General features: G+C 67.7%; 44 protein-coding genes, 1 tRNA gene and 1 pseudogene (1 of these 46 running past the window's edge). 24 read left to right on the top strand and 22 right to left on the bottom strand.

Annotated features, from left to right (window positions below; translation table 11 throughout):
• From A5691_RS11965 to A5691_RS11950, 4 genes are all read left to right on the top strand, one after another.
• Positions 1-162, top strand: a 162-nt coding sequence (locus tag A5691_RS11965; RefSeq protein ID WP_197508505.1) for a WXG100 family type VII secretion target, incomplete at its 5' end; no start/stop codon positions are given.
• A 44-nt stretch (positions 163-206) separates the two neighbouring features.
• Positions 207-491: a WXG100 family type VII secretion target gene (locus A5691_RS11960; protein WP_046184805.1), complete on the top strand. Its 285-nt coding sequence runs from the start codon at positions 207-209 to the stop codon at positions 489-491.
• 247 nt (positions 492-738) lie between these two features.
• Positions 739-1,512 (top strand): response regulator transcription factor, encoded by a 774-nt coding sequence (locus A5691_RS11955; protein WP_067890209.1) that lies wholly within the window; start codon positions 739-741, stop codon positions 1,510-1,512.
• Positions 1,509-3,029 (top strand): cell wall metabolism sensor histidine kinase WalK, encoded by a 1,521-nt coding sequence (locus tag A5691_RS11950; protein ID WP_067890206.1) that lies wholly within the window; start codon positions 1,509-1,511, stop codon positions 3,027-3,029. Before A5691_RS11955 ends, A5691_RS11950 begins: the two co-directional genes overlap by 4 nt.
• Positions 3,030-3,144: 115 nt before the next feature.
• Here the strand turns inward: A5691_RS11950 and A5691_RS27985 are convergent, their stop codons facing one another.
• Together A5691_RS27985 and A5691_RS27980 are read right to left on the bottom strand one after the other, a co-directional pair.
• A complete protein-coding gene (locus A5691_RS27985) occupies positions 3,145-3,300 on the bottom strand; it encodes a hypothetical protein (protein ID WP_156669919.1) in 156 nt (51 codons plus the stop codon).
• Positions 3,301-3,408: 108 nt separating this feature from the next.
• Positions 3,409-3,981, bottom strand: a complete 573-nt coding sequence (locus A5691_RS27980) for a DUF6611 family protein (protein WP_156669918.1) — start codon at positions 3,979-3,981, stop codon at positions 3,409-3,411.
• A gap of 414 nt (positions 3,982-4,395) precedes the next feature.
• On the opposite strand from A5691_RS27980, the gene A5691_RS28930 reads away from it, so the two are divergent.
• From A5691_RS28930 to A5691_RS11915, 6 genes are all read left to right on the top strand, one after another.
• A complete protein-coding gene (locus A5691_RS28930) occupies positions 4,396-4,524 on the top strand; it encodes a hypothetical protein (RefSeq protein WP_255369311.1) in 129 nt (42 codons plus the stop codon).
• Between the two features lie 85 nt (positions 4,525-4,609).
• On the top strand, positions 4,610-6,280 hold the full coding sequence (kdpA, locus tag A5691_RS11935) for a potassium-transporting ATPase subunit KdpA (protein WP_067890194.1): 1,671 nt from the start codon (positions 4,610-4,612) through the stop codon (positions 6,278-6,280).
• Positions 6,280-8,430 carry a potassium-transporting ATPase subunit KdpB gene (kdpB, locus tag A5691_RS11930; RefSeq protein WP_067890189.1) on the top strand — a complete coding sequence of 717 codons (2,151 nt, stop codon included), beginning with the start codon at positions 6,280-6,282 and terminating at the stop codon, positions 8,428-8,430. The genes kdpA and kdpB overlap by 1 nt, the downstream gene beginning before the upstream one ends.
• 1 nt (position 8,431) lies before the next feature.
• Entirely contained in the window at positions 8,432-9,355 is a 924-nt protein-coding gene (locus A5691_RS11925) for a potassium-transporting ATPase subunit C (protein ID WP_067890185.1), read from the top strand.
• A 12-nt stretch (positions 9,356-9,367) separates the two neighbouring features.
• Positions 9,368-11,935, top strand: a complete 2,568-nt coding sequence (locus A5691_RS11920; RefSeq protein ID WP_067890182.1) for a sensor histidine kinase KdpD — start codon at positions 9,368-9,370, stop codon at positions 11,933-11,935.
• A complete protein-coding gene (locus A5691_RS11915; protein WP_067759558.1) occupies positions 11,932-12,612 on the top strand; it encodes a response regulator in 681 nt (226 codons plus the stop codon). Before A5691_RS11920 ends, A5691_RS11915 begins: the two co-directional genes overlap by 4 nt.
• Positions 12,613-12,655: 43 nt before the next feature.
• Here the strand turns inward: A5691_RS11915 and A5691_RS11910 are convergent, their stop codons facing one another.
• From A5691_RS11910 to mfd, 9 genes are all read right to left on the bottom strand, one after another.
• Positions 12,656-14,263, bottom strand: a complete 1,608-nt coding sequence (locus A5691_RS11910; protein WP_068019554.1) for an MFS transporter — start codon at positions 14,261-14,263, stop codon at positions 12,656-12,658.
• Complete coding sequence (locus tag A5691_RS28925; RefSeq protein ID WP_255369099.1) at positions 14,260-14,394, bottom strand: hypothetical protein; 135 nt, start codon at positions 14,392-14,394, stop codon at positions 14,260-14,262. Before A5691_RS28925 ends, A5691_RS11910 begins: the two co-directional genes overlap by 4 nt.
• A 106-nt stretch (positions 14,395-14,500) precedes the next feature.
• Positions 14,501-15,448 (bottom strand): Ppx/GppA phosphatase family protein, encoded by a 948-nt coding sequence (locus tag A5691_RS11905; RefSeq protein ID WP_068019557.1) that lies wholly within the window; start codon positions 15,446-15,448, stop codon positions 14,501-14,503.
• Positions 15,442-15,930 (bottom strand): DUF501 domain-containing protein, encoded by a 489-nt coding sequence (locus tag A5691_RS11900; RefSeq protein WP_068019561.1) that lies wholly within the window; start codon positions 15,928-15,930, stop codon positions 15,442-15,444. The genes A5691_RS11905 and A5691_RS11900 overlap by 7 nt, the downstream gene beginning before the upstream one ends.
• On the bottom strand, positions 15,923-16,570 hold the full coding sequence (locus A5691_RS11895) for a septum formation initiator family protein (RefSeq protein ID WP_068019566.1): 648 nt from the start codon (positions 16,568-16,570) through the stop codon (positions 15,923-15,925). The genes A5691_RS11900 and A5691_RS11895 overlap by 8 nt, the downstream gene beginning before the upstream one ends.
• Before the next feature lies 1 nt (position 16,571).
• Positions 16,572-17,861 carry a phosphopyruvate hydratase gene (gene eno / locus A5691_RS11890; protein WP_067759528.1) on the bottom strand — a complete coding sequence of 430 codons (1,290 nt, stop codon included), beginning with the start codon at positions 17,859-17,861 and terminating at the stop codon, positions 16,572-16,574.
• 49 nt (positions 17,862-17,910) lie between these two features.
• Positions 17,911-18,639: a lytic transglycosylase domain-containing protein gene (locus A5691_RS11885; RefSeq protein ID WP_156670230.1), complete on the bottom strand. Its 729-nt coding sequence runs from the start codon at positions 18,637-18,639 to the stop codon at positions 17,911-17,913.
• 141 nt (positions 18,640-18,780) lie between these two features.
• Entirely contained in the window at positions 18,781-19,767 is a 987-nt protein-coding gene (locus tag A5691_RS11880) for a nucleoside triphosphate pyrophosphohydrolase (RefSeq protein WP_067759522.1), read from the bottom strand.
• 106 nt (positions 19,768-19,873) lie between these two features.
• Positions 19,874-23,539, bottom strand: a complete 3,666-nt coding sequence (gene mfd / locus A5691_RS11875) for a transcription-repair coupling factor (RefSeq protein WP_068019570.1) — start codon at positions 23,537-23,539, stop codon at positions 19,874-19,876.
• A 107-nt stretch (positions 23,540-23,646) separates the two neighbouring features.
• Here mfd and A5691_RS11870 point away from each other — a divergent pair.
• Positions 23,647-24,558 (top strand): annotated as a pseudogene (locus tag A5691_RS11870) (diaminopimelate decarboxylase); the annotation flags it as partial.
• An 11-nt stretch (positions 24,559-24,569) separates the two neighbouring features.
• Here A5691_RS11870 and A5691_RS11865 read toward each other — a convergent pair.
• Entirely contained in the window at positions 24,570-25,163 is a 594-nt protein-coding gene (locus A5691_RS11865; RefSeq protein WP_156670229.1) for a TetR/AcrR family transcriptional regulator, read from the bottom strand.
• Between the two features lie 168 nt (positions 25,164-25,331).
• Here A5691_RS11865 and A5691_RS11860 point away from each other — a divergent pair.
• From A5691_RS11860 to pth, 8 genes are all read left to right on the top strand, one after another.
• Positions 25,332-25,403 (top strand) — tRNA-Gln (locus tag A5691_RS11860).
• A 175-nt stretch (positions 25,404-25,578) separates the two neighbouring features.
• Positions 25,579-27,033, top strand: coding sequence for a bifunctional UDP-N-acetylglucosamine diphosphorylase/glucosamine-1-phosphate N-acetyltransferase GlmU (glmU, locus tag A5691_RS11855; protein WP_068019574.1), 1,455 nt, complete (start codon positions 25,579-25,581; stop codon positions 27,031-27,033).
• A 100-nt stretch (positions 27,034-27,133) separates the two neighbouring features.
• Entirely contained in the window at positions 27,134-28,114 is a 981-nt protein-coding gene (locus A5691_RS11850) for a ribose-phosphate diphosphokinase (protein ID WP_067759508.1), read from the top strand.
• On the top strand, positions 28,115-28,459 hold the full coding sequence (gene arsC / locus A5691_RS11845) for an arsenate reductase (glutaredoxin) (protein ID WP_067759501.1): 345 nt from the start codon (positions 28,115-28,117) through the stop codon (positions 28,457-28,459).
• Entirely contained in the window at positions 28,456-29,103 is a 648-nt protein-coding gene (locus tag A5691_RS11840; protein WP_067759488.1) for an LpqN/LpqT family lipoprotein, read from the top strand. The genes arsC and A5691_RS11840 overlap by 4 nt, the downstream gene beginning before the upstream one ends.
• A 24-nt stretch (positions 29,104-29,127) precedes the next feature.
• The gene (locus tag A5691_RS11835) at positions 29,128-30,009 is read left to right on the top strand and encodes an oxidoreductase (protein WP_067759483.1); all 882 of its coding nucleotides are present in this window, start codon (positions 29,128-29,130) and stop codon (positions 30,007-30,009) included.
• 327 nt (positions 30,010-30,336) lie between these two features.
• Positions 30,337-30,996: a 50S ribosomal protein L25/general stress protein Ctc gene (locus tag A5691_RS11830; protein WP_067781044.1), complete on the top strand. Its 660-nt coding sequence runs from the start codon at positions 30,337-30,339 to the stop codon at positions 30,994-30,996.
• A gap of 12 nt (positions 30,997-31,008) precedes the next feature.
• Positions 31,009-31,584, top strand: a complete 576-nt coding sequence (pth, locus tag A5691_RS11825) for an aminoacyl-tRNA hydrolase (protein WP_068019577.1) — start codon at positions 31,009-31,011, stop codon at positions 31,582-31,584.
• Between the two features lie 4 nt (positions 31,585-31,588).
• Here the strand turns inward: pth and A5691_RS11820 are convergent, their stop codons facing one another.
• The 5 genes from A5691_RS11820 to A5691_RS11800 all read right to left on the bottom strand — a co-directional run bounded on the left by A5691_RS11820 (position 31,589) and on the right by A5691_RS11800 (position 37,607).
• On the bottom strand, positions 31,589-33,223 hold the full coding sequence (locus A5691_RS11820; protein ID WP_067781041.1) for a fatty acyl-AMP ligase: 1,635 nt from the start codon (positions 33,221-33,223) through the stop codon (positions 31,589-31,591).
• 326 nt (positions 33,224-33,549) lie between these two features.
• Positions 33,550-34,506, bottom strand: a complete 957-nt coding sequence (locus A5691_RS11815) for a 4-(cytidine 5'-diphospho)-2-C-methyl-D-erythritol kinase (RefSeq protein WP_067759458.1) — start codon at positions 34,504-34,506, stop codon at positions 33,550-33,552.
• 59 nt (positions 34,507-34,565) lie between these two features.
• On the bottom strand, positions 34,566-35,498 hold the full coding sequence (rsmA, locus tag A5691_RS11810; RefSeq protein ID WP_067759452.1) for a 16S rRNA (adenine(1518)-N(6)/adenine(1519)-N(6))-dimethyltransferase RsmA: 933 nt from the start codon (positions 35,496-35,498) through the stop codon (positions 34,566-34,568).
• Positions 35,462-36,589 carry a resuscitation-promoting factor gene (locus A5691_RS11805; protein WP_197694478.1) on the bottom strand — a complete coding sequence of 376 codons (1,128 nt, stop codon included), beginning with the start codon at positions 36,587-36,589 and terminating at the stop codon, positions 35,462-35,464. The genes rsmA and A5691_RS11805 overlap by 37 nt, the downstream gene beginning before the upstream one ends.
• Positions 36,590-36,755: 166 nt before the next feature.
• Complete coding sequence (locus A5691_RS11800) at positions 36,756-37,607, bottom strand: TatD family hydrolase (RefSeq protein ID WP_068019583.1); 852 nt, start codon at positions 37,605-37,607, stop codon at positions 36,756-36,758.
• Between the two features lie 19 nt (positions 37,608-37,626).
• On the opposite strand from A5691_RS11800, the gene metG reads away from it, so the two are divergent.
• Complete coding sequence (gene metG / locus A5691_RS11795) at positions 37,627-39,168, top strand: methionine--tRNA ligase (RefSeq protein WP_067759443.1); 1,542 nt, start codon at positions 37,627-37,629, stop codon at positions 39,166-39,168.
• Positions 39,169-39,197: 29 nt separating this feature from the next.
• On the opposite strand, the gene A5691_RS11790 is transcribed toward metG, so the two are convergent.
• Positions 39,198-39,671, bottom strand: coding sequence for a DUF1772 domain-containing protein (locus A5691_RS11790; protein ID WP_156675780.1), 474 nt, complete (start codon positions 39,669-39,671; stop codon positions 39,198-39,200).
• A gap of 321 nt (positions 39,672-39,992) precedes the next feature.
• Here A5691_RS11790 and A5691_RS11785 point away from each other — a divergent pair, with 321 nt between their 5' ends.
• Positions 39,993-40,355 (top strand): PAS domain S-box protein, encoded by a 363-nt coding sequence (locus A5691_RS11785; RefSeq protein ID WP_067759437.1) that lies wholly within the window; start codon positions 39,993-39,995, stop codon positions 40,353-40,355.
• Between the two features lie 141 nt (positions 40,356-40,496).
• On the opposite strand, the gene A5691_RS11780 is transcribed toward A5691_RS11785, so the two are convergent.
• The 4 genes from A5691_RS11780 to A5691_RS27965 form a co-directional block, all read right to left on the bottom strand.
• Entirely contained in the window at positions 40,497-42,497 is a 2,001-nt protein-coding gene (locus A5691_RS11780; protein ID WP_067784156.1) for a hypothetical protein, read from the bottom strand.
• A gap of 96 nt (positions 42,498-42,593) precedes the next feature.
• Entirely contained in the window at positions 42,594-43,304 is a 711-nt protein-coding gene (locus A5691_RS11775) for a TetR/AcrR family transcriptional regulator (RefSeq protein ID WP_067888173.1), read from the bottom strand.
• A 128-nt stretch (positions 43,305-43,432) separates the two neighbouring features.
• Positions 43,433-44,110 carry a TetR/AcrR family transcriptional regulator gene (locus A5691_RS11770; RefSeq protein WP_067888176.1) on the bottom strand — a complete coding sequence of 226 codons (678 nt, stop codon included), beginning with the start codon at positions 44,108-44,110 and terminating at the stop codon, positions 43,433-43,435.
• Positions 44,111-44,124: 14 nt separating this feature from the next.
• Positions 44,125-44,286 carry a hypothetical protein gene (locus A5691_RS27965; RefSeq protein WP_156670172.1) on the bottom strand — a complete coding sequence of 54 codons (162 nt, stop codon included), beginning with the start codon at positions 44,284-44,286 and terminating at the stop codon, positions 44,125-44,127.
• 491 nt (positions 44,287-44,777) lie between these two features.
• Between A5691_RS27965 and A5691_RS11765 the strand changes: the two genes are divergently transcribed.
• The 3 genes in view from A5691_RS11765 to A5691_RS11755 are tightly spaced (at most 44 nt apart) and all read left to right on the top strand, a layout consistent with a single transcriptional unit that may run on beyond the window.
• Entirely contained in the window at positions 44,778-45,983 is a 1,206-nt protein-coding gene (locus A5691_RS11765) for a PPE family protein (RefSeq protein ID WP_067757468.1), read from the top strand.
• Positions 45,984-46,027: 44 nt separating this feature from the next.
• Positions 46,028-46,600, top strand: coding sequence for a dTDP-4-dehydrorhamnose 3,5-epimerase family protein (locus A5691_RS11760; RefSeq protein ID WP_067757471.1), 573 nt, complete (start codon positions 46,028-46,030; stop codon positions 46,598-46,600).
• Positions 46,600-46,732: the 5' end (the start) of a sugar transferase gene (locus tag A5691_RS11755; RefSeq protein ID WP_156675782.1), read on the top strand. It continues 1,439 nt past the right edge of the window; only the first 133 of its 1,572 coding nucleotides appear in the window; its start codon is at positions 46,600-46,602; the stop codon falls past the right edge of the window. The genes A5691_RS11760 and A5691_RS11755 overlap by 1 nt, the downstream gene beginning before the upstream one ends.

Raw genomic sequence — 46,732 nt, 5'->3', positions numbered from 1 at the left:
AGCGGCCAGGCGCAGGCGACCTCGTACGACACCATGGGCCAGGTCAACCAGGCCTTCCGCAACATCGTCAACATGCTCCACGGAGTGCGCGACGGACTTATCCGCGACGCCAACAACTACGAGCAGCAAGAGCAGGCCTCGCAGCAGATCCTGAGCAGCTAGCAGCCGAAAACCACTGCTATCCAACACTTCTAAGGAGCTAAGCAATGACCATTAACTACCAGTTCGGCGATGTCGACGCCCACGGCGCCTTGATCCGCGCCCAGGCCGCGTCTCTGGAGGCTGAGCACCAGGCCATCGTTCGCGATGTGCTCGCTGCGGGTGACTTCTGGGGTGGCGCCGGTTCGGTGGCCTGCCAGGAGTTCATCACCCAGTTGGGTCGCAACTTCCAGGTGATCTACGAGCAGGCCAACGCCCACGGGCAGAAGGTGCAAAGCGCCGGCAACAACATGGCCAGCACCGACAGCGCCGTCGGGTCCAGCTGGGCCTGACACCGCCTCTTCACTCGAAGGGCCCGCACACCACGGTGTGCGGGCCCTTTTGGCTGCCCCGGGCAACTCTGATGCGCCGGGGTGCTGTGCGAAACCGGACCGCCGCACTGCGACATTCAACGACCATGCGAAGCAACGCTTTTGGATAACTGGGATCACCCGTCGAGTTGCTTCGCTGCCCGCGCACATTTGAGAACTCTATGAACTCCGTGACAGTTGGGTGTGCGTCTTGCCAGAATGTAGGAACATGACCGCAATGTCGGATTATGCGGGTGGCCAGCGCCCCCGCCAGGCCATCCTCGGGCAGCTGCCCAGGATTTACCGTGCCGATGGATCGCCGATCAGGGTCCTGTTGGTCGATGACGAGCCGGCGCTGACCAACCTGGTGAAGATGGCGCTGCACTACGAGGGCTGGGTGGTCGACATCGCCCACAACGGACGCGAGGCCATGGCCAAGTTCGATAAGGTCAATCCCGACGTGCTGGTGCTCGACATCATGCTGCCGGATGTCGACGGGCTGCGGATCCTGGAACGCGTCCGCCAATCGGACACCTACACCCCGACGCTCTTCCTGACCGCGCGGGATTCGGTGATGGACCGGGTCACCGGTCTGACCGCGGGCGCCGACGACTACATGACCAAGCCGTTCAGCCTAGAAGAGCTCGTGGCGCGGCTGCGCGGGTTACTGCGCCGTTCCGGTCAGCAGACGCCGCCCGCGGCCGAAACCCTCAATGTCGGCGACCTGCGCCTGGACACCGCCAGCCGGGAGGTGAGCCGGGGCGGCACGCAGATATCGCTGTCCTCAACCGAGTTCGAACTGCTGCGCTTCCTGATGCGCAATCCCCGCCGCGCGCTGAGCCGCACCGAGATCCTCGACCGCGTGTGGAACTACGACTTCGCCGGGCGCACCAGCATCGTGGATCTCTACATCTCCTATCTGAGGAAAAAGATCGATTCCGGCCGGGAACCGATGATTCACACCGTGCGCGGTGTGGGATACATGTTGCGGCCCCCGGAATGAGCCGGGCCCGGGACGCCCTGTCCGGCGATCTTCCGCGGTGGCTGCCCCATTCGTTACGCCGCCAGCTTTTGTTGGGCGTCCTCGCCGTGGTCAGCGTGGTGCTGATGACGGTCGGCATCGTCTCCGTGCTGAGCCTGCGGGGCTACGTCACCGCGATGAGCGACGCCGACGTCGCCGAGTCGTTGGACGCGTTGGGCCATTCGTATCACAAATACGTTCGGGGCGAACATGATCCGGCCGTCGGTGCCAAGCCACTGCCGGAGGCGATGCTGCAGTTCACCGATCAGACGCCGGGAAACCTGATCGTGGTGCTGCATGAAGGCGCCGTGATCGGGTCGGCGGTGTTCTCCGAAGCCGAAGCGCGGCCCGCACCCGCCGACGTGGTGCGCGCCGTCGAGGCGCAATCGTGGGCAAACGGCCCGCCCCGGACCGAAAACCTGGGCAGCCTCGGGTATTACCGGCTCAAGAGCCACGTCGATGGATCGGACGTGCTGATCGCCGGCGTCTCGCTGAACCTCGCCGACCAGATCATCGCCCGCAAACAACTCACCACCACCCTGCTGATCGCGGCGGCGTTGACGGTCACCGCCGGGCTCACCGTTTGGGTCGTCGGCTACACCCTGCGCCCATTGCGCCGGTTGGCGGCCACCGCTGCGGAAGTCGCCGCCATGCCGCTCGCCGACGACGACCACCGAATCAGTGTCCGGGTGCGGCCGCGTGACACCAACCAGCAGAACGAGGTCGGCATCGTCGGCCACACGTTGAACCGGTTGCTCGACAACGTCGACAGTGCGCTGGCGCAGCGCGCCGAATCCGATCTGCGAACGCGTCAATTCATCACTGACGCCAGCCACGAACTGCGGACCCCCCTCGCCGCGATTCAGGGGTACGCCGAACTCACCCGCCAGGACAGTTCGGAGTTGCCCCCGACCACCGAATATGCGCTGGCCCGCATCGAGTCGGAAGCGCGGCGCATGACGCTGCTGGTCGACGAGCTGCTGCTGCTGTCGCGCCTGGGCGAAGGGCAAGACCTGCAGAGCGAGGACGTCGACCTCGCCGAGCTCGTCGGCAACGCCGTCAACGACGCGGCGGTCGCGGCGCCGATGCACCACTGGGTGAAGGACCTACCGGCGGAACCGGTGTGGGTCCGTGGGGATCATGCGCGGTTGCATCAGCTGGTCAGCAACCTGCTCAACAATGCCCGGGTGCACAACCCGCCCGGGGTCACCGTCACGACCGCGATCGCCTGCCGCCGCGATGGTGCCGAGGCGCCATGTGCGGAGCTGACCGTGGCCGACGACGGACCGGGCATCGACCCGGAGCTTCTCCCCCGCTTGTTCGAACGGTTCGCCCGGGCGGACAACTCGAGGCTCAACGGAACGGGCACCGGGCTGGGCCTGGCCATCGTCAGTTCGATAGTCAAGGCGCATGGCGGCTCCGTAACCGCCGAATCCACCGAGGGCAGAACGGTTTTCCGCGTCCGGATCCCGATGACCGAAAGACCCGGCAGCCGCTGAAACCCGGCATTCACGTGTGCTTGCCCGAGGCCGGCCGCTTGCCGCGATTGGCTTCTTCCTCCGACAAGCGCGCTTCTCGTCGGTTCGCTTGGACATCACATCGGCTCTGTCGTTTTCAACGCAACGCAGAATCGACGAGGTAAGCGCTGAGCTTCTCGTTCGCGAGCACGCGGGTTATGAACCAGCGCTGCATCTTTCCGAGGGTCAACGCGGTGATCCAACCACCGCTGGCCTCGGCCAGTGATTCGTCTACATCCAGCTTGGATTGCACATCGGCCGTCAGTGGCCAATATCGTCGCTGGCAAGAGCAGCAGGTTCTGCGGCCCAATGATTGGACGGACACCGGATACCTGGACGCCTGAGGTTCTGTGTCAGCGCATCAGACATGCTCGATCTCTGCCACACGGTCGTAGGCATCCCACCAGACGGCCTCATGCTCGACCGGTGAGATCGCATGAGTCGTCAGCATGCGGTCGGCCTTGATCAGCATGTCGACCAACGTCCGCCATTGGGCGTACCTGCGCAGCTCCTGCACGTCGACGGTGTTGGGCATGAGGATGATCGACATCGACCTAGCTCGAACACGGGGAGGCCCGGCCCGGAAAAAGAGGAGCATGCTGATACTCAGGTAGGCGACCGCAGCGACTGTCAGCACGGTATCGGGTGAGTCCATTGCATTGCCCAACACCATGACGCACAACAGCATCAACGCGGCAGCGGTTAGCGGCCATGCACGCCACAGCCTCGCCAGCCGCCGGTCGGTGGTACTGGTTCCGGGCGGATAGACGATGAGGTTGTAGCGGCGAACCCCGTACTGGCTGACCGCCGCCCCATACGATCCCCAAAGGTGGTCACCGTCGAGCAGGCGCGAGAACCACGGCGGCGCGGCTGCTCTCCCCTGTGGTGGTTCGGTAACGCCGCGTTCGACGGTTCGGTGTTGGCGATCACGCATGAATTTCGGTCTACGCCGAAAGCACGGCACGTGCCGGGATGACAACGGCATCCATACGTCCGGGGCGCCAATGTTTACGGAACCTTAATCGACCCGGTGCGCAGGATCGGCAAAAGCACCGGCCAATGCCAGAGCTTGCGATTGACGAGGCCGGCCGCCGTGGAGGTCCTCAAAACTCCTGTCCGTCATCGTGATTGGGGACACCTACTCCGATGCTGAGATGAAAAAACGTGCCGCCGTCGGTCCGGACGTCGCCGGGCGGGAGTTGCTGGCAGGTTCGAACGAACGTGCGTAAAAAAACCGTAAGGGAGCCCTGGGCCACCGTAAGAAAAGTGTCAACCAATGGCCCTATCGGACCCGCCCCAACTAACTTCAAGCTGACCTTGCCTCCGAGAAAGCGCTGCGGCTAGCTCGATGAGGCCCTTTCGTATGCACGTGATCGGCCCGAACGGAGACAAGATGGGCGTGTTGGTGTACATCGTGCTCACGGTGGCGGTGTTCGCCATCCTCGGCACGGTTCAGAAGCTGGTCGAGCGGCTGTGAGTTACGAAAACATCGTCGGCTTGGCGCTTTCCGTCCTTCTGGCACTGTTTCTCGCGTGCGCCTTGCTGTTCCCGGAGAGGTTCTAGTGAGCACAACAACTGCGGGCGTCATCTTCCTGCTCGTCCTCGTCGTGGCCTTGGTGCTGGTGCACGTGCCCCTCGGCGACTACATGTACCGGGTGTATACCTCGGACAAGGACTCGTATGTCGAGCGGATCATCTACCGGCTGATCGGTGTCGACGCCCGCTCGGAGCAGACGTGGGGCGCCTACGCGCGCAGCGTCTTGGCGTTCTCGTCGATCAGCATTCTCTTCCTGTTCGTGTTCCAGCTCGTGCAGGGCAAGCTGCCGCTGCACCTGCACGACCCGGCCACGCAGATGACTCCGGGGCTGGCGTGGAACACTGCGGTCAGCTTCGTCACCAACACCAACTGGCAGGCCTATTCCGGCGAGTCCACGCAGGGTCACCTGGTGCAGATGGCCGGGCTGGCGGTGCAGAACTTCGTTTCCGCCGCCGTCGGGATGGCGGTCGCGATCGCGCTGGTGCGCGGATTCGCCCGCAGGCGCACCGGCGAGCTGGGCAACTTCTGGGTCGACCTGGTGCGCACGGTGCTTCGCATCCTGCTGCCGATTTCGATTGTCGGAGCGATCGTGCTCGTCGCCGGTGGCGCCATTCAGAACTTCCACCTGCACGACCAGGTCGTCAACACCCTCGGTGGCACGCAGCAAACAATTACCGGCGGCCCGGTCGCCAGCCAGGAAGCCATCAAGGAGCTGGGCACCAACGGCGGCGGCTTCTACAACGCGAACTCCGCCCACCCGTTCGAGAACCCGACCCGGTGGACCAACTGGCTGGAGATCTTCCTGCTGCTGGTGATCAGCTTCTCGCTGCCGCGCACGTTCGGGCGCATGGTGGGCAGCACGAAGCAGGGCTACGCGATCGCATCCGTCATGGCTTCGCTGTACGCCATCAGCGTGACCTTCATGATGTGGTTCCAGCTGCAGCATCACGGCACGGTGCCGACCGCGGTCGGTTCGGCCATGGAGGGCGTAGAGCAGCGGTTCGGCGTCGCCAACTCCGCCGTCTTCGCCGACTCGACGACGCTCACCTCCACGGGCGCGGTCGACTCGTTCCACGACAGCTACACGAGCCTTGGCGGCATGATGACCATGTTCAACATGCAGCTCGGCGAGGTCGCGCCCGGCGGCACCGGCTCGGGCCTCTACGGCATGCTCATCCTCGCGGTGATCACCGTGTTCGTCGCCGGACTGATGGTCGGGCGCACGCCGGAATACCTCGGCAAGAAGATCAACCCCCGCGAGATCAAGCTCGCCGCAAGCTATTTCCTGGTCACGCCGCTGATCGTGCTCACCGGCACCGCGATCGCGATGGCGCTGCCGGGCGAACGCGCGGGGATGCTGAACTCGGGCCCGCACGGATTGTCGGAGGTCCTCTACGCGTTCACCTCCGCCGCCAACAACAACGGGTCGGCCTTCGCCGGCATCAGTGTCAACACCAACTGGTACAACACCGCCCTGGGGCTGGCCATGGTCTTCGGCCGGTTCCTGCCGATCGTGCTCGTGCTCGCCCTGGCCGGCTCGCTGGCCAGGCAGGGCCAGACACCTGAATCGGCGGGCACGCTGCCCACTCACCGGCCACAGTTCGTCGGCATGGTCGCCGGCGTCACGCTGATCCTGGTGGCCCTCACCTTCCTGCCCATGCTCGCGCTCGGACCTCTCGCTGAAGGAATCCACTGATGACCGCGACCACCGCCGACCCGGCTGAGCAGTCGCAGCCCACCGCCGCCGCGAACACCAAACGGGTGCAGGGCGGTTTGCTCGACCCGAAGATGCTGTGGCGCTCGACGCCGGACGCGCTGCGCAAGCTCAACCCGCGCACCCTCTGGCGCAACCCGGTGATGTTCATCGTCGAGATCGGTGCCACCTGGAGCACCGTGCTGGCCATCATCGACCCGACCTGGTTCGCCTGGTTGACCGTGGTATGGCTTTGGCTCACCGTCCTTTTCGCGAACCTCGCCGAGGCCGTGGCGGAAGGCCGCGGGAAGGCCCAGGCCGAGACCCTGCGCCGGGCGAAGACCCACACGCTGGCCCGGCGGCTCAGGAACTGGCAACCCGGCGCGCCGGCCGTCGAGGAAGAGGTCGCCGCGCCGCTCCTGCAGCAGGGTGACGTAGTCGTGGTCGAGGCGGGGCAGGTGATACCGGGCGACGGCGACGTCGTCGAAGGCATTGCCTCCGTGGATGAATCGGCCATCACGGGCGAATCCGCGCCGGTGATCCGCGAGTCCGGTGGCGATCGCTCTGCGGTCACCGGCGGCACCACCGTGCTGAGCGATCGAATCGTCGTGCGGATCACCCAAAAACCCGGCGAGAGCTTTATCGACCGGATGATCGCGCTCGTCGAGGGCGCCAACAGGCAGAAGACCCCCAACGAGATCGCACTGAACATCCTGCTGGCCGCACTGACCATCATCTTCGTCTTCGCCGTCGCCACGCTGCAGCCGCTGGCGATCTATTCGAAGATGAACAATCCCGGCGTCCCAGACACCCAGGCGCTCAACACAAACGGCGTCACCGGCATCGTGATGGTGTCGCTGCTGGTCTGCCTGATTCCAACCACCATCGGCGCGTTACTGTCCGCCATCGGCATCGCCGGCATGGACCGGCTGGTGCAACGCAACGTGCTCGCCATGTCGGGCCGCGCGGTGGAGGCCGCGGGCGACGTCAACACGCTGCTGCTCGACAAGACCGGCACCATCACCCTGGGTAACCGGCAAGCCGGCGCGTTCGTCCCCCTCGACGGCGTCACCGACGAGCAGCTGGCCGACGCCGCGCAATTGTCCAGCCTCGCCGACGAAACCCCGGAGGGGCGCTCGATCGTCGTCTACGCCAAGCAGCATTTCGGGCTGCGGGCACGCACCCCGGGCGAACTCGCGCACGCCCACTGGGTGGAATTCTCCGCCGCCACGCGGATGTCCGGCGTCGACATCGACGGGCACCAGCTGCGCAAGGGCGCGGCAAGCTCCGTCGCGGAATGGGTGCGGGGCCAAGGCGGAAAGGTGCCCCAGCAGCTCGGCGAGCTCGTCGACGGCATCTCCGCCGGCGGCGGCACCCCGCTGGTGGTCGGGGAGAGCCGCGACGGCGAAGCGGCGGTGCTGGGCGTGATTCACCTCAAGGACGTCGTCAAGCAGGGCATGCGGGATCGCTTCGACGAGATGCGCAAGATGGGCATCCGGACCGTCATGATCACCGGCGACAACCCGTTGACGGCCAAAGCGATTGCCGACGAGGCCGGCGTCGACGACTTCCTCGCCGAGGCCACGCCCGAGGACAAACTCGCGCTGATCAAACGAGAGCAGGAGGGCGGCAAGCTGGTCGCGATGACCGGCGACGGCACCAATGACGCGCCGGCCTTGGCACAGGCCGACGTCGGCGTGGCGATGAACACCGGCACGTCGGCCGCCAAAGAGGCGGGCAACATGGTCGACCTCGACTCCGACCCCACCAAACTCATCGAGATCGTCGAGATCGGCAAGCAGTTGCTGATCACCCGGGGCGCGTTGACCACCTTCTCGATCGCCAACGACATCGCCAAGTACTTCGCGATCATCCCGGCCATGTTCGTCGCGTTGTTCCCCGGGCTGGACATGATCAACATCATGCGGCTGCACAGCCCGCAGTCGGCGATCCTGTCGGCGGTGATCTTCAACGCGATCGTCATCGTGGCGCTGATCCCGCTGTCGCTGCGGGGTGTCCGATACACGCCGAGCAGCGCGTCAAAGCTGTTGAGCCGCAATCTTTATATCTACGGCCTCGGCGGCATCGTGGCCCCATTCATCGGAATCAAGGCGATCGACCTGATCGTTCAATTCGTCCCAGGGATGTCCTGACATGAAGTTCTCGAATTTCGTCCGCGTGCATTGGGCGGCTTTCCGCGCGCTGCTGGTCCTCACGTTGGTCACCGGCATCGCCTACCCGCTGTTCATCTGGCTGGTCGCCCAGATTCCCGGGCTACACGACCAGGCGGAAGGGTCGATTCTGACCTCTGACGGCAAGCCGGTCGGCAGCCGGCTGATCGGTCAGCTGTTCACCGATAAGGACGGCAACCCGCTGCCGAAGTACTTCCAGAGCCGCCCGTCAGCGGCCGGCACCGGCTACGACCCACTCTCGACCAGCGCGAGCAACCTCGGGCCGGAGAGCATCGTCGACACACCAGCCGACCCTGCGCAATTGGCATCCGGCAAGTCCGCTTCGGACGCGGGCTTCAAGCCGAGCCTGCTGACCACCGTGTGCTCGCGCAGCGCCGCGGTGGGCCAGCTGGAAGGGGTGGACGGGTCTCGTCCATTCTGCACGGGCGGCGGTGTGGGGGCAGCGTTGTCGGTGATCGGGCCGCGCGACGCCCGCGGCAACGTCACCCATCCGACGCGGGTGGTCAGCGTCAACGAGCCCTGCCAGGCGGTCCCGGCGCCCTTCTTGGCCCTTTACGAGGGCGTGCGGGTCGAATGCGCCAAGTATGGCGAGGACTACACGATCGGTCAGATCGTGCCCATCCGCGGCGCCGCACCCGCCAACCCCGCCGTGCCCGCCGACGCCGTCACCGCGAGCGGCAGCGGCCTCGACCCGAACATCTCACCGGCCTACGCCGACCTCCAAGTGGCCAGAGTGGCCAAGGCCCGGCACGTCAGCCCCGACGAGATCCGTCAGGTGTTGGCGCAGAACCGAAGCGGGCGCACCCTCGGATTTTTCGGCGAGCCGTGTGTCAACGTGTTGCAGCTCAACCTGCAACTCGATCACAAATATCCAGTCTCGAGCTAGCGCGATAGGGGGATGATGGTTGACGTGAGTGTCGTTGACCACCGTCCTAAACGCGGCGAACTGCGGATATACCTCGGTTCGGCCCCGGGGGTGGGCAAGACGTACGCGATGCTCGGCGAAGCGCATCGCCGGCTGGAACGCGGCACCGACCTGGTGGCCGGCGTGATCGAGACCCACGGCCGTGCGAAAACCGCTGAGCTGCTTGAGGGCATTGAGTTCGTTCCGCCGCGCTACATCGAATACCGCGGCAGCACCTTCCCCGAACTCGACGTGCCGGCCGTCCTCGCGCGTCGGCCCCAAGTCGTCTTGGTCGATGAGCTCGCGCACACCAACACACCGGGCAGCAAAAACGCCAAGCGTTGGCAGGACGTCGAGGAATTGCTCGACGCCGGGATCACGGTGATCTCCACCGTCAACGTCCAGCACCTGGAGAGCCTCAACGACGTCGTCGCCCAAATCACCGGCATCGAACAGAAGGAGACCATCCCGGACTCCATCGTCCGCCAGGCCTCTCAGGTCGAGCTGATCGATATCACACCGGAGGCGTTGCGCCGCAGGCTCTCCCACGGAAACGTCTACGCCCCGGAGCGGATCGACGCGGCGTTGTCGAACTACTTCCGCCGCGGAAACCTCACCGCGCTAAGGGAACTCGCACTGCTCTGGCTGGCCGACCAGGTTGACACTGCGCTGGCCAAATACCGCGCCGAAAACAAAATCACCGAAACATGGGAGGCCCGCGAGCGGGTCGTGGTGGCGATCACCGGCGGCCCCGAGTCGGAGACGCTGGTACGCCGGGCATCCCGGATCGCGTCGAAGTCCAGCGCCGAGCTGATGGTGGTGCACGTCATCCGCGGCGACGGGCTGGCCGGCCTGTCGGACGCGCGGATGGCGAAGATTCGCGAGCTGGCGAGCAGCCTGGACGCCTCCCTGCATACCGTGGTCGGGGACGACGTGCCAACGGCCCTACTCGATTTCGCCCGCGAGATGAACGCCACTCAGCTGGTGATCGGCACCTCGCGCCGGTCGCGGTGGGCACGCATTTTCGAAGAGGGCATCGGCGCGACGATCGTCGAGCGGTCGGCGAAGATCGACGTGCACCTGGTTACCCACGAGGAATCCAAACGCGGCTTTCGCGCGGCATCGCTGGCGCCCAATGAGCGCCGGGTGGCGTCGTGGCTGGCAGCCTTCATCGTGCCGTCGCTCATCTGCGCGGTGATCGTGACAGCGCTGGACAGGTATCTGGGCACCAGCGGCGACAGCGCCCTGTTCTTCGTCGGCGTGTTGCTGGTCGGACTGCTGGGAGGCGTTGCGCCGGCGGTGGTCTCGGCGGTGCTGTCCAGCCTGCTGCTGAACTATTTCCTGACCGCGCCGCGGCACACCTTCACCATCGCCGAACCCGATGCCGCCGTCACCGAACTCGTGCTGCTGCTGATCGCGGTCGCCGTCGCGGTGCTGGTCGACGGCGCGGCCAAGCGCACCCGCGAGGCCCGGCGCGCCTCGCAGGAGGCCGAGCTGCTGACGCTGTTCGCGGGCTCGGTGCTGCGTGGGGCCGACCTCGAGACGCTGCTCGAGCGGGTGCGCGAGACCTACTCGCAACGCGCGGTCAGCATGCTGCGCGAACCCGCCGAGGAGGACCACGCCGGCGGCAAGCGGGGCGAGGTCGTCGCCTGCGTGGGCCGGGATCCCTGTGTCACGGTCGATTCCGCCGATACCGCGATCGAGGTCGGCGACGACGAATTCTGGATGCTGTTGGCGGGCCGCAAGCTTTCGGCCCGCGACCGGCGGGTGCTGAGTGCGGTGGCCAAGCAGGCCGCGGGTCTGATCCGGCAGCGCGAGCTGGCCGAGGAAGCCAGCCGGGCCGAGGCGATCGTGCGGGCCGACGAGTTGCGGCGTTCCCTGCTGTCGGCGGTCAGCCACGACCTGCGTACGCCGTTGGCGGCGGCCAAGGTCGCGGTGTCCAGCCTGCGCGCCGAGGACGTCGCCTTCTCCCCCGCGGACACGGCGGAACTGCTGGCGACCATCGAGGAGTCCATCGACCAGCTGACCGCGCTGGTGGGAAACCTGCTCGATTCGTCGCGCCTGGCCGCCGGGGTGGTGCATCCCGACCTGCGCCGGGTCTATCTGGAGGAGACGGTTCAACGGGCGCTGATCAGTATCGGCAAGGGCGCCACCGGTTTCTACCGCTCCGCCATCGACCGGGTGAAGGTCGACGTGGGTGACGCCGTGGTGCTGGCCGACGCCGGGCTGCTGGAGCGCGTCCTGGCCAACCTGATCGACAACGCGCTGCGGTACGCGCCCAACTGTGTGGTGCGGGTCAACGCGGGGCGCGTCGGCGATCGGGTGCTGATCAACGTCATCGACGAGGGACCCGGCATCCCGCACGGGACCGAGGAGCAGATCTTCGAAGCGTTCCAGCGCCTCGGCGATCACGACAACACCACGGGGGTGGGCCTGGGCATGTCGGTAGCGCGCGGCTTCGTCGAGGCCATGGGCGGGACGATCGCGGCCGGGGACACCCCGGGCGGCGGTCTCACGGTGGTGGTGGAATTGGCCGCGCCGGAGATGGTTGCGGCGCGATGACCCGCGTGCTGGTGATCGACGACGAGCCGCAGATCCTGCGGGCGCTGCGCATCAACCTGTCGGTGCGGGGTTACGAGGTGATCACCGCGTCCACCGGCGCCGGCGCGCTGCGCGCTGCCGCGGAGCACAAGCCCGACGTCGTGATCCTCGACCTCGGACTCCCCGACATCTCCGGCATCGATGTGCTGGCCGGGCTGCGGGGCTGGCTCACCGCGCCGGTGATCGTGCTGTCGGCGCGCACCGACTCGTCGGACAAGGTCGAGGCGCTCGACGCCGGGGCCGACGATTACGTCACCAAACCCTTTGGCATGGACGAGTTTTTGGCGCGGCTACGGGCAGCGATCCGGCGCAACACCGCGGCGTCCGAACTGGAGCAGCCGGTGATCGAGACGGACGCCTTCACCGTCGATCTGGCGGCCAAGAAGGTGACCAAGAACGGCGCCGAGGTTCACCTCACCCCGACCGAATGGGGAATGCTGGAAGTCTTGGTCCGCAACCGGGGCAAGCTGGTCGGCCGCGAAGAGCTCCTCAAGGAGGTGTGGGGCCCGGCGTACGCCACCGAAACACATTATCTGCGAGTGTATTTGGCGCAACTGCGGCGCAAGCTCGAGGACGACCCGTCGCAGCCCAAGCACTTGCTGACCGAATCGGGTATGGGGTATCGGTTCGAGGTGTGAGTGGGCGCCCTGAGTGCACCCGGGGCGGCGTTGACCAAACCCGTCATGGTCGTACCCGCACGGGAAGGTAATAGTCGTGTTCGCGGTCGCAGTCAACGGTGAAGGCGACCGCCCTCATCACGCCCTCGTCGTCGAATTCCAACCACCGCTGGGTGCGCTGACGCTCGAATTCGGTCCACGAGGCGACGGTGAACCTTTCGAGGAACGTATCCGGTTGTCCGACGCTGTGATAAAGCCGCCAAGTGTGGCCGCCCGTTCGCAGCCTCGATCGTCGGACGGCGCGTATCGCCTCGACGAATTCCTCGAGCCGGTCAGTGGGCACTCGGTAACGAACGGTGACGAGAACCGGCCCGTCGTTAGGGCACGGTTCGAACACCAACGTCGGTGACGGCCATGCTGTGGACACGTCGACCTTCAGCTTGCCGGTCGACGGCCGCAACGGAAGCACGGCGGCGCTCAGAGCAACCGCACCCAGCATCACCGCGGAACCCAGCAGCGCCGTGCGCAGATCCGTCCGCGTGGCTATCGCGCCCCAGGCATACGAGCCGAGGGCCTGAGAACCCGTTGCGACCAGTAGATAGAGGGCCAACCCGCGTGCCATGACCCATCGCGGCAACGAGAGCTGCGCGGCGGCGTTCAAGGTTGTCAACGTGATCAGCCACGCCATCCCGGACAACATCAGGAATGGCGTCGCCGCGGCGAACGGCAGCCAGATCACCGCAAGCGGCGCAAGGCCGTACGCGGCTGCCGACGCCCCCAGCAGAACGTTGTCGGAGATTCGCTCACGCAATCGCGCGGCAACGACGACGGCAAGGATGGCGCCCAACCCCATAGCCGCCAGCGCGACACCGTAGCCACTGGCCGTTAGATGCCACCTACGGGCGGCGGCCACCGGCAGCAACGCGAATACCGCCGAGGCGGGAAACAGGAACAGCGCCGCCCGCAACAGGATCCGGCGAATATTGGGACCGTTGCGAACGAATCGCAGGCCGGCGATCACGGCCTGGCCGAAGTGCTCTCGCTCGATTGGGCTGAGCTGTTTCGGTCGTTTCCAGGCCAACAGCACAGCGATTATTCCGGCGAACGAGAGGGCGTTGATTGCAAAGACCGCAGCAGGACCCGCCAAAGCCACGACAACGCCGCCGAGTGCCGGTCCAATCGCCCGTGCTGCATTTCCGGCGACGCTACCCAATGTCGCTGCGGCCGTGATCTGCTCACGCGGAACAATTTCGGGCTGAATCGCCTGCCAAGCCGGGGCGGTAAGGGCAGCCGCACAGCCAATGGCCGCGGTAAGCATCAGCAGCGACGCAGGGCTGAGCCGGCCGAGGAAGGTCAGAACCGCCAGCGCCAGCGCGACAAGCACCGCGTACGCGTTCAGAAGAATCAGCAGCCGGCGTCGGTCGAACAGATCGGCGAGCGCGCCGGCAAACAATCCGAAGACCAAGGTCGGTGCCAGGGTCGCAGTCTGGACAAGCGCCACGATGACGTCGCTGCTGTGCTTCTCGACCAAAAACCATTGAGCCGCCACAGTTTGCATCCACGTCCCGGTGTTGGAGCCCAGCTGTGCGATCAACAGACCGCGGTAGACGTGGTTACGCAACGGCGCCCATGCCGACGGTGGCCCGTCGGCATGTCCGTCGCCGGAAATCACCGCAGAGCTGATAACCGGCCACCCGCCTGTTCGGCGTACTTGCGACGCTGGGGCTGTCCGGCGCCGTGCACCACGGCAGCAACAAGAATGCCCGTCATCATCACGGGCAGCCGGACGGTGAGATCTGGCATAACCACGCCTTCCGCGTCGTGCCGAAAGTTGAAGTCTAGAGCAACTCCCCAGGTTCGGCGCGCGCCGAAATGACCGCACCCAATGTCGCGATACCCGGGAGTCGGGCTATTGCGCGATCGACAGCACGATGCCGTCCAGGATGTCGTGCTCGCTGACCGTGAGCTCGTCGATGCCGGCGCGGACGCGCAGCTCGCGCGCCAACTCCTCGACCACGATCGCTCCGCCGCCGATGACGTCGGCACGCCCCTCATGCATAGGCCCCAAAGCGGCACGCTCGGATCGCGGCATGGCGATCAGCCGCTCGCACACCGCCAGGAGATCTCGGCCGGGAACGCGCGAAAGATGAATGGCCGCAGAGTCATACGCCGTCATGTTGTGAGCTAGCGCCGAAAGCGTCGTCATCGTCCCGGCCAGCCCAACCCAGGTTCGCGCCCCCTCGACGGGCACCACGCGCAGCGCGACACCGAGCCGCTCGCGCACCACCGCCCTGGCCGCCGCCACCTCGTCAGCTGTCGGCGGATCCGAGTGCAGGCAGCGCTCTGTCAGCCGTACGCAACCGATGTCGGCCGAGTGACTGGCCACCACCACGGAATCCCCGCCCAGCACGATCTCGGTAGAGCCACCGCCCAAGTCGACGACGACGAAAGGCCCTGCGGCAGGGTCCAATTCACCGACGGCGCCGCGGAACGACAGCGCGGCCTCCTCCGCGCCGGAGATCACCTCCGCCACCGCGCCGGGCAGCACCGCGCCAAGCACCTCGGCCGTCATCGCAAAGAAGACATCACGATTGGCGACGTCGCGCGCCGCCGACGTGGCCACCATCCGCACCCGCTCGACGCCGTGCCGCATCAGCAGCGCGGCGTAATCGGCCAGTGCGTCCCGCGTCCGGGCGATCGCCTCCGGCGCGAACTCGCCCGTCGCATCCACACCCTGGCCCAGCCGCACGATCCGCGTCTCCCGGTGCACGTCGCGCAGCCGGCCGTCGCGAACGTCGGCGATGAGCAACCGGATCGAATTAGTTCCGCAGTCGATTCCGGCGAACCTGCTCACCATTGCCCTGCCACCAGGACGCCGGCCATCGCCGGCTCGGGCGCCAGGATCGCCAGCGCCTCGTCACCAAGCGGGTTGCACCCCGGCCCCTTGGCCAGCGAGTGCGCGATCAGCACGTGCAGACATTTGACCCGGTCCGGCATCCCGCCACCGGAAAACGTCGTCCCCAGGGGCTCGATCGCATCCCGTTCGGCCAAGTACGATTCGTGCGCCCGCCGATACGCGGCCGCCAACTCGGGATCATGGCGCAACCGCTCGGACATATCGCGCATCAACCCGGTCGTCTCCAGCCTGCTCGCGGCCGCGGTCAGCACCGGATGTGTCAGGTAGTACAACGTCGGAAACGGCGTTCCGTCAGGAAGTTTCGGTGCGGTCTTCACGACGCCGGGCTCGCCGCCGGGGCAGCGGTAGGCGATCTCGAGCACGCCGCGGGGCTCACGCCCGAGCTGACGCGCCACGGCCTCGAGGTCCGCACGATCAACCACCGGGCGCCATGGGATTCGGGGTGGGACCGGGTTCGGCGGGGGGCACATTGGCCGGCGGCAGGTGCGGAGCATCGGCGATGGTGTGCCACAGCGACGTGTACCAGGGATCGGTGCTGGCCGGTTTCACCGCCTGGCCTCCCGGCTCGCTAGGGGCCGCCGTCGGCGGAAGCTGAACCTGGAACGGAATATCGCCCGGCTTCACGAAGCCCAGCCGCTCGCGGGCCTGCGCCGCGATGTAGGCCGGGTCGCCGAGTTTGGCCTTCCGCTGCTCGAGGTCGGCGATCTGGCGGCGAAGCGCGGCTTCGCTTGCCGTCAACTGGTTCATCTCGGTGCGCTGCGCGAAGTACGTGCGCACCGGGCCGGCGATGGTCAACGTGAGCACGCAGACGACGGCCGCCAGCACCGCCGCCCGCCGCGCGGTGAAACCCAGCCGTTGCTCCGACCGCTGTTCGACCGATTCCGCGGCCTGCCGCTTGATGGGCTCGACGACATGCTCGAAAACCGATCGGGGGCTAGCCTGCTTGGCGGTGGCGGACGGCTTGGAAGAGGGCTTTGCCGTACGACGCCGCCGAACCGGATCACCGGCCTTCCCCGGACGCGATGCCGGGGAGCGCCGTTTCGGATCCGGCTTGGCGGACAACCTATTTGGCCTCCGGCGCGTAGCGCGGGAACGCCAGATCACCGGCGTAGCGGGCGGCGTCGCCCAGCGCCTCCTCGATTCGCAGCAGTTGGTTGTATTTGGCCACCCGCTCGCTGCGGGCCGGCGCGCCGGTCTTGATCTGGCCGCTGCCGACCGCCACCGCCAGGTCGGCGATCGTGGTGTCTTCCGTCTCGCCGCTGCGGTGGCTCATCATCGTGCGGTACCCGCTGTGGTGGGCGAGCGCGACGGCGTCGAGCGTCTCGGTCAGCGTGCCGATCTGATTCACCTTGACCAGCAACGCGTTTGCGACACCCTTCTCGATGCCTTCCTCGAGGCGTTCGGGATTGGTGACGAAGATGTCGTCGCCGACGATCTGCACACGGTCACCGATAGACGTCGTCAGGGCCGCCCAGCCTTCCCAATCATCCTCGGAGAGCGGGTCTTCGATGGACACCAGCGGGTAGGAGCCAAGCAGCCCGGCGTAGAACTCCGCCATCTGCTCGGCGGTGCGGGTGCTGCCCTCGAAGGCGTATCCGGTTCCGTCGGTGTAGAACTCCGTGGCCGCCGCGTCCAGGGCCAGGGCGACGTCGACGCCCAGCTTGAACCCGGCCGACTCGATGGCGCTGCCGATCAGGTCCAGCGCCGCGGTGGTGCCGGCCACGTCGGGCGCGAAGCCGCCCTCGTCCCCCAGGCCGGTGCTCAGACCCTGCTTCTTCAGCACCGACTTGAGCGAGTGGTACACCTCGGCGCCCCAGCGCAGCGCCTCACTGAAGCTGGGGGCGCCGATCGGGGCCACCATGAATTCCTGAATGTCGACGGCGGTGTCGGCGTGCGCGCCGCCATTGAGGATGTTCATCATCGGCACCGGCAGGATGTGCGCGTTCGGCCCGCCGATGTAGCGGAACAGCGGGAGCTCGGCGGAATCCGCGGCGGCCTTGGCCACCGCCAGCGACACACCCAGGATCGCGTTGCCGCCCAGCCGGGACTTGTCGGGGGTGCCGTCGAGGTCGACCAGCGCCTGATCCACCAGCCGCTGATCGTCGGCGTTGAGCCCGATCACCGCCGGGCCGATCTCGTCGAGCACGGCCTCCACGGCCTTTCGCACGCCCTTGCCGCCGTACCGTTCACCGCCGTCGCGCAACTCGACGGCCTCGTGCTCGCCGGTCGACGCCCCGGAGGGCACCGCCGCGCGGGCAAACGTCCCGTCGATCAGGGCGATCTCGACCTCGACCGTCGGGTTACCGCGGGAATCGAGGATCTCGCGGGCCCCGACCTGCTCGATAATCGGCACTGAGTTTCTCCTTGCGTGTTCTAGCTGGCGCCGTCAGCGATACATCCTGCTACAGCGGGTGACCCGCCGCATAAGCGGTCGCCCAGTCGCGGACCGCCCGCGCGTAGACGCCCGAGTTGTTGTAGGCCCGCAGTGCGGTGATCCAGCCGCGCGGAGTCCCCAGATCTTTGCCCCGCCAACACAGGTAACCCGCCGCCGCGAGGGCCGCATCGTCGATGTTGTCGGGGCTGACACGCCCGTCGTTATGGGCGTCGACGCCGTACAACCGCCAGGTCTCCGGGATGAACTGCATCGGCCCCATGGCCCGCACCACCCCGTCGTCATCGGTCACTTGTTCCTCGCTGTCGACGATGCGCAGAGTGCCCCCGCTGCCGTCCAGGCGGACACCGCGAATCGGCGGGCTCACATCCCCGTTGGGCGCCAGGCGCGCGCCGCGGTAGGTGCCGTGATGGCTTTCGACCTGCCCGATGCCCGCCAACGTGGTCCACGCGATATGGCACTTGGGGTTCTCGACCTCGGCGACCCGAGCCGCGTACGCGTACGCCTCCAGCGCGATCACTGGAATCTCGAGCGTCGCCGACCGCTGCTCGGCCCAGGCCCGAAGCTGGTCGGCGGGGCGTCCGCTGGCGTGGGTGTCCACCGGCGGCACCGGGGCCCCCGCGGGCGGCGGGACACCCTCCGGAATGAAGAGGCTGAGCTGCCACGTGCAGCTGGAGGCCATCAGCATCGCGGTCGCGCCGATCACGGCAGCCGCGCGCAACCAACGCCTCGGCGACACCATGCTGGTTAAAGCTCCCTCAACTCCCCTGCACAAACTTCCGCAACCATCGTCCCATGTGTTCCGGTCTTGCCCGGCCGCGTCGGGGGCCCGGCGCAGGATTTTGGTTAATTATCGGTTAGCCCCAAGCAGCTTTCGCGGTCACGCGTCGTCGGCCGCGGCATCCACCGCGGCCGCCTCGGGCACCCCGTCCGACGGCCAGTGCTCCCGCCACTCGTCCTCGGTGACCTCCCCGAGGGGTGCCACGTCGAACTCATCGGGGACGTCGCCGCCCCGGCGCGTCGCGGCGATCGCCCGTTCGACCTCCCGGACGGTGTCCACGAACTCCAGAACCGCCGAGCGCAGCGCGCCTTCCGCGTCGCCGCCGGCCGACACCGATATCGAGGTGATTTCGGCGGGTATGAGATCGGCGGGCAGGCCGGCCTTCTCGGCACGCTGAATCACTTTCTGCGCCAGCGCCAATGCGGGCTGCCCGGTATGCACGTCGTCCATCACCGATTTCCGGGGCTTTTCGGCGGCCTTGCGCTCTTCCCATTGCGCCAACTGCTCTTCCAGCGAAATGGTCTGGCCCGCAAGCACACCCGGAACCCGATTGCCCAGCTTGCGCATCAGCGTGACGGCAACGTCGTCGATGGTGAACGGAAGCTGCGGCGCATCCTCGGCGATGCGCGCGTGAAAGAGCACCTGCAACAACACGTCGCCGAGTTCTTCGCGCAACTGGTCGGCGCTGCCGCTGCGCACCGCGTCCAACAGTTCGTAAGTCTCCTCGAGCAGGAACCTGCGCAGCGAGTCGTGGGTTTGCTCGCTCTCCCAGGGCCCCGCGGTGCGCAGCTTGTCCATCATCGCCACGGCGTCGACCAGTCGTTCGCCGCGCGGGGTGTCCGGCGCCGAGATCAGCCGGGCACCGGCCGCGAGGCGCGCCGTGACGGCGGGATGATCGGGGTCGGACGAGAGAAGCACCGGCGCCGGATCATCGGGGTCCCCGGCATGCACCGGACGGGCCGCGGGCAGCGACCACGGCACCGCGACGGGCATCTCCTCGGTGTACTGCACCTCCCCGCTGAGATGTTCTATCGCTTCCACGGGGACCAGCGATGGGCGGCGAGGGTCGAACAAGACGACGATCATGTGCGCCGCTCCTCTCCCCCGCAAGCGGGTGGGGGTACCCCCGGCCGCGCAGCGGCGAGGGGGCGTGCCCCCACATCGCTCCGCTCTGCATCGTCGCCGGCGCGGATCATCGCGCTTGTCGCTCCTCACTGGACATCGCTGCAGGTGACGCACTCGTTATATCAATGTCCGTCTGGGGTTTTCCTTGCAGCGCCGTCACCAGATTGGCCACCATCTGCACCAGCTCGACGTCGCGGATGCGCGCCGCCCCGACACCGCCCGCCCGCGGGATGGGAACCTGCACGGTCGAGGTGGTGGCGCGGTAGCTCGCCGACGGATACATCCGCTTGAGCCGCACCTGGGCCGAATCCGGCAGCGTCATCGGCGACAGCCGCACGGTGGCCGCCGACGGCGCGGACACCTCGGTGATGCCCGCGGCGCGGCACAGCAGCCGCAACCGCGCGACCGCCACCAGGCGCAGGGCCGGTTCGGGCAGCGCGCCGTAGCGGTCGACGAGTTCGTCGACCACGGCGTCGACGGCCGCGTCGTCGGAAGCCGCCGCCAGCCGTCGGTACGCCTCCAGCCGCAGCCGGTCGCTGGCGATGTAGTCAGGCGGGAGGTGCGCGTCCACCGGCAGGTCGATCCGCACGTCCTTGGGCTCCTCGGCGGTGGTCACCGTCTGGCCGTCGGCGGCCGCGCGGTAGGCCTCCACGGCCTCGCCCACCAGCCGCACGTACAGGTCGAACCCGACCCCGGCGACGTGCCCGGACTGCTCGACGCCCAGCACGTTGCCGGCGCCGCGGATCTCGAGGTCCTTGAGCGCGACCGCCATGCCCGCGCCCAGCTCGTTGTTCTGCGCGATGGTCGCCAGCCGGTCGTAGGCCGTCTCGGTCAGCGGCGCGTGCTGCGGGTACAGGAAGTAGGCGTACCCGCGCTCGCGGCTGCGGCCCACCCGGCCGCGCAGCTGGTGCAGCTGCGACAGCCCGAAGGTGTCGGCGCGCTCGACGATCAGGGTGTTGGCGTTGGAGATGTCCAGCCCGGTCTCGACGATCGTGGTGCAGACCAGGATGTCGTATTCGCGGTTCCAGAACCCCTGCACGGTGCGTTCCAGCCGGTCCTCGGGCATCTGTCCGTGCGCGACGACCACGCGCGCCTCGGGGACCAGCTCGCGAACATGTGCCGCGGCGCGGTCGATCGAGCTGACCCGGTTGTGCACGTAGAACGCCTGCCCGTCGCGCAGCAGCTCGCGCCGCAGGGCGGCCGCGACCTGCTTGTCGTCGTGCGGGCCGACGTAGGTCAGCACGGGATACCGCTCTTCGGGCGGCGTCAGGATGGTCGACATCTCGCGGATCCCGGCCAGGCTCATCTCCAGCGTGCGCGGGATGGGGGTGGCGCTCATGGTCAGCACGTCGACGTGGGTGCGCAGGCTCTTGATGTGCTCCTTGTGCTCGACGCCGAACCGCTGCTCCTCGTCGACGACGACCAGCCCCAGGTCTTTCCAGCGCACCCCGGTCTGCAGCAGCCGGTGCGTGCCGATCACGACGTCGACCGAGCCGTCGGCCAGGCCCTCGATCACGGCGCGGGACTCGGCGTTGTCGGTGAACCGCGAGAGCCCCTTGACGGTCACCGGGAAGCCGGCCATCCGGTCGGTGAACGTCTGCAGGTGCTGGTCGGCCAGCAGCGTGGTGGGCACCAGCACCGCGACCTGCTTGCCGTCCTGGACCGCCTTGAACGCCGCGCGCACCGCGATCTCGGTCTTGCCGTAGCCGACGTCACCGCAGATCACCCGGTCCATCGGGATCGGCTTTTCCATGTCGGCCTTGACCTCGGTGATGGCGGTGAGCTGGTCGACGGTCTCGGTGAAGCCGAACGCGTCCTCCATCTCGGCCTGCCACGGGGTGTCGGGCGCGAACGCGTGGCCGGGGCTGGCCTGGCGTTTGGCGTAGAGCGCGACGAGCTCGCCGGCGATCTCGCGCACCGCGCGGCGGGCCTTGGTCTTGGTGTTGGCCCAGTCGCTGCCGCCAAGCTTGGAAAGTGCCGGCGCCTGCCCCCCGACGTAGCGGGAGAGCTGGTCCAGGGAGTCCATCGGGACGTACAGCTTGTCCGAGCCGCCGCCCCGCTTGCTCGACGCGTACTCGAGCACCAGGTACTCGCGGCGCGCGCCGCCGACCGTGCGTTCGGTCATCTCGACGAACCGCCCGATGCCGTGCTGGTCGTGCACCACCAGGTCACCGGCCGTCAGCGCCAGCGGGTCGACGGTGTTGCGCCGCTTGGCCGCCAGCCGCTTGCCCTCGACGGCGGTGGTTCGGCTACCGGTCAGGTCGGTCTCGGTGATGACGACCAGGTTGGCGCCCGGAATGACGACACCGTCGTGCAGCGGACCCTTGAGCACGCTGACGATTCCGGGCTTGAGCGTGGTGTCCGCCGCGTGGGGTTCCAGCATGGCGGCGGGGGTGTCGGAGTCGGCGAGCCGCTCGACGACCCGGTGCGCGGTACCGGCGCCCGGCGCGACGACGGCGGCGTAGCCGCCGGTCGAGACGTGCGCGCGCAGCATCGCGAAGATGCCGTCGATGTCCTGCTGGTGCCCGCGGGCCGAGGGCGCCGCCCGAACGTCCAGCTCGACTGCCGACTCGTCGGACAACTGGCTCAACGTCCACCACGGGTGACCGGAATTCGCCGCCGCGGCGTGCACGTCGTCCAGCTCGGCGAACCCCGATCCCCCGAATTGCGCCACGTCGACGGGCGCGTCGGTGCCGAGGGCGGCGACCGACCAGGAGGCCTCGAGGAATTCGCTGCCCGTCTTGATCAGGTCGGCGGCCCGGGTGCGAACCTTCTCGGGGTCGCACACCAACACCGGCGTGCCCTCGGCCAGCTGGTCGGTCAGCAGCACGTGTTCCCCGGGCCGCAGCACCGGCAACAGCGCCTCCATGCCGTCGACCGCGATCCCCTCGCCCAGCTTGGCCAGCATGTCGGTCACGCTGCCGGTGATGGCCGGCTCGGCCCCGGAATGCCGGGCGGCGAGCGCGGCGGCCCGTTCCCGCACCTCGTCGGTCAGCAGCAGCTCGCGGCAGGGCACCGCGATCACCGTCTCGACCTCGATCTCGGGGATCGAGCGCTGGTCGGCGACGGCGAACATCCGGATCTCGCTGACCTCGTCACCCCAGAACTCGATGCGCACCGGGTGCTCGGCGGTCGGCGGAAAGACGTCGAGGATGCCTCCGCGCACCGCGAAGTCGCCCCGCCGGCCCACCATGTCGACCCGGGTGTAGGCCAGCTCCACCAGCCGGGCGACGACGTCTTCGAAGGCGATCTCCTCGCCGACTTCGAACGTGACCGGCTCGACCAGGCCCAGCTCCGGCGTCATCGGTTGCATCAGCGAGCGCACCGCGGTCACCACCACCTGCAGCGGCGGGCCCAACCGACCATCGTCGGGATGCGCCAGCCTGCGCAGCACCGTCAGCCGGGCGCCGACGGTGTCGACGCCCGGCGACAACCGCTCGTGCGGCAGGGTCTCCCAGGACGGAAAGGCCGCGACGGCATCGCCGAAGACGCCGCGCAATTCAGCGGTCAGGTCGTCGGCCTCGCGACCCGTCGCGGTGACCACGAGCAAAGGCCCCAACCGCGCCAGCGCGCTGGCCACAAAAAGCCGTGCACTGGCTGGACCCACCAGGCGCAGCTCGGCCGGTCGCTCGGCCGCGCTTTCGATCAGTTGCTGGAAGGTCGGCGCGGTGAGCGCCAATTCAACGAGCCCCGCGATCGGGGGTTCTGGGCGAGCAGGCCCCGGTGCGGTCATGATGAATCCATTCTAGGGGCGCCAGGATTCGTCAATATTGAGCCCGGCGCCGTCAAGGGTTCGTAAGGAAGCCGCCCTTCGGCCCCGTGCCGGCCCACGTTGGATTCATGACATTGCTGGAGATCCTGCCGTCACTTGGTCACGCGGCCCCGCCGCGGTTCGATCCCGCGATCTGGCCCGTGACCGCCCACCCCGACGAGCAGGGCGGGCTCTGCGTCGGCGGGGTGCCCCTGGCGGACATCGCCGACGAGTTCGGCACGCCGGCCTACGTCATCGACGAGACCGACTTCCGGCGCCGGGCCCGCCGTTACCGCAAGGCGCTGCGTGGCGTCCAGGTGGTCTACGCGGGGAAGTCGCTGCTGACCACCGCGGTGGCCCGCTGGGCCCGCGAGGAGGGCCTCGGCATCGACGTCTGCTCGGCCGGTGAGCTGGCCGTCGCCCTTGCCGGTGGGGTGGATCCGGCCCGGATCGTCGTCCACGGCAACGCCAAGTCCCTCGATGAGCTGCGCGACGCGGTGGGCGCCGGCGTGGGGCGGATCGTGCTGGATTCCTGCATGGAGATCGCCTACCTCGCCGGCCTGGCGCGCGGGCGTCAGCCGGTCCTCATCCGGGTGACGCCGGACATCGATATTCACGGGCACCGGGCGGTGGCGACCGGAATCAGCGACCAGAAGTTCGGCTTCACCCTCGCCGGAGACCACGCCGCAGAGGCGGTCAAACGCGTGCTGGCGCACCCGATCCTCGACCTGGTCGGCCTGCACTGCCACATCGGCTCGCAGGTTACCGACCCGACGCTATACGGCGAAGCGATTCACCGGCTGATCGCCGCGATGGCCGACATCCGGGCCCGCCACGGCGTCATCCTGACCGAACTCAACCTCGGCGGCGGGCACGCCATCCCCTACGTTCCCGGCGACCGCGAACTCGACCTCGACGCGCTGGCCCGTGTTATCGAGGGCGCGCTGGACGAGGCCTGCGCCGCGGAGCATTTCCCCCGCCCCAGGGTGGTGGTGGAACCCGTCGACGGCGGCTAACTGTCCTGCAGCCTGGGGTCGGCCTCCAGGTGGGTCAGCCCGTTCCACATCAGGTTGACCAGGTGCGCCGCGACCACTTCCTTCTTGGGTTCCCGGGTGTCGAGCCACCATTGCGCCGTCATCGACACCGAGCCCACCAGCGCCTGCGCGTACAACGGCGCCAGCTCGGGATCCAGGCCGCGGCGGGCGAAGTCGCCGGCCAGGATTGAGCTGACCTGGTTGACGGCGTCGTTGAGCAGGCTGGAGTAGGTGCCCGAGCTGATGGCGGCCGGTGAGTCGCGGATCATGATGCGGAAGCCGTCGGTGCGCTCTTCGACGTACGTGAGCAGCGCCAGAGCGACCCGCTCGACCCGCACCCGGGACCGGTTGTTGGTCAGCGACGAGGTGATGCCGTCCAGCAGCGCCGACATCTCGCGGTCGACCACCACGGCGTACAGCCCCTCCTTGCCGCCGAAATGTTCGTAGACGACCGGCTTGGACACGTTGGCGCGCAACGCGATCTCCTCGATCGAGGTGCCCTCGTAACCGCGCTCGGCGAACAGCGAGCGTGCGATGCCGATGAGTTGTTGCCGGCGCTCGGTACCGGTCATCCTGGCGCGCGGGGCGCGTGCCTCTTTGTCCGGCTCCTTGTCGAGAACAGCCACGTCAATCAGCGTATAGCGTCGCAGGCACCGAACCGCCCGTCTTTCCCTCGGCGCCGCGATCGGCCCGTCCACCGTCTAAAGTCTGTTGGTGGCGCGGGCCGATGGGCCTTGCGATCCGTCGTGGTGTAATCGGCAGCACCTCTGATTTTGGTTCAGATAGTTCAGGTTCGAGTCCTGGCGACGGAGCTTTGCTCCCTGGGTCGAGGGTGGGGCCTATGCACGAATTCGGCACGGTTCCCGTACGCAGGCCCCACGGTCGGCGAGTCGGACCGAAGTGGTCTTTGCGTCGACGTCAGGTGTGGTGACACGCTTGACGGCGTGTCGGCGTACAGACACGCACGCTCGCGTCGGAAGGAGAAGCGTGGCGTCTCGTGGTGATACCGCGGTCCTGGTGCTCGCGGCCGGGCCCGGCACCCGGATGCGGTCGGACACCCCCAAGGTGCTGCACACGATCGGCGGGCGCAGCATGTTGTCCCACCTCCTGCACGCGATAACCAAGGCCGCCCCGCAACACCTGGTCGTGGTCCTCGGCCACGACCACCAGCGCATCGCTCCGCTGGTCGCCGAATGGGCCGACGGCCTGGGCCGCGCCATCGAGGTCGCCCTGCAGGACCGGCCGCTGGGCACCGGCCACGCCGTTCTCTGCGGCCTGTCCGCGCTGCCCGAGGACTACGCCGGCGTCGTCGTCGTCACCTCCGGCGACACGCCGCTGCTGGACTCCGACACCCTGGCCGACCTGATCGCGACGCACAACGCCGGATCGGCCGCCGCGACGGTGCTCACCACGACACTCGACGACCCCACCGGCTACGGCCGCATCCTGCGCACCCAGGACAACGAGGTCACCGCGATCGTGGAACACGCCGACGCGACGCCTTTCCAGCGCGAGATCCGCGAGGTCAACGCCGGCGTCTACGCCTTCGACGTTCCCGCGTTGCGCTCCGCGCTGAGCCGGCTGAGCTCGAACAACGCCCAGCAGGAGCTGTACCTGACCGACGTCATCGCCATCCTGCGCGGCGACGGGCGGGCCATCCACGCCCAGCACGTCGATGACAGCGCGCTGGTGGCCGGCGTGAACAACCGCGTGCAGCTGGCGCAATTGGGCGCCGAACTCAACCGCCGGATCGTCGCCGCCCACCAGATGGCCGGGGTGACGGTGGTCGACCCGGCCACCACCTGGATCGACGTCGACGTCACGATCGGCCGCGACACCGTGATCCACCCGGGCACGCAGCTGCTGGGACGCACCCAGCTTGGCGGCCACTGCGTCGTCGGCCCGGACACCACGCTCACCGACGTCACCGTCGGCGACGGCGCGTCGGTGGTGCGCACCCACGGCACGTCGTCGTCCATCGGCGCCGGCGCCACGGTCGGGCCCTTCACCTACCTGCGGCCGGGCACGGTGCTCGGCGATGACGGCAAGCTCGGCGCGTTCGTCGAGACCAAGAACTCCACGATCGGCACCGGCACCAAGGTTCCGCACCTGACCTACGTCGGTGACGCCGACATCGGCGACCACAGCAACATCGGAGCGTCCAGCGTCTTCGTCAATTACGACGGCACGTCCAAGGCCCGGACCACGATCGGCTCCCACGTGCGCACCGGGTCGGACACCATGTTCGTCGCCCCGGTCACGGTCGGCGACGGCGCGTACACCGGCGCGGGAACCGTGGTCCGCGACGACGTCCCGCCCGGCGCGCTCGCGGTGTCCGCCGGCCCGCAGCGCAACATAGAGGGCTGGGTACAGCGCAAACGGCCGGGCAGCGCGGCGGCCGAAGCGGCCGAAAAGGCGACCGGGGCCGGCGGGCCCGAATAGACATTGTGATTTCGCTATCTGGTAACCCGGCCACATTTCCGTACCATTCGCTACGTACGATTGGCCATCCACTTTTGATCCGAACGGCGAGGGCAGTGCGTTGAGCCACGACTGGACCGACAACCGCAAAAACCTGATGCTCTTCTCCGGCCGTGCGCACCCGGAGTTGGCCGAGCAGGTCGCAAAGGAGCTCGACGTCCACGTCACCGCTCAGACGGCGCGGGAGTTCGCCAACGGCGAGATTTTCGTCCGGTTCGACGAGTCGGTCCGCGGGTGCGACGCGTTCGTCCTGCAGTCGGCCCCGGCGCCGGTGAACGACTGGCTGATGGAACAGCTGATCATGATCGACGCGCTCAAGCGGGGCAGCGCCAAGCGGATCACCGCCGTCATGCCGTTCTACCCGTACGCCCGGCAGGACAAGAAGCATCGCGGCCGCGAGCCGATCTCGGCGCGGCTGGTCGCCGATCTGCTCAAGACCGCCGGCGCCGACCGGATCGTGACCGTCGACCTGCACACCGACCAGATCCAGGGTTTCTTCGACGGGCCGGTCGACCACATGCGCGGGCAGAACCTGCTGACCGGGTACATCCGGGACAACTACCCGGACGGCAACATGGTCGTGGTCTCCCCCGATTCGGGGCGGGTGCGGATCGCCGAGAAGTGGGCCGACGCGCTGGGCGGAGTCCCGCTGGCCTTCATCCACAAGACCCGCGACCCGCGGGTGCCCAACCAGGTGGTGTCCAACCGCGTCGTCGGCGAGGTGCAGGGCAGGACATGTGTGCTGATCGACGACATGATCGACACCGGCGGCACGATCGCCGGCGCGGTCAAGTTGCTGCGCGACGAGGGCGCTGGTGACGTGATCATCGCGGCCACCCACGGCGTGCTGTCCGACCCGGCCGCCGAGCGGCTCGCTGCGTCCGGCGCCCGCGAGGTGATCGTCACCAACACGCTGCCGATCGGCGAGGAAAAGCGCTTCCCGCAGCTCACCGTCTTGTCCATCGCGCCGCTGCTGGCCAGCACCATTCGCGCCGTCTTCGAAAACGGCTCCGTCACGGGGCTGTTCGACGGAGACGCCTAGATGGCCGATACCGTCATCTACCACAATCCCCGCTGCAGCACATCCCGCAAAACGCTGGACTTGTTGCGCGACAACGGGGTTGAGCCGACAATCGTCGAATATTTGAAGAACCCGCCGTCGCGCGGCGAACTGGTGAAGATGATCGACGACGCCGGGATCGACGTGCGGACCGCGGTGCGCAAGCGTGAATCGCTTTACACCGAACTCAATCTCGCCGATGCGACCGACGACCAGTTGCTCGACGCCATGGTCGAACACCCGATCCTGATCGAGCGGCCGTTCGTCGTCACACCGAAGGGCACCCGGCTGGCCCGGCCGGTCGACGCGGTCCGCGAGATTCTGTGAGACGTGGGTATGCGGCCGCGGCCATCGCGCTGACACTGTCCGCGGTGGCGTGCGGTCCGAAAACCCCTGACTACCAATCGATCTGGTCGACGACTCCGACGACCACGACCACGACGACGCGGGTCGAAAAGCCCGTGCCCCTGTCGCAGTATCTGCAGAACATCGGCGTCACCGGCCAACAGGTGGCGCCGGGCAACCTGCCCGACCTGACGGTCTCGATCCCGACGCCCCCGGGCTGGTCGGTGGCGAGCAATCCGCACATCTCGCCGGAGACCGTAATGCTCTCCAAGGGGAACAAGTACCCGACCGCCAGGCTGGTGGTGTTCAAGCTGAATGGCGATTTCGATCCGGCCCAGGTGATCCAGCACGGCAACGACGACGCCCAGCTGTTCGAGAATTTCAAGCAGCTCGACGCCTCGACGACGCCCTACAACGGCTTTCCCTCGTCGATGATCCAGGGCAGCTACGACTTGGACGGCACACGCCTGCACAGCTTCAACCGGATCGTCATCGCCACCGGGTCGCCGCCCGCCAAGCAGCGATACCTGGTTCAGCTCACCATCACCGGCCTGGCCAACGAGGCGGTCGCGCAGTCCACCGACATCGAGGCGATCATGCGGGGGTTCGTCGTCGCGGCGAAGTAGCGGCGGTTCACTAGGCTCACATCCATGACGAACTGGACCGCCGCAGACCTGCCCTCGTTCGCCGGGCGCACCGTGATCATCACCGGGGCCAACAGCGGTCTCGGCGCCGTGACCGCCCGCGAGCTGGCGCGCCGGGGCGCCACGCTCGTCATGGCGGTTCGCGACGTTCGCAAGGGCGAGAAGGCCGCGCTGCAGATCCGGGGCACTCAGACCGGCCCGGTCGAGGTGCGCCCGCTCGACCTGCAGAACCTGTCGTCGGTGCGCGAATTCGCCGACGGCGTCGACGAGGTCGACGTGCTGATCAACAACGCGGGCATCATGGCGGCCCCCTACGCGCAGACCGTCGACGGCTTCGAAAGCCAGATCGGCACCAACCACCTCGGGCATTTCGCGCTCACCAACCTGTTGCTGCCCAAGCTCACCGATCGGGTGGTCACGGTGTCGTCGATGGCGCACTGGGCGGGTCGGATCAGCCTCGACGACCTGAATTGGAAGACGCGGCGGTACTCGCCCTGGCTGGCCTACAGCCAGTCCAAGCTCGCCAATCTGCTGTTCACCAGCGAACTGCAGCGGCGCCTGGATTCGTCCGGTTCGAAGCTGCGCGCGCTGGCCGCGCACCCCGGCTATTCGCACACCAATCTGCAAGGCGCCTCGGGCCGCAAGCTGGGCGACGCGATGATGTCGGCGGTCACCCGGGTGGTGGCCACCGACGCGGACTTCGGCGCGCGCCAGACGCTGTACGCGGCGTCGCAGGACCTGCCCGGCGATACGTTCGTCGGGCCGCGGTTCGGCCAGCTCGGCCGCACCCAACCGGTGGCGCGCAGCCGGCGGGCGCAGGACCCGGCAATGGCCCGGGCGCTCTGGGAGCTGTCCGAGCAGCTCACCGGCACCAAATTCCCGCTCTGAGCCCTCCGACCGAACCCCACCGCCCCCACCAGCCTCGCCAGCCTCTCGCGCGGTCGGCCGGCGATGTGCCCACCTCCGAGCGACAACGCCCGCGCGCCGCGGGTAGTCGCTGCGAGGCGGGCATCTCGGCCATCGCCCCGGCCAGGTGGCGGAGTGACGCAAGTGACGCAGACCGCCGCAATTTCCGCTCCCAGGTGCGCATGCGTTAACCTGACCGGGCGTCACGGCGAGGGTGGCTGGCCTGCCAGCACCGTTATCGACGGAGACCGACGAACTGTCGCGACCCTGGCCGTGCCCCCACACTGACGAGCACACAGGAGCGACACGATGGCCAAGTCCGCAGGCAACCAGCTCACCGCCACGGTGCGAACCGAGACCGGTAAGGGCGCGTCCCGCCGGGCCCGCCGCGAAGGCAAAATCCCCGCCGTCCTCTACGGGCACGGTTCCGACCCGCAGCACCTGGAGCTGCCCGGCCACGACTTCGCGGCCGTGCTGCGCCACGCGGGCACCAACGCGGTGCTGACCCTGGACATCGGCGGCAAGGAACAGCTGGCGCTGACCAAGGCGCTCGACATCCACCCGATCCGCCGCACCATCCAGCACGCCGACCTGCTGGTCGTGCGCCGCGGCGAGAAGGTCGTCGTCGAGGTGACCGTCGTCGTCGAGGGCGACGCCGTGCCGGGCACCCTGGTCACCCAGGACACCAACACCATCGAGATCGAGGCCGAGGCGCTGTCGATTCCCGAGCACGTCACCGTGTCGGTGCAGGACGCCGAACCGGGCACCCAGTTCACCGCCGGCCAGATCGCCCTGCCGCGGGGCGTCAACCTGATCTCCGACCCGGAGATGCTGGTGGTCAACGTGGTGGTCGCGCCGACGGCCGAGGACCTCGAGGAAGAGGGCGCGGGCGAGGTCGCCGAGCGCGAAGAGGCCCCCGCCGAAGAAGAGGCCGGCGAGGCCGAGGCCCCCGCGGACGAGTCCGAGTAGGCGGTTCGCAACGTGGCCGAGCCGTTGCTGGTGGTCGGCCTGGGCAACCCCGGAGACAACTACGCCCGCACCCGGCACAACCTCGGGTTCATGGTCGCCGACCTGCTCGCCGGCCGACTGGGGTCAAAGTTCAAGGTGCACAAGCGGTCCGGCGCCGAGGTGGTCAGCGGCCGGTTGGCCGGACATTCGGTCCTGGTCGCCAAGCCGCGCTGCTACATGAACGAGTCCGGCCGCCAGGTCGGGCCGTTGGCGAAGTTCTATTCGGTGGCGCCGGCCGACATCGTCGTCGTGCATGACGACCTCGACCTGGACTTCGGCCGCATCCGGCTGAAGGTCGGCGGCGGCGAGGGCGGTCACAACGGCCTGCGCTCGGTGGCGGCCGCGTTGGGCACCAAGGAGTTTCAGCGCGTCCGCATCGGGATCGGCCGACCACCCGGTCGCAAAGACCCGGCGGCCTTCGTGTTGGAGAACTTCTCGGCGGCCGAGCGCGGCGAGGTGCCGACCATTTGCGAGCAGGCCGCGGACGCCACGGAGTTGCTCGTCGAGCTGGGGCTGGAGCCGGCGCAGAACCGCGTCCACGCCTGGTAAGCGCCTAAGTGACCAGCGTGGCGGAGTGGGACCGGCGCAGCTTGCCCGACGGTGTCTTCGGGATGGTGCCCGGCCCGAGCACCACCACGTTGCGCGGCCGCATGTCGACCTCGGACACCACCTCGCGCGCGACCTGGTGCTCGATGCGGCGCACCTCGGCCGGGTCCTGCCAGGCGTTGGACTCGACGGCGACGGCGAACGTCTCGCGGGAGTGGCCGGCGTCCAGGCGCACCGCGACCGCGCACCCGGGCCGCACCCCCTCGACGCGGCAGGCGGCCCGCTCGATGTCGGTGGGATAGATGTTGCGGCCGGCCATGATGATGACGTCCTTGACGCGGCCGCACACCACGACGTGGCCCTCCTCGGTCATGTAGCCGAGGTCGCCGGTGTCATACCAACCGTTCTCGTCCTGCGCCGGGATGAAGCCACCCATCGTCAGGTAGCCCGGCGTCAGCGACTCGCCGCGCAGCTCGATGACGCCGACGCCGCGGGCGGGCATCACGTCGCCGTTCTCGTCGATGATGCGCGCCTCCAGGTCCTGCAGCAGCGGGCCGAGCGTGGCCAGCCTGCGGGTGTTGCCCTTGGTGGCCGGCACCGCGCGGCGCAGGGCCGCGAGCAGGTCCGCGTCGACCTCGTCGACGACCAGGCCGGCGTTGCACTCCGAGAACGACACCGCCAGCGTGGTCTCGGCCATGCCGTACGCCGGCAGGATCGCCGAGGGGCTCAGGCCGAACGGCTTGCCCGCGTCCAGCAGGTCCTCCACGTCGGCGGGTTCGACCGGCTCTGCACCGGACAGCGCGAAGCGCAGGGTCGACAGGTCGAAGTCACCCGGCTTGGCGTTGCGGCGCAGCCGCTTGGCGAGCAGCGCGTAGGCGAAGTTGGGCGCCGCGGTCATGGTGCCCTTGTACTTGTCGATGAGCTTGGCCCACAGCAGCGTGTCGCGCAGGAAGTCCATCGGCGTGACCTTGACGAGCTCGGCGCCGAAGTACATCGGGATGGTCAGGAAGCCGACCATGCCCATGTCGTGGAAGCAGGGCAGCCAGCTGACCATGACGTCCTTGTTGACGTCGTATTGGGCACCGATGAACATCGCCTCGGCATTGGAGTAGATGTTGCGGTGGGTGATCTGGACGGCCTTCGGGGAGCCGGTGGAACCGGACGTCAGCTGCATCAGCGCCAGGTCGTCCTCGCCGACCTCGACGGGGTCGATCGGTTCCGACGCCAGCAGGTCGGCGACGGTGAGGACCTTGATGCCCTTCTCCTCGAGCACGGGGATGGCCACCAGGAAGGGCTCGGAGACGATGACGGCCTTGGCCTCGATCATGCCGATGACGTTCATCGTGTCTTCGGCCCACACGGCCAGGTCGGTGCGCGGGGTGGGCTGATGCAGCATCGTCAGGCTGGCGCCGCGCATCCACAGCCCCTGGGCGGTCGGGGCGATTTCCACCGGGAAGCCGGCGAGGACACCGACGGCGTCGCCGAGGCCGATGCCGGCGGCGGCCAGGCCGCCCGCGATGCGGCGGGCGCGTTCGTGGACCTCGCCCCACGTGTGGCGGACCGGTTCGTGGGGTTCACCGGTGACCATGCCCGTCGTCACGGTACGGGCATTGCGGTACATCTTCTCGGTAAACCTGCTCACACAAACCTCCTCGGTTCCGGCGCTTGCCCCAACGCCCGAGATTTCATATTCCGCCCACTCGGTAGCTCTTCGCAGCAGGCTCGCAAACACAGTCGGGCAGCGGTTAGGTCTCGAAACGGCGATGAGCCGGCAACCCCGCGTCCGGTCGCCCGATAAGCGCGGACCGGGCCCGAAAAACGCTCGTGGGCCCGAAGCACCAGTCGTCCGCCGGGGGCTCCGGCGGACGACGAAAATAAGTGATCTTGCTCAGCGCTACCCGTCACCGCGCATTATCTTAAACTCCTCTTAGGGAACAGCCCAAACGAATGCGCGTTTTGGGGTGATTTTCACACTTCGGTGGGGGCCGGAACCACGCGCGCCCCGGCCACCGGCCCGCTGGCGACCCGCACCGTGCGGCAGACGCCCGCCCCGGACACCTCGGTGCCCACGTCGACGGCCGAGGCCGCCGAGGAGCACAGGAACGCGCACGTCGGGCCCGAGCCGGACACGATGCCCGCCAGGGCGCCGGCCTGGACGCCCGCGCGCAACGTGCGGCGCAGCTTCGGGTTCAGGCTCACCGCGGCGGCCTGCATCTCGTTGCCCAGCAGCGACGCCAGCTGTTCCGGGTCGCCCGCGGCCAGGGCCGCCAGCACCGGGCCCGGCCCGGCGAGCCGGGGCGGGTCGCCCGCCCCCCGAAGGCGGTCGAGCTCGGCGAACACCGCGGGCGTGAGCAGCTCCCCGTCGGCGAACGCCAACACCCAGTGGAAGGTGTTGCGGGACAACACGGTGGCCAGCTCCTCGCCGCGGCCGGTGCCCAGCGCGGTGCCGCCGTGCAGCGCGAAGGGGACGTCGCTGCCCAACCGCGCGGCCAGCATGCGCAGGTCGCGACGCGGCACGTTGAGTTCCCACAGCGAGTTCATGGCGACCAGCACCGCCGCCGCGTCCGCGCTGCCGCCGGCCATGCCACCGGCCACGGGGATGGATTTGTCGATCATGATCGAGACGTCGGGCGCCCGGCCGACGTGTTCGGCCATCAGCTCGGCGGCCTGCCAGGCAAGGTTGCGTTCGTCGGTGGGCAGTTTGTCGGCACCCTCGCCGACGAGCTCGAGCGACAGCACGTCGGCGTTGCGGACGGTCACCTCGTCGAGCAGGGAGACGGCCTGAAAGACGGTTGTCAGCTCGTGGTAACCGTCCTCGCGGCGGTCGCCGACCTCGAGATAGAGGTTGACCTTCCCGGGCACCCGAACGGTGACCGACCCGGTCGGCACCCACTGTGCGGCGGTATTGCCGTCAGACGCGGACACCGGAGCAGACTATCGCTGCCACCGGCCGACCACATGCAGCGGCACCGACGGCGCCGCGGTCAGCCCGGCGAGGTCTGCTGTTGCGTCGCGGTGTCGGTTGGTTCGTTCGATCTGCGCAACAGCCGGACGAAGTCGTCGATGGACAGGGTCTCGCCGCGGCGCGCCGGGTCGATGCTGGCGGCCAACAGGCGACTCGCCGACTCGTTCCCCGAGCCGGCCCACTCGACGAACGCGTTGCGGGCCGTCTTGCGCCGCTGCGCGAACGCGATGTCCACCAGTCCGAAGACCTGACGGCGGAAGGCCTCGTCGGTGGGCCACTGCGGGGTGGCGTAGCGGTCGATGCGCACGAGCCCGGAATACACGCGGGGAATCGGCCAGAAGACCGTCGGCGACACCATGCCGCACCGCCGAACCGACCCGAAGTAGCGGACCTTGACGCTGGGCACGCCGTAGTCCTTGCCGCCCGGCTCGGCGGCGAGGCGTTCGGCGACCTCCGCCTGCACCATGACAGTCACCGTCTGGATGGAGGGGAATTCGGCGAGCAGGTGCAGCAGCGCGGGCACCGCGACGTTGTAGGGCAGGTTGGCGACGACCGCGTTGGGTTGCGCGGCCAACTCTTCCCGGCGAAGGGTCAAGACGTCGCGGTTGAGTACGGTGAGCCGCTGCAATTCGCTGTGCGAGTGTTCGGCGACGGTCTGCGGCAGCCGATCGGCCAGGACCGGGTCGATTTCGACGGCGGTTACCGTGGCGCCGCGGTCCAGCAACGCCAACGTCAGCGATCCCAGGCCGGGTCCGACCTCGAGGACGTGGTCGGACCGGCCGACCCCGGAGGTCGAGACGATCCGGCGGACCGTGTTGGCATCGTGGACGAAGTTCTGACCGAGGGATTTCCGGGGCCGAAGGTCAAGTTCTTTGGCAAGCCGCCTGATCTCGGTGCGACCGAGCAGCCGGATGGTCAGCTTGCCCCTGCTCTTCCGCTGCACACGGGCCACGCGCCCCAACCCTGACGCTCGCGCGTCACCTCGGCGACTGCGATCTGCTCTTCCCGGGTCGCCAGGTCCGCGCGCGCGGCGAACCGCAGCCCGCCGTTGCGCTCCCAGGTGCCCTGATCGAACTGCACACCGCCGTAGTAGCCGTTGCCGGTGTTGATCGCCCAGTTCCCGCCGGCCTCGCAGCCGGCGATCGCGTCCCAGATCGAGCCGTTGGTGACCGGTGGCACGTCGGTGCCGGGCTTGGTGCCCACCCGCACCACCGCCTCGCGGGCGGGGGTGATCACGGTGTTGGCGATCGGCAACCGGCCGGTCTCAACGCCGTTGACGGTGGCGACCGCGAAGGTGACGTCCTGGGTGCCGGGGCTGCCCGGGTCTTCCACCACCTGGCGGCTCATGTTCATGTCCGGGTCCTCGACCCGACGGGCGTTGGGCTGCAACGGCATTCGTTCCGTCACCCGCTCGATCCGGTTGCGGGTCACCTGGATTTCCATGCCGTCGACAATGGGGGACGACGCGCTCGGCATCGCCTGGTCGCCTTCGAGGAGCGGGGCGCCGGCCGCGCTCAGCAGCCCCGCGACGTTGGGCGCGGGCAGGTGCACCGTACGGGTGGTGCCGCCATCGGTGATGCGGACCGTCTTCGCGCTGACGACGGGCAGCGCCATTCCCGCGAGCGGGACCCGGCTGCCGCGGGAGGCCGCGGCGGGGGCCGTGTCGGTCATGGCGAGTTGGGCCAGGGCCTCGTCGACGGTCGATGCCGTCGTCCACACCTGCCTGGTGTCGTGACCGTCCAGCGAGATCTGCAGCGGGCGGCTGCGGCGCAACACGATGTTGGCGGCGTCGTGCACCTTGACGTCCCCGGCGGGGTACAGGTCGTCCCGCTCGTCGACAGCGAAGCCGTTCTCCTGCACGATGTCGATGACCCGCGACTTCATGGTCGTGACCCGCATCGCAATGCCGTCAACGGTCAGCGTCACCGTCTTGCACGCGGAGACCGCGAATCCACCTGCGAACGCCAGAACCAGTAACAGTCCTCCGACGATGAGCCGCAACATCGGCGACGGTGTCTGATGAAGTTTTGTTAATACAGTCAACGCGCGTCTATCCCGACCACAGCAATTACTCCAACGACCTAATCAGCACCAAGCGACAAATAAGGGCCCGTAGGCCCCACCCTTTCGATCACAAGACGGTAACGAACCGGCCAAAGTTGAGCAACTCCGGCGCGAATTCGTTAACGCAATCGTCCCGTGCAGCGAGTCAACCGGGAGCCAGCCCGTAGACCCGCCGAGCGTTGCTCGTCGTGGCCTGCGCCAGCTCTTCGGCGGGACGGCCCACCAGTTCGGCGATCGCCCGGACAGTATAAGGAAGGCAATACGGCTCGTTCGGTGCACCGCGGTACGGATGCGGCGTCAAGAAGGGCGCATCGGTTTCCACCAGCAGTTGTTCCAGCGGTATCAGCGGAACGGCTTCCCGCAGGTCGCGGGCGTTGCGGAAGCTCGCCGTTCCCGACAGGCTGAGCAACCATCCGGCGTCCACGCAGCGGCGGGCCATCGCGGCGTCCGACGAGAAGCAGTGAAAGATCACCGTGTCGGGCGCGCCTTCGGCCGCCAGCACGTCGAGCACCTCGGCGTCGGCGTCCCGGTTGTGGATCATCAACGGTTTGCCGCACCGCTTGGCCAGGTCGATGTGCCAGGCGAACGCTTCCCGTTGGGTGTCCGGCTGCGCGCACCCGTCGAGGCGCCCGGGCCAATACAGGTCCAGGCCGGTCTCGCCGACGGCCACCACCCGGGGGTGGGCCACCAGCCGCTCTATTTCGCCGCGGGCGGCGTCGTCGAGCGCATCGGCGCGGGTCGGGTGCAGCGCCACCGCGGCGTACACCCGCGGATCCCATTCGGCGGCGCGGGTCACCCAAGCCGCCGAAGCCAGGTCGTCGGCGATGGTGACCACGGCCCCCACCCCGACCGCCGCGGCGCGATCCACGATGGCGCGCACGTCCCCGGCGTCCCGCGCGCCACAGGCGTCGAGGTGGGTGTGGGCGTCGACCAGGGGGGCCAGCGGTTCGGGTGCGGGCGGCGCTTCTCGTTCTCGTCGGTTGGAGCTCACGCGCACACAATAAGGTGGACTCTCGATGAGGCCCTTCTACGTCACTACCGCGATCACGTACCCCAACGGCAATCCGCACGTCGGGCACGCCTACGAGTACATCGCCACCGACGCCATCGCGCGATTCAAGCGGCTCGATGGGTTCGACGTGCGTTTCCTGACCGGCACCGACGAGCACGGCCTCAAGATGCTCGAGACGGCGGCGGCGGAGGGCCTTCCGACCGCCGAGCTGGCGCGGCGGAATTCCGATGTTTTTCAACGCCTGCAGGAGAAGCTCAACATCTCCTTCGATCGGTTCATTCGCACCACCGACGCCGACCATCACGAAGCGTCCAAGGAGATCTGGCGGCGGATGGACGCCGCCGGAGACATCTACCTGGACAGCTACACGGGTTGGTACTCCGTGCGCGACGAGCGGTTCTTCGTCGAATCCGAGACCGCGGTGGTCGACGGGACAAGGGTCGCCGTGGAAACCGGAACGCCGGTGACGTGGACCGAGGAGCAGACCTACTTCTTCCGGCTCTCGGCGTACACCGACAAGCTGCTGGCCCATTACGAGGCCAACCCGGACTTCATCGCCCCCGAAGTGCGCCGCAACGAAGTGGTCAGCTTCGTCTCCGGCGGCCTGCGCGACCTGTCGATCTCGCGCACCTCGTTCGACTGGGGCGTCAAAGTGCCCGACCATCCCGATCACGTCATGTACGTCTGGGTCGACGCGCTGACCAATTACCTGACCGGGGTCGGCTACCCCGACACCGACTCGCCGATGTTCCGCCGCTACTGGCCCGCCGACCTGCACATGATCGGCAAGGACATCATCCGGTTCCACACCGTCTACTGGCCGGCGTTTCTGATGTCGGCCGGGATCGAGCTGCCGCGCCGGGTGTTCGCGCATGGGTTCCTGCTCAACCGGGGCGAGAAGATGAGCAAGTCGGTGGGCAACATCGTCGACCCGGTGGCGCTGACCGAGACGTTCGGCGTGGACCAGTTGCGCTATTTCCTGTTGCGGGAGGTCCCCTTCGGCCAGGACGGCAGCTACAGCGAAGACGCCATCGTCACGCGCATCAACACCGACCTCGCCAACGAGCTGGGCAACCTGGCCCAGCGGTCGCTGTCCATGGTGGCCAAGAACCTGGACGGGGTGGTGCCGACGCCCGGTGAATTCACCGCCGAAGATGCCGAACTGCTGGCGACGGCCGACGGCCTGCTGGACCGCGTGCGCGCCGCCTTCGACGGGCAGGCCATGCACTTGGCATTGGAAGCGATCTGGCTGATGCTGGGCGCCGCCAACCGATATTTCTCCGCCCAGCAGCCGTGGGTGCTACGCAAGAGCGACTCCGCGGCGGACCAGACTCGTTTCGCGACAGTGCTTTACACAACCTGCGAGGCCGTTCGCATCGCGGCGCTGCTGATCCAGCCGGTGATGCCCGAATCGGCGGGCAAGCTTTTGGATCTGCTCGGCCAGGCGCCCGAACAGCGCAGCTTCGACGCGATAGGCAAACGGCTGACCCCCGGCACGGCGCTCCCGGCGCCGACCGGGGTCTTCCCCCGCTACCAAGCCGACTAGCCGCTCGCGAGCCGAGCGCGCCACCAGCTTCACACCGACATTGCCAGGCACAGCGCCGCGACGGCGAGGCCCTGCAGGGTGGCCCTGGTGGTGATCACTCTGTCCCAGTTGCGCTGCAGCGCACGAGCATCGGTCGGCAACTCGGGTCGATCCGCGCCTGCGATGAGTTGCCGGTTGATCGGCGCGCTCACCCGCAGGTAGATCAGCAGCCACGCCAGCAGCAGGAGGACGGCGGCGCCGGCCGCGCCGGCTTGCGCCCAGCGGCCGGACGCCGCGGCGAATGCCAGGCTGATCGTCGCCGCCGCCAGGCCGAGCACGCCGGGTACCGGCATCCGTCGATCCCCATAGCGATGGATGTTGCCGGCAACGGCGAGCAGGGCCCGATCGTCGATGCGGGCCATCGCGGGCCTCAGCACCATCGCGCAGAACACGTCGGTGCCGTAGACCACCCCGGTACCCAGCACCGCGACGACCGCGAAAACGGTGGCGACCATGGCGCACACTCCTCATCTCCCGTAGGTGCTAGCAACGCTAACCCTCGAGAGCGCGGCTGTCAATAGCGTTGCTATCTTCTGTGCCACCGCTAACACGACGTCACCGATGTCGACGTCGGCGCGCCTCCGGACCGCGCGCCGCCGGCCGATCACCGACCCGGTGCGCGAGCGGGCCGACGAAGGTGTTCAGGGATGCCTTCGGCGAGCGGGAAACGAAATACGGCGCCAATCCTGGGCGGGCATCTGCTCGAAGGCCTGTGTATAGCCTATGTTATGCGCCATAATCGGCCGGTGGACCGACGACGCAATCGGCAAGAGGGTGACTCGCCGATGACGACCCTGAAACAGCTGCCGGCACTGGTCGTGCTCGAGCGGATCCCGATCCCGGTGCTGGCGATCGAGAATGACGGCACCATCCTGTTTTCCAACGCCGCGTTCGCCGAGATGATGGGTTATGACCGGGAAGAGGTGTTGGAGCTGAAGTTCCACCAGATCTTCCATCAGGCACCGGCCTCGGATTCGTTGTTATCCGTCGTTCATTCCCTGGCGAACATGGTGGTCGAACTGGCGCACAAGGACGGTTCGGTGGTGCGCGCCCTGATGAGCAAGTCGGCGGCGATGCGCGCCGACGACCAGTTCGTGCTCGCGGCGTTCCAGGATCTGACCGAGCAGTTGTGGCAGGAGGACCGCTAGCGGCGACGCGGCAGGCCCGGGAAATCATTGGCCGGAACGCGTCGACGTCCCGCGGTCGGTCATCGATGTAGGCGAAACCTGTTGGTGGGAATCAGGTCTCGCGCTGGACGGCCGCACGGGACGCGCCGTTATGCGCAGACGCTAACGCCGCCGCCGTGATTCGCGCCTGGTGCGCCACAGGATCACCCCGCCGCCGACGATGGCCACCGCAACCCAGCCCGCGCCGAACCACCACAGCCAGCCGAGGTCGGAGTGCCCCTGCGACGCCGCGGTCGGACCACCGGCTGAGGGCGAGTGCTCGACGGTCACCGGGTCCTGCCCGCCCGGCGCGGACACCACCGCGGCGCCTTTGAGTCGTTGCCAGCGCTTGTTATCGCCGCTGAGCCACCGCAGCAACTCGTCGAGTTGCCCCGGCGCCCCGTTTGATGTCGCCACCAACAGCGACCTGCCGCGGTTGAAAACCACTTGGAGAGAGGCGAACCGGAGATCTGGGTCGAGTGTGAGTTTGGCGGGCTTGCCGTCGGATTGGACGGCATTGACGGTGATGGGCCCGCTCGGCCCGGCAGCCACCGGAAGCGCGACATTGGAGTGATTCCACCCGTCGGCGGAGATCACTATCGCGGGGTCCGACGAGTCGATCGCCTGCTGCGCGGTCGTGACCGTGGTGTAGAGCGGCACGGCGCTGATTCGCTGCAGGCCCACCACGATGCCGATCGCCCGCACCGTGTCTATCAACGAGTGGGCCTCGATGCCCACCTGCATCCGGGGCATCAACGACTGCGGCACCGATTGGAAGCCGTCCGGCACCGGCGGGGCTGCCGGGTCGCTCTGTATTGTGGTGTCGCCGTTGATGTTCAGCGTCAGGAGCTGACTCCCCGGCCCGGCGGTGTAGAAGTCGCCGCAATGCCCGGTGTTGGCGGCGACGTCGAGGACCAGATCAATACTGGTGTAGCGCTGCAGCAGTCGGTCCGGCACATCGATCCAGCGGTCGATGGTGCCGTGGCCGTCGGTCGGCCAGTGGTCGATGGTTTCGGGGCCGATGGTCACGGCGATCTGACCGCCGACGTTCCCCGGTGTCGGGGTGTAGGAACCCTGCAGATGCACGCGCACGTTGTGCACCGATCTGGCGAATCGGGTTTGGTCGATTCCGATCGACACCCGCGGTTGCAGTGACGTCGAGTTGAGAACGGGCTGCGCCAACTCGCGCAACGTCACGCTGCCACCGAGTTGCTGCACGCTCGGTTTGAGCTGTTCCACCGCCGCCTTGGAAGACAGCGCCAACTGCGAGACGTCGTTGAACAACACCGCCGTGTTCGATTCGTCCGACTGGCCGAGCGGTCCGGACATGAGCAACCACGGCACACCCGAGGCGCCTTGTAGCGAAAGCCCGTTGTCAGGGCCCTCTTTGACGACGATCTGACGTTCCAGCGGTTGCGGCGGCGCCGGCGGCGCGGCCTGGCCTTCGGCCAGCGGAATCACCGCGATCTCGGGGGTCTGCCGGCCGTAGTGCGAGGCGGTGGAGGCGGCCAGTTGGACCGCCGTATCGGACTCGTTCGGCGAGGGCGACGGCGGCAGGTAGATGGAAAGCTTGCGCAGCACCGGCGGCAGGAAATGCGCCACCGTGGTGGGCGGCAGTTCGACCCCGGTGTAGGTGATCGACCCGTTGGTCAGGCGCAGCGGGCTCCACGGGTAGAGGCAGTATCCGTCCAATGGCACCACGTACGAACGCAGCGTCACCGACAGCCAATTGTCGTTGACCTCCGCGCCCGCCAGGGGAATGACGATTGGGGCCTGATCGGTGGAGGGCAAATTCAGCCGTGCGATGGTGCGCTCGCCCTGCGTGACAGTGAGCACCCCGGACCGCAGATTGATCGGCATCTCGACGGTGGCGTTCAGTGCCGTCGGTGTCAGGCCATGCAGCACCGGCACGGTGAGCTGTTGGGTACTCGTCACCCCCCAGAATTCCAGGGTGGGAGCGGACCCGATGTCGGTAAGCGACAACGTCGGCGAGTCCGCGGCGGTAGCCGGTTCGCCGGGCGCACCCCACGACGCCGGGGCGCTCATCACCAAAAACCCAACCACCGCGGCCAGCGCGACCACTTTGCCCAGACGTCTCCGGTACATCACCGGAACAGTATGCATTGTGGAATGCGCGTCAACCGCAATTACTGATTCGCCGTCTCGATGGCCGCGAAAGCGGGTGTGGCGCATCCGGCCCGACCGCGCGACCGTGGAGCTCTAGCCGATCAGGGGTTCCGTGTCGGCGTCGGGGCGGGCCGCGATGGCCGGGGCATGACGCATGACTTCGCGACCGAGGAACTGCTGGAAATAGGGCAACGACGACTCGGTCACCGTGCCGGGCAGCAGGAGCTCCAAGATCTGACGCAGGCGACCGCCGATGTCGACGGGGCCTCCCCTGTTGGGTTCACGACGGGTTATCGCATTGAATACCAGTCGCGTTCCGAACATGGCTCCAACGAGGAACTCGGAGAGCACCTTGGGGTCGACGTCCTTGCGGAGGTCTCCCTCGCTGATGGCCCGCCTGGCCTCATCAGCGATCTTCACCGCCAGGTCGGCATAGAAGTCCCCCGCGGCCTCGTTCAATCCGCTTAAGGCACAGGCTAATTGCTCGGCCGTGCGAACGGTCTTGTCCGAGTTGAGCACTACCACGATGGTGAAGGCGCCGTGTAGCAGGTTTTCCAGCCCCGGCGACGAAGACTTGCACACGTTCCCGAATGCCGTGAGCAGGCTCTCGGAGCCTTCCTTGAGGATGTCGGACGCCAGCGATTCCTTCGAATCGAAGTGGTGATACAGGGCGCCTTTGGTCATCCCGGTCCGCTCGATGATCGCCCCCCACCCGGCGGCGGCATATCCGACTTCCCCGAACACCTCGATCGCGGCGTCGATGATCTTCCGCCGAGTGGCTTCGGATCGGACCTGGCGCGGCACTGTCTCTGCACCTCCGGAGTCGCGTCGGGTGCGCGGAGTCATTGATGTGGGTTCACATCCACCGCAAGACGTCCAACGTTAGCAGCCGCTGCCGCGGCTGGCGGGCAGTCTGCTCAACCTGGTCGGCACTAAGGCGAGCCTTGGTCGCTCGAACTGGAGTTGACGGCGAGCGCCGCTCGCCGCCTTAGGAATTGGCTGAAGTAATCGGCCCGGTCCGGTTGCAAGATCCCACCCAAGATCAGCATCCAGCACTTTTCCAGGTCGGTGAGGAACCGTTCCGGGTCGTCCAGATTGCTGGTCTTGCGCAGCCCCATATGCAGCGACACCATCAGCCGTCCGACTGCGTCGGGATCACAGCGTTCGTCGATGTCACCCTCGGTGATGGCCTGCTGGACGACCCCCGACAGGGCTTCCACCCAGCCGCTCACCAACGTGTCCTGCAGCCCCCCCGACTGTCCGACCGACTCGATCAGATTCAGGCCGGCCCTGACCAGATCGGTCTTGATGTCTTGAACGGCGATCAGATACGAGAAGTCGATCAGGGTTTCCAGGCCCGAAAGTCCGCGGGTCAACAGGTCTCCGACCGCGACGGTCGCCGCGGCGATCTGCTTGTCGATGAGCTCCACCGCCAAGGCGTGTTTGGACTTGAAGTGGAAGTACATCGCGCCCTTGGTCAGCTGGGCCTCGGCCAGGATGTCATCCAGACCGACGTCGTGGTACGGCCTGCGCGCGAACTGATGGGAGGCGGCGCGCAGAATCTGCCGCCGCGTCGCGTCGGCGCGTCCGTCGGTCGAGTGGGTAGTCATGGGAATCTGCCAGCTCAGCTCTCGTCGGCCCGCCGGGTGTGACCCTGGCGCAGCGGCGTGAACCCGGCGGGGAAGCCGGGCTCCGCGACGTTGGCGTGTATGACGCGACCGATCTCGTCGGGGGTTGCGACCCGGACCTGGTCGATCGCCGTCAGGTTGATGAGCAGGGCATACACCTCGGTTCTTGGGCGGTCTTGAACTACACCGACCGGCCACCCCCGGGCAGTACATGGGCCACGTCTGAGATTAGCAGCTGCAGGCGTCTGCCTTGACGCTTGCGTAAATACCTGTAGTCCACATCACACCCTCTTTACAAACTATTAGTATGTTTCGTACGCTATTATCACATTGTCAGTTTGTAGGGCCGGGCGGCCCAAACCCACGGTTCGCCCAGTTGAGCGGCAAGAACGCCCGATCCCGGGCCCTTTGCAGGATGTTAGGAGACGCAGATGCCGGTCGTGACCACCAGGCCACGCGCTCTGGCAGCGTCAGCAGGTAGAAGGCTCGGAAAGGGACAAAGGACCTTCGCGATCGCAGGCCAAATACTCTTCGGCACAGCTTCCACCATAATCAATACTTTAGGTATGTTTAACGCGGTAATCGCGCTCCTCGGGTACGGCCCGGCGGTCGTCCGTCTCCGCACCGCCACCGGGGACCGGGGTCTGACGTGATCGATTTCGGGGCGTTCCCGCCGGAGTTCAATTCCGCGCGGATGTATGCCGGCCCTGGTCCGGTGTCGCTCGTGGCGGCCTCGGTGGCCTGGGATGGCCTTGCCGCCGAATTGCATTCCGCCTCAAGCTGTTACCGCTCGGTGATAGCCGGATTGACGACCGGACGCTGGTTGGGTCCCTCGTCGTTGACCATGGCGTCCGCCTTCGCTCCCTACATGGCGTGGACCGCCGGGGCGGCCGCGCGGGCCGCGGAAACCGCAGGCCAGGCCAGGCTCGCGGTGGAGATCTACGAGGCCGCCTTCGCGATGACCGTTCCGCCGCCGGCAGTCGCCGCCAACCGCGTCCAGCTCGCGACGCTGATCGCCACCAACTTCTTCGGCCAGAACTCGGCGGCGATCGCGGCCACCGAGGCCGAATACGGCGAGATGTGGGCACAGGACGCGGCGGCGATGTACCAATACGCCGCGGGTTCGGCGGCCGCGTGCGACGTGACACCGTTCAGCCCGCCGCCGGACGTCGCCAACCCGGCGGGGGTGGCGACCCAGGGCAGCGCGGTGGCGCAGGCCGAAACGTTGGCGGCCACGCACACTTCCCTGTCGAACGTGATGTCCTCGGTTCCCAACGCCCTGCACGGGCTCTCGTCGCCGATGTCCGCCAGCACCTCCACCCTGACCCAGGTCGGTACCGGCACCGCGAGCACCGCCACCAGCACGGCCAGTTCGTCGCTGATGGACAGCCTCGCGTCGAGCCTGCCCAGCTCGCTGCCCACCTACTTCATGGCGGGAGCGACACCGTTGTACGGGATGTCCTCCATCCTCGGCATGGCTCAGACCGCGCAGGGCTTGGTGAATGGGGCTGCCCAGGCGGCGGGCACCGCTGCGGCGGGGGCCGCGAGCGCGGCGAGCACGGGCGCGGGCGCGCTGGGATCGCTCGGCTCGCTCGGATCGGGTGTGGTCGGAAGCCTCGGCAGCGCGGCCTCGCTCGGTCCGCTGGCGGTCCCGGCGAGTTGGACCAGCGTGATACCGGCGGCACACAGCGCCGCTTCCGCACTGCCGACCATCAGCCTCGCCGGCGCCAACACGCCGCCCAGCATCATGGGCTCGCTACCGCGCCTGGCCGCCGCGTCGGGCAAGAACCTCGGCCCCCGGTACGGCGTCATCCCGACCGTGATGACGCGGCCGCCTTCCGGTGGATACGCGTAGGCCATGACCCCGACGAGAACGACCCGTGACCCGAGGAGCGGTGCATGAAGTACACGCCCACCCAGATCGCCGGCGTGACGATCATTGACCTCGAGCCGCAACGCGACCATCGCGGCTTCTCGTCCCGTTCCTTTTGTGCCGACGAATTCGCCGACCGCGGGCTGAGTTTCGACGTCACCCAGACCAACATCTACTTCAACTACACCCGCGGCACCGTGCGGGGCCTGCACCATCGGGTGCCGCCCTACGCTCAGACCCAGGTGGTTCGCTGCACCCGCGGCGCGATCGCCGCCGTCGCGGTCGACATCCGCCCGGGGTCGCAGACCTACGGCGACCACGTCATGGTCGAGTTGAGCGCGGACAACTACCGGGCGCTGTTCCTGCCGCCGTTCGTCGCCCACGGCTTCCAAACGCTGATCGACAACACCGAAGTCAGCTATCAGGTCAGCGGGGAGCCCGCGCCGTCCGACGCCCAGGGATTCCATTGGAATGACCCGGAATTCGGGATCGTGTGGCCGCTGCCGGTCACCGTCATCTCCGAGCAGGACGCCAGTTGGCCATCGCGAACGCCGAGCTTCGCTTCGATCGAGAGTGCAGCGTCATGTCTAACCCGTTGATGACCCAGGAATTGGTGGACGTCGTGCACGCCGAACCCGGTCCGACCAAGCGGAAACCGGCCGGCATCACGTCATTGCCCAGCCGCCGCACCGGCGCTCTGCCGGCCACCGGGGCCGCGGCGCCCTCGCCCG

Source organism: Mycobacterium sp. E183 (assembly GCF_001667735.1).
In the GTDB taxonomy this organism is placed as follows: Bacteria; Actinomycetota; Actinomycetes; order Mycobacteriales; family Mycobacteriaceae; genus Mycobacterium.
This window is presented reverse-complemented; position numbering and strand designations above follow the sequence as displayed.

Coding starts and splice junctions, on each gene's coding strand:
- A5691_RS11960 (WP_046184805.1), top strand. CDS start 207: ATGACCATTAACTACCAGTTCGGCGATGTCGACGCCCACGGCGCCTTG.
- A5691_RS11955 (WP_067890209.1), top strand. CDS start 739: ATGACCGCAATGTCGGATTATGCGGGTGGCCAGCGCCCCCGCCAGGCC.
- A5691_RS11950 (WP_067890206.1), top strand. CDS start 1,509: ATGAGCCGGGCCCGGGACGCCCTGTCCGGCGATCTTCCGCGGTGGCTG.
- A5691_RS27980 (WP_156669918.1), bottom strand. CDS start 3,981: ATGCGTGATCGCCAACACCGAACCGTCGAACGCGGCGTTACCGAACCA.
- A5691_RS28930 (WP_255369311.1), top strand. CDS start 4,396: ATGAGGCCCTTTCGTATGCACGTGATCGGCCCGAACGGAGACAAGATG.
- kdpB (WP_067890189.1), top strand. CDS start 6,280: ATGACCGCGACCACCGCCGACCCGGCTGAGCAGTCGCAGCCCACCGCC.
- A5691_RS11925 (WP_067890185.1), top strand. CDS start 8,432: ATGAAGTTCTCGAATTTCGTCCGCGTGCATTGGGCGGCTTTCCGCGCG.
- A5691_RS11920 (WP_067890182.1), top strand. CDS start 9,368: ATGATGGTTGACGTGAGTGTCGTTGACCACCGTCCTAAACGCGGCGAA.
- A5691_RS11915 (WP_067759558.1), top strand. CDS start 11,932: ATGACCCGCGTGCTGGTGATCGACGACGAGCCGCAGATCCTGCGGGCG.
- A5691_RS28925 (WP_255369099.1), bottom strand. CDS start 14,394: ATGCCAGATCTCACCGTCCGGCTGCCCGTGATGATGACGGGCATTCTT.
- A5691_RS11905 (WP_068019557.1), bottom strand. CDS start 15,448: ATGGTGAGCAGGTTCGCCGGAATCGACTGCGGAACTAATTCGATCCGG.
- A5691_RS11880 (WP_067759522.1), bottom strand. CDS start 19,767: ATGATCGTCGTCTTGTTCGACCCTCGCCGCCCATCGCTGGTCCCCGTG.
- mfd (WP_068019570.1), bottom strand. CDS start 23,539: ATGACCGCACCGGGGCCTGCTCGCCCAGAACCCCCGATCGCGGGGCTC.
- A5691_RS11865 (WP_156670229.1), bottom strand. CDS start 25,163: ATGACCGGTACCGAGCGCCGGCAACAACTCATCGGCATCGCACGCTCG.
- arsC (WP_067759501.1), top strand. CDS start 28,115: ATGGCCGATACCGTCATCTACCACAATCCCCGCTGCAGCACATCCCGC.
- A5691_RS11835 (WP_067759483.1), top strand. CDS start 29,128: ATGACGAACTGGACCGCCGCAGACCTGCCCTCGTTCGCCGGGCGCACC.
- A5691_RS11830 (WP_067781044.1), top strand. CDS start 30,337: ATGGCCAAGTCCGCAGGCAACCAGCTCACCGCCACGGTGCGAACCGAG.
- metG (WP_067759443.1), top strand. CDS start 37,627: ATGAGGCCCTTCTACGTCACTACCGCGATCACGTACCCCAACGGCAAT.
- A5691_RS11785 (WP_067759437.1), top strand. CDS start 39,993: ATGACGACCCTGAAACAGCTGCCGGCACTGGTCGTGCTCGAGCGGATC.
- A5691_RS11780 (WP_067784156.1), bottom strand. CDS start 42,497: ATGCATACTGTTCCGGTGATGTACCGGAGACGTCTGGGCAAAGTGGTC.
- A5691_RS11770 (WP_067888176.1), bottom strand. CDS start 44,110: ATGACTACCCACTCGACCGACGGACGCGCCGACGCGACGCGGCGGCAG.
- A5691_RS11760 (WP_067757471.1), top strand. CDS start 46,028: ATGAAGTACACGCCCACCCAGATCGCCGGCGTGACGATCATTGACCTC.